The following is a 57270-nucleotide window of genomic DNA, read 5'->3' on the forward strand; positions in this document are numbered from 1 at the left end:
AACCCACCCAGGCGAGCGAAGTCATCGCTTCGCCGACAACCGGGCTCAATGGGCCGACTGAGGCGCTCGGTGACACGGCATCTCGCACTTGGCCGCGGTATCCATCATCGCTGCGCTGCAGGTGTTCCCATCAATGGAACGTTCAAGAAGCCCTTTGCATGGGGCGAGGACGTCGAGCAGGTTCCCGGCATGGTTGCCGCGCCTGTCGGTTGGCCAGCCATGCCAGCTATCGCCTTTACTTCATGTCATCTACCGCCTGTGCTGGGCGAAGAACCACAACGTCAGACGACACCGTGATGCCAACTAACGCCTGACGTCACAACGATGCTTGCGCCGACTGCTGTGCCGCCGCTTCAGATATCTTGACCCGGCCTCCCACGACTCCTTCCCTGACTGCGAGAGGTCCTGCCGCACATCCGTCGCCATCCTGCGCGCCGAGCCTGCACTACAAGGGCCTGTCCGGCCTCGTCGGCGAGCTCTGCACCCACCGAACTCGCCCTTGAATTCGAGGCTATGCAACTGACCACCGACGCCAGCCTCACCTGACCACCGCGCCCGACAGCGCCGACGAAGAACGGCTTCGGCTTCTTGCCAGCTGGGTTGCACCCGAAATCAGCATGGCGAACAGACGGCAGCGAACGGATAACAGAGCTACCGCTTGAGCGCTATCTCCGCCGCGTTCTGCCGCACCCACTGGAGCGCCAAGGCGACCGCGCCGGTGAGGATGATCTCGTCACCGAGCTTCGAAGCCTGCACCGCCGGACCGTCCGCGCCGTCGAGCAGCCGGCTTACCTCCTCGCCGATCAGCGGAAGCACGTCCGACGCGAGCTGAGCTGCGCTGCCGCAGATCACCACGGTCTCGGGGTCCAGCATCGACGCCATCGCCGCGATCGTGCGGCCGAGCCGACGGGCGGCACCGGCCATGGCCGTCTTCGCAACCGGATCCCCTTCCCGAGCAGCGGCGCGAATGCTCGCCAGGGTCAGCCCTTCCGCAGCAAGCCCGCGCAGGCAGGAAGCCTGTTCCCCGTCCGCCAGCGCGCGACGGCATTGATCGATCAGCCAGTAACTCGCCCCGACCGTGCTGCCGACTCCCTCGACCTGCTGGAGCCAGCGAAGCTCTCCAGCGCGCCCGGCCCGTCCCCGCACCAGTTCGCCGCCGGCGATGATCCCCGCGCCCATGCGGTAACCCGACAAGAGCGCGACGAGGTCCCGGCTCCGAGCCGCCGGGTTGTAGCTCCGCTCCGCCAGCGCGGCGAGGTTCGCGTCGTTCTCCACGACCACGGGGCTCCGGAGCCACTCGCCCAGAACGCCGGTCAGGTCGGCGTGCATGACCGTCCAGAACGGATCGTCGCCCGGGACCGTCCCTTCGTGACTGACGGGAGCCGGTATGCCCAGGACGGCGTGCACGACGGAAGTGATGCCGACGTCCGCGTTCACAAGCGCGTCCTCGACCGCGCCACGTACTAACGCTTGCCGTTCCGACGCCGATTGAGCGTCCCCGTAGAGCTGGCGTTCCGCTGTGCCGCGGATCTGGCCGTTGAGGTCGGCGATCGAGGCCTGGACCCGATACGAGCCAGCGTCGATCGCGACAACCGACGCGGCGGCGTGCGCGAAGGCGAATCGTCGCGACGGCCGCCCACGCGCTTCGCCCGGCGGGCGTCGCCGTTCCAGCTCGACGATCCAGCCGGCCTCGATCAGCTCGTCGCAGACGCTGTAGATCGTGGCCCGGGTCAACCCCGCACGGTCGACGAGTTCCGCGGCAGTCAGGTCCGGCATGCCCCAGATCGCATCGAGTACCGACCTGCGATTCGCCTGGCGCATGGCGACCGGCGACGTCAACTGCCCAGCCACGTGTCTCCTCTCCTCACCGTTGACAACTCTAACGTACAGACTCTAACGTCAGAGTTTCACGTTAGAGTTGCCAGCAGGGAGAGTCATGGTCACCGACGACCGTCCAGCGGCCCCGACCGCAACCGCTAAGTCCGGAATGGACGACAACGGGCAATGGTGGCGAGATGCGGTCGTCTATCAGATTTATCCGCGGAGCTTCGCCGATTCGGACGGCGACGGCATCGGCGACCTGCGCGGGATCTCCGATCGCCTCGACCGCCTCGTCGACCTCGGCGTCGACTGCATCTGGCTCTCGCCGTTCTATGTCTCCCCCGGTGCGGACGCTGGGTACGACGTCGCGGACTACCGCGACGTGGACCCGATGTTCGGCACCCTGCACGACTTCGACACGCTGCTGGCGAAAGCACACCGCCTCGGGCTCCGGGTGATCGTCGACCTCGTCCCCAATCACACTTCCACCGCGCACCCGTGGTTCCAGGAGGCGCTCGCGGCACCGCCCGGCTCTCCCGAACGTTCCCGCTTCCACTTCCGCGACGGCCGCGGAGCCGACGGATCCGAGCCCCCGAACAATTGGCCGAGTGCGTTCTTCGGGCCGGCGTGGACGCGGACGACAGACCCGGACGGCAAGCCTGGGCAGTGGTATCTCCACATGTTCGACTCCGGCCAGCCTGACTGGAACTGGGACAACGAGGAGGTCCGCGAGGAGTTCAGGTCGATCCTGCGATTCTGGCTCGATCGCGGGGTCGACGGATTCCGGGTCGACTGCGCGACTGCGCTGGTGAAAGCGCCGGGCCTGCCCGATGTCCCCGAGAACCCTGACGACTACGACTTCTTCGCCGCGGTTCGCGGCCTCGACGGACAGGACCTGCCGCCTTCGCCAGGAGGCGATCAGGAGGGCGTGCACGACATCTATCGAGACTGGCGGAGCGTTCTGGACGAATACGGCGCCGACCGGATTCTGACCGGCGAGATCTGGCTCCCGCCGAGGCAGATCTCTCGGTATCTGCGCCCGGACGAAATGCACCAGGCCTTCAACTTCGCTTATCTGGAAGCTGGCTGGAGCGCGGACCGGGTGCACCGCGTGGTCCGCGCGACGCTCGCCGCCCACGACGAAGCAGGAGCGGCCGCGACCTGGGTGCTGTCCAACCATGACGTGGTGCGCCATGCGACCCGGTTCGGGTTCGGTCCCGACGCTCCGCGGATGTTCGGAATCCGCGCGACTGATCCTCAGCCGGACACCGCTCTCGGCCTTCGGCGCGCACGTGCTGCGACCCTGTCGATGCTCGCACTGCCCGGATCCGCTTACCTGTACCAAGGCGAGGAGCTCGGGCTGCCCGAGCACACCACGCTGAACGACGAAGCTCGTCAGGATCCGGCCTGGAGACGGTCGGGCGGAACGCAGGCCGGCCGCGACGGTTGCCGCATCCCGCTGCCTTGGGAAGCCGACCGGCCCGCCGCGGGATTCAGCCCCGGCGGCAAGACCTGGCTTCCGCAGCCCTCCGCTTATGCCCGCCTCGCGCGCGACCGCCAGCAGGAGACCGCCGGGTCGACGCTCGAAATGTACCGGCAGGCTCTCGGAATTCGGAAGGCAAGGCACCTCGGGCACGGGAAGCTGGATTGGCTCTCCGAACCAGCCGACGCGGTCGTGGCGTTACGGAACGGCGATCTCCTGTCAGTGACCAACATGGGCAACGTCCCTGTTGGACTCCCGCCGGGAGATGTCGTACTCCGCAGCGAGCCCGGCCCGGACACGGTTCTCGAGCCCGATACGACCGCGTGGATTCTTTCCCGCCCCACGGCCTGATTCCCGCTCCGTTCGAAGCCGCGCCGCCTTACATCTCAATGCCGAGAGAAGGACTACCCATGCCCGAAACGACTTCCGCCCCGCCGGACGCAAGCCGCTTGCCGAATACCCGCGTAGCCCTGCGGGAGCGGCTGGCCTTCGGGGTCGGAGATCTCGCGACCGGTCTCATCGGGGTCACTGTCGCGGCGTTCCTGACGTACTTCTACACCGACACCATCGGGCTCAGCGCCGCAGCCGTCGGCACTATCTTCGCGGTGCTCCGGATCGTCGACGCCTTCATCGACCTCGGCGTCGGAGCCCTGGTGGACCGGACGTCGAGCAGGCGGGGAAAGGCGCGCCCGTGGGTGCTCTGGGCCGCGTTGCCCTACGGCGTCACCGGCTTCCTCCTTTTCACCGTTCCGCACGTCGCTCAAACCTGGCAGTACGTCTACGTCATCGTCTCGTACCTAGTGATGAACGTCTTCTACAGCGCTGTCAACGTCCCCTACGGCGTCCTCAACTCCCTCATCACGCAGAATCAGCAAGAGCGTTCTGTTCTCAACATTTTCCGCGCGGTCTTCGCACTGACCGGTGCGCTGGTCATAAGCTACTTCGCGATCCCGACTGTCCAGGCCTTCGGCGGCGGCCAGAGCGGCTGGATCATCACATTCGCCATCGTCGCCCTCTTGACCGCCGCGCTCTTCTGGGTGACGTTCGCGTTCACCCGGGAGCGCGTGCAAGCCGTCTGCGCGGACCGGAAGATCCCGTTGGGACCAGGGATCCGGGCTCTCTTCCGCAACAAATATTGGGGCCTGATCCTGGTGCTCGCTGTCATCAACTTCGCCTACCAGGCGCTCATCGGCGGCGTGAATATCTACTTCCTCCAGTACGTGGTAGGCGATATCTCCCTCGTCGGACCGCTGAGCCTGGCCAGCATCATCCCGGTGATCGCGACCATGGCCCTCATGGCACCCGTCGTGAAGCGCTTCGGCAAACGCAACACGGCCATCGCCGGGCTCGCCATCAGCATCGTCGGTTCCGCTCTGCTCGCCATCGATCCCTCGAACGTCACCATCCTTTTCGTCGCCGCGGTGGTCCGAGGCATCGGTGCGGCCCCGCTGACCGGAACGTTCTTCGCCATGCTCGCGGACACAATCGAGTACGGAGAGTGGAAAACCGGACTGCGCACCGAAGGACTCGTCTACAGCGCGGGCAGTTTCGGCACCAAGGCGGGGACCGGCCTCGGCGCCGCGGCACTCGGGTGGGGCCTCGCGATCGGCGGGTACGTCGGCGGGCACAAAACGATCAGCGAATCAGCTCATTCTTCGATCGTGTTCATGTACGTGTATCTCCCGATCATCGTCTCGGCCGTCCTCGGAATCCTGTTGTCCTTCTACACTCTCGACAAGCGGTATCCGGGCATCCTCGCGGACTTGGAGGCACGGCGGGCATCAGCAGACAACACGTGAAAGCACTGCCTTGCGAACCGTACGACGAGAGGACTCCGATGCCGCCCGCAGAAAAATCCCCATGGTGGAAGCACGCCGTCATCTACCAGGTCTACATCCGCAGCTTCGCCGACAGCGACGGCGACGGCGTCGGCGATGTGAGCGGGATCCGGTCCCGCCTGCCTTACCTCAAAAATCTGGGCGTCGACGCTCTCTGGATCAACCCCTGGTACCCGTCTCCCATGGTCGACGCCGGGTACGACGTCGCGGACTACCGCGAAGTCGATCCCCTCTTCGGCAAGCTCGACGACGCCAAGGCTCTGATCGAGGAAGCCCACGAAGCCGGACTTCGCATCATCCTTGACATCGTCCCCAACCACACCTCCGACCAGCACGCCTGGTTCAAGGACGCGATTGTTTCCGGCCCCGGTTCCGAGGCCCGCGGCCGATACTGGTTCCGGCCTGGGCAAGGCGAGAACGGCGAACTTCCGCCCAACGACTGGCAATCGACCATGGGCGGGCCCGCATGGACCCGCGTCACGGAGGCGGACGGGACACCCGGCGAGTGGTACCTGCACCTCTTCAGCGCCGAACAGCCGGACCTGAACTGGAGCAACTCGCAGGTGCGGGCGGAATTCCTTGACATCCTTCGGTTCTGGTTCGACCTCGGCGTGGACGGATTCCGCATCGACGTCGCCATGGCGCTCGCCAAGGACCCCGCTCTCCCTGATCTGGGCACTGGTCCGGCCGGGGAAGCCGTCGGGCTCGGCTCCGTCCCGGTGCACCCGCATTGGGATCGTGACGAGGTTCAGGACATCTACCGCGAGTGGCGCGCAGTCGCCGATTCCTATCCGGGCGACCGGCTCTTCGTCGCCGAAGCATGGGTGCTCGACTCGGCGCGCTATCAGCGATACCTCGCGCCAGGCGTGCTTCACACTGCCTTCAACTTCGGCTTCCTCACCTGCGATTGGGACGCGGACCAGTTGCGCACCAGCATCACGAAGTCCCTTCGCGAACACGAAACCCTGGAATCCGATCCGACGTGGGTGTTGTCGAATCACGACGTCGTCCGGCACTTGAGCCGCTACGGCCGACGCGAGAAGTCCGCGGCCGGCCCGCTGCAGCGCTATGAAAGCCCGCTCGATCTGCGACTGGGCACCCGGCGAGCCCGCGCAGCGGTCTTCCTGACGCTCGCACTGCCCGGCAGCGCCTACATCTACCAAGGCGAGGAACTTGGCCTCTGGGAAGTCGAGGACATCCCCGAAGCACTCCTCCAGGATCCGATCTGGGAACGCTCCGGGCACACCGAGCGCGGTCGGGACGGCGCGCGGGTACCGCTCCCCTGGCGCGGGACGCAAAGCCCGTTCGGCTTCAGCCCGGATCATTCGCGGGCACCATGGCTGCCACAGCCTGCCGAATGGGCGGAGTACACGGTCGAATGCCAAGAAGCGGACTCTCGGTCCATGCTCAGCCTCTACCGGACGCTGCTCCGGATCCGGGCTGAGCGCAACGTATGGGAGGGTGCCGATTTAGCGTGGATCGACGGCGAAGACGGCCTGCTCGCGTTCAGCCGCGGCCCGTTCGTCTGTGCCGTCAACCTCACCGACCACGCGATGCCCTGCCCGGTGGAAGGCAAGCTGGTTGCCGCGAGCAACAAATTCGACGGCTTGACCCTCGCGGCGGATTCTGCGGTGTGGCTTGAAACGAGTTGAGTCCACACCAGGGATCAGGCCGCCGCGACACCGCAGGATGAGACTGCTTGTGCAGCTGCGACGTCGGAACGGGAAGAAACCTGCGCTCCACGAGCCGGCCGCGTGGGCGACACCCATCGTCACTTTGCAGCAACACCTTACGGACGCCCCAATCCCCGGAGGCGGCTGCGCCGTAGCGCACCTTCCACTGGCATCGGGGTCGGAAGCAGGACTCGCGCACGTATGGGTCGAGCACAACGAGACGCCACGCGCCGCACGAGTCGCGGCTGGAACTCACGCGTTTGCTGCACGCGGCTTTCGATAGCACTGTGCGGAATCGTCGCCCAGCTCTTTCTTCTACAGAAACACGTCTCCGGACGGCCACGAAAAAATCTGCCGATTTCCTGCGGCTCGCCAGCACAGGAACATGCGCGGTCGAAGTCAAGCCACAGAGCCTGCTGGAGAAGCCAGTGATCGTCGTGCGCGCCCACTAGGGTCGAAGACGTTCCTTCTGCCGCCTCGGCCGGGACTCAACGGGAATGACACCCCGGCGCGCCTTCAGCAGGCTCTCGTCCTTGGTGCTCTCGCGCACAGCCAACCGGCTAAGGATCCGTTGCTGCGTCTCCGGCGTCCAGAAAACACTGAGCCGACGCCTGGCCCGTGTAATCGCCGTGTAGAAGATGCTGTGAGAGATCCTCTCCTCGTTGGCGTCTGTGATGACCACCTTGACCGAGTCGTATTCCAAGCCCTGCGCCTTGTGGATCGACACGGCATAGGCGATTTGGAACGGCACCAACGTGTTGACGTCATCGTCATCGTTGTCCGAGTTCCGGCGCTCGAAGACGTCGAACTGGACTACCGAACCCTCGACCCACCGCAGGTCGGTACCGAACAGGTCCCCCTCAGTGACCTCGCGCCCGAGGTCGACGTCGAACGTGATGCGACCAGGCGCGCGGTCGATCCCAGTGATTTTGCCCTTCACATTGTTGGAGATGGCCGGCCGGAAGCGCTCGGCCTCGTTGAACAGCACCGGGTCGTCGACCTTGTAGGTTGCCTCGCCCCAGGTCACCGCAGGGCTAGGATTGCTTGCCTGCAAGAACCTGTTGACATTGTTGATGCCGTAGAGCCCGTCATAGTTCAGGCACAACACGATCTCGTCGTCGCTCTCCCGATGGAAGAGCGCGTCTCCCAGAACTTTCGAGTAGGCGTTCTTGGAGAGCGACTCCTCGATCCGGTCGTCCAGGTTCCGCACCCGGTCCCACAAGGTGCGCAGCGATCCGTCTTCGGCCCGCCAGGGCTCGGTCAGTTCGAAGACCGACTCTTTAGGGACGTAGGAGCGGGCAAGGCTGAACCAGTTGCCGAACTGAATCGACTCAATCTGGTAGACGTCACCAACGAGCACGAGCAAATCGAACGTCGTGGTGTTGATTACCTTTAGAAGGTTCGCATTGTCCACAGTGCTGCACTCGTCGATCACAACAACGGCGTAGCTCGAGCCGAATGACTCACTCCGGTTGATGTGACTGGTGATCGTGCTGAAGTGGGAGTTCGGTGCACGCACCCGACGCTTTAGGTTGTCGACGGCCGGATTAGTGTGAGCGAGGAAGAGCTTCTGCTCGGCCGAAAAGTAGTTGGCGATGTGGTCCACCATGGTGGACTTCCCGGTACCAGCCGCACCGTAGAGCAGAGCAACCTTCGAGCGTTCGAACAAGGCTCTCAGAGCCTGGGCCTTCAGATCGTCATCGATTTCATCCGGGTTCGCATCCAGCCAGTCCTGGACGTCGTCGGCGTGCCCTTCGATGCCCTCGCCCGCGACCTCCTGCAGCTTCTCGATGATGGCCACCGTGTCGTCCTCGTACCCGACGATAAAGACGTGGCCGTTGGCGTGGGCGAGCTTCCGCGGCGCGTGCCGGTCAGTCGGCGGGAGCAATCGGTTGTAGACGTTGATCAGCGCGTCGACGTCGCCGAGGTCGTCGCACTCGGCGGCCGGCGTGTAGATCGAGCCGCGCTGCTCGACGCTATTCCTTACGCGGCGCGCCAGCAGCTCGTGTTCGCGGCCGGTCGAATCAAGACTCTCTGCGAGATCCGCGAATCGCGGGACGTGACCGCAGGGAGCACTGCAGAACGGCATGGTGTCGAAGGGGCGGCTCCGCGACGTGAGTCGCAGGCCTGACAGCCGCGTGTTCGGCGTGGGATCGTACTGAGCCTTGATCCACCGATTGCGCATTTGGTGCATCAGGTACCGCAGCACGCGGGATCCCGGCCGGTTCGAGCGGATTAGCGCCCGGGCCTGGTCTAGCACAGGGAAGATCAGCGCGGGCCGTCGCGAGTCGCCACAAGCCCAATTGCGGATCTGGTTGTAGCTCGCGTCGGTCATGTCGACGAGGTCCAGCAGGCTAGATCGAGTCGTCGTTAGATACCGCATGAGGTTGCGGTATTCGGCGTGGTTCGACTGAACCCGCGTCGACTGTCCGAAGAACCGGGCGTAGTTGTCAAACTCGCAGGGACGTATGGAGACATCCCACGACCGGATGACCAAGATCGGCATAGTCTGCCCCAGCACCGTGATCGATTCGCTAGACAGATCCAGGTAAGCCGCGTATCTGTCCGTCATGTCGATGTCGGTAAAGGCGATCGTGCGGTCGAATTTGCTCGTCCAGTTATGGGCCACCGAAAAGGTGACCTCGTAGTAAATCCGCCCGCCGGTGAAGAAAGGCCGTGAACTATGGATGTAGTAGCGCCCGACACGGTGCCTGGTCTGCGAACCACGGGCCGACTCTATCCGTTCCGCGATCTTCTCGTGGTACTCCCGGAGAGACGGGTCGAGGTCCGCGGGAAACAGTTCGAGATTGCCGAGAATGCGGATGCCGAACTGCTTCAACGCGAGGTCGCGGGTGCGAAGCAGGTACTCGTAGTACTTGAGCATCAAACGCTCGGACGGGTCGCCGTCCAGTGTGTAATGCGAAACACTGGCCTGAAGCAGGTTGTGGAATCTGCTCAGCAGGCGCAACCTTGCTTTTGCCTTGACCTCGGCCAGTGCGGGGTTCACCTGGCCGTAGTGGAACTCGGCCGACGGATCGTCGAGGTACGCCCAGACAATGAGCCCCTCGACCAGGTTCCGGAGCTGAGAGAGAAGGTTCTGCGAAAGGATGCCGCGATCGTCCCGGAGCCGGACGATGTTCTGACAGATCACTCCGTCGACGCTCTGCACCTGCTGCCGTACCGATGCCATGGCGATCAGTCCCTGCCGCCGACCAGGCGAAGGACCGGACGCTGGTCGGCATCGCCGAGCAGGTCGCGGACTTGCGCGGTACTGAGCTTCAGTGCCTCGGCGAGAGCAGCAATCCCCACGCCGTGGTCACTCGCCAACTCCGCAGCTTTCTTCAGAAGTGTCGGGTTCTCCCCCGGGTACGCGCTCGTCGGATCGGCCCGCGGGTCGTCGGCCATGGCGAGGCGCTGGTAGGCCCGCCGCGCCGACGACTCGGTGGTGCGCCCGCGCTCAACCATCCGGCGGACCAGCGACTTCGGCGAGACGCCCCATTTCCGTCCGAGCCGGTCCAGCGCCGCCAGGTCCAGCCGCTGCGGCAGCACCGCGTCCATAGCGGCTGCAGGCGTAAGAAATGCGGCTGCGAACTCATCGGCCTCCTTCTCGACCGCGGCACTGTGGCCGCTGGGGTCGCGATGGAGCAGCAGATGGCCGATCTCGTGGGCGATCGAAAACCGGTGCCGAAAAACGTTCTCACTCCGGCGGGGCGTAGTGATGATGACTGGCCGGTCGACGATAACCGCCGAGAATGCGTCGACGGCGTCTATCTCGCGCAACGGCCGGACGGCGACGACGATGCCGCGGGACTCGGCTGTGGCGACCAAATGTTTCACAGGACCGTCTGGCAACCCCCAGTGGGCGCGGAGCGCCGCGGCTGCCGCGGACGGCGTCCTGCCAGGTGCGAGGACCGGGAGATCCGCGTCGGGCAGCTTGACGTACCGTTCCAGCGCGAAGGTTAGCTCCCACACCAGCGCCGCAGTCGCCAATGCCTTCTGGCGGTCACTGACGCGGGCTGACCTCAGGCTGCGGAAGTGTGCATTCAGGGTGTCGATCCGCGCGAGCGGGCGGCCGACGCCGAAGAACTCCGGGCGGACTTTCAACGAGACCGCCAGCCGATCGAGCACCTCGGGCCGCGGCGAGTTCACTCCGGCCTCGTACTGGCCGATCGCCGCGGCGGAGACCCCGACCATTTCAGCCAGCTCGGTTTTGCTCACCCCGAGGCGAACCCGGGCCTGAGTAAGCCGGGCCGGCTCGAAGCGACCCCTACCTCCGGCCAGGACCTCGAACAGCCCTCGGCCATTCTCACCCATCGGCCGGTGTCCGGTCCTGCTTCTGAAGTTCCACGACAGGTGCGACCGGCACACCGCTGTCGAACGACTCGACGTCGGACGCAGCGTCGGCCGCGATGAACTCCGGCTTCCAGATGCACTCCAGCCCGCGCAACTCGACCTTGCCATCGCCGTCGAGCACAGCGACGGCCCACTGGATCGATTGAAGCTGCCGCGGCGTCGACTCGACCATGACCAACACCAGCGGCATCGTGTCGCCGACCGCCCTGAGAAGGGGACCGAGCTCGCTCTCCGTGACGTGCTGGCCGGGCTCAGGCTCGGCGGACAGGCTGGGCTCCCACAGCGTCGGGTCGAGAGGAGCGGCCATGAAGCCGTTCTTCCGGGTCGGGCTCGCCGCGAACTCGCGCACCGCGTTCGGGTTGTTCGCCACGCGCCAGACGTACACCAGGCTGTCGTTGACGACTGGGACCTCATGTCCCCCGGGAGCCAGCTTGATCGACCGGAAGCCCCTGTCCTTCAGTGTTTGACTGGTGTCGTCCAGCAGGTCCCGCCACTGGCTGCCGAACCCCATCGCATACCTGGACTCGGAGACCAGGTGCGCATCAGCCGCGAGCGAGTGCCGCGCCTGCACGATCTCGACGAGCAAGTTGCGCAGGCCAGGCGCATGAGAGCCGAGAGCATCGGCGGGTGAATCCGAAACCATGGCAACCCTCCTGAAGCACGTGTCCAGGGCCGCGACTCGGTCAGGACGTAACTTCAGTATCGCACACGATCCACGCACTAACGCTTCAGCTGCGTGGCGTGTTGACTCCCGAATAGGACGAGCCTCCCGGATCCTGCTCGCCTCCGGGCACTTCACGTCGCTGCAGCACGCTGCAGTGAAGGCGGCCTCGCCCTCCCGGCCGGGCACGCGCAGGTGGAGCGGGCACTCGGGGTCGTCTCGACGAGCAAGCGGAGCACAGCCAGCACGCACGCGCCAGGCACCTTCGTCGGTTCAACGGCGCGGGCGCTGACGCCCGCCTGTCATATCCGACCCCACCCCGCTAGGGCCTGGCCGACTACGCCCGGCACGCCACTGTCATTCTGCGGCGATTGCCCGCGATGCCTGCCGCCGCGGCAACCGTGCCACGCCACCAACCTTCACGAGAACGACCGTCCAAGCATTGCGCGCGCAGGAAAATAAATAAACAGATTCAAATCGGACAGAGCATTTTAATGTAATTCGTCTTCTGGTACCGCATGCACACAATCTAACTTTAGAGCGCCGGTTAAAGCGCTTCTTGCGCCCACTTGTGTCCCGTAGTACACTTCTCGAGTCCAACTGTAAAGCGTTTCGGAGAATTATCCCGAAGGCGGTGGATAACACTAAAATATAAGGAGAAAAAATGTTTTATGAATTTATTTTTCGACTATTTTTGTTGATCCTGGGGAACAACGGCAACGCAGCACGTACGGCGCTGATCGCAGCGGTACTGATCATCGCCACAGCGATCGCGATCGTCATCATCATCCAGCTCGGTGGCAGTGACGTGCACCTCGGCCCGCTCCACGTCACCGGAACCCAGGTACCGGCGGTCACAGGGTAACCCGGAAGCGATCCGCGCGGGGGCGGCGCAACCACCTGCCCGTCCCCCGCCGGACGCCGATTACATCGGAACCCGCACTCGCTACGAACGGTCGCTGCTCGCCGAACTGGCATCGTTTTGTCTTGCTCCGCTCTCCGAGTATACCTCCGCCAGTCGGCGACGGCGACCCCAGGGGCGACAACAGGCGGAATCAGCGAACCGATGGTCCTAAGCAATTAGACATGGCCGGGAAATCACAGCGGCAGAGCCTGGCCAACCCGTCGGATACTTACGTCCAGACACTCGTCAGGCCCGTACTCCCGGCCTCAACTCCGGGATGTAGGGATAAGAGACGTTGAGATTGGCGCGGCGGTCCCCGCGGTACCGCGGCCCGATCGCTCCGGCATACTCCCGGACCACTTCGAATCCGAGTAGACGCTTGTCCTCGTCGGACAACGTGTCGTAGACGTCATCGTGCACAACAGCGGGGAAGAACGTTTGTGGTTTGATGAAATGCAACGCCCACGCGCACCCGATCGAAAGCCGGTCCTCGTCAGATGTGGACGTTCCCTGCCGATGCCAGGTCCGGCTCTCCCACAGCGCGACCGAACCGGCGGGCGCAGTGATCGGCATGAACGCGGCATCACGCTCCGTCACCTGCTCCTCGGGAGACCGATGCAAGTCCGGCGCGGGAAACCGATGGGAGCCCGGGACCACCTCCGTGGCGCCCATGTCCGGGGTGAAGTCCGACAGGCAGACCATCATCACGAACATCACCGGGCGATCCAGTACCAGGGGAATCGCCTGCTGATCGGCGTGCAGGACCTGCGCGGTGCCGCCCCTGCGCAGGATCACGCCGGTTTCCGAGGCGAGGTTGTACGGCTCCCCGCGGAACAAGTGCGCCGCGTACTCGTGGATGACCGGCTTGTGCAGCAGGTCCAGGAACGGCCGGCCCTTGTTCGGAAGGAAATCGACCGACTGGAAGGTCGGCACGGTACCGGATTCCGGACGCCCGACATACTTGCCCGCCGCGTGGCCGCCATTCGCGAGCGTCGCCACGCCGGCCTCGCACTCTTGCTCGGCCTGCTCTACCAGCCGCGAACGCAGGGTCTGGACCTCAGCGGCGGTCAGGAAGTTCTCGTGAACGGTATAGCCGTACTGGTCGAGATTCTGGATGCCTTCGCTCACTGCCGACGCGAAATGAGGGTTGCCCATCACTGCCTCCTTGAGACGTGTGCCGGTGTTCTCCTTTTCCACAACGCCGAAGATGCGTCCGGCCGGTTCAGGGCATCCAGCCGCCACCAACCACCAGGACCTGTCCGCTGACGTAATCGGCTTCAGGCAAGCAGAGCAGCCGGACCGCGCCGCCGACGTCCTCAGGAACCCCGATCCGCCGGAGCGGGACCTGCGTTTCCAGTTCAGCGAGCGGAACACCGGTGAGCGGGGCCGTTCCGCCGTCACTGACCTCGATGGATTCATGGCCTGCCGCTGGCCCCTCTGTCTGACGCGTGCGGATCAGTCCAGGTGCCACGGCGTTGACGGTGACGCCGTACGGTCCCCACTCTTTCGCCAAAGTCGCCGTGAGACCGTGAATTCCTGCCTTCGCGGCGGCGTACCCGACAGCATTCGGAGATCCGGCAATGCCGCCGACCGAAGAAACGTTCACGACCTTGCGCACATGCGACGCCGGCCGGACCAACTGCCGGCCTGCCGCGCGCAGCAGTCTGAAGGGGGCGGTCAGCAGCAGATCGAACATTGGCTGCCACTGTTCGTCCGTCATCTCAAGTGCCGCGCCATACGTCGAATAACCGGCGTTGTTCACGACGATGTCGATGGTGCCGAACTGGTCGACCGCGCAGGAAACCAGGTCGGACGGTGCTTTGTCGTGTGTGATGTCCCCGGCATGTCCGACAGCCTGCAAGCCCGCCGCATGCAACGCGCCGACGGTCTCTTCGACCATGTCCGCAGTCAAGTCGTTGACCACCACCGACGCACCGGCCTCGGCAAGGGATGTCGCTATCGCGCGGCCGATGCCGCGGCCCACTCCGGTGACGACAGCGACTCTGCCGTCCAACGGGCCAGCTGGCGTTGTGGCTTTCCCGGCAAGCGCGGACTCGTCGAAATACTCCTCGATCCGGGTGATCAAGCCATCCCGCGTTTCGACCACCATGCAGGCCGGAACACACACCGCTTCGTGCGCACCGGTCGTGCGCACCACGAGGACGTGCTGCTGGACATAACCACGCGGGGCCGGCAACACCCGCATTTCCTCGTACCGCACCTCCGCGACTTGCCCGAAGAACGCTGCCGTCTCGGCCACGGCAGCCGACCGATCCCGCACTCTGCCGTCAGTGTTGCGCCATATCGTCGCGTCAGCGGTCAGCAACCCAGCCACCGACCCGACATCCCGAGCTGAGATCGCTGCTGCGAGACGTTCAGCTGATTCCGGTGTGCCAACGGCTCCTGCCCCGTTCCGATGGCTCATCCCGTCAACCAGCCAGATGGTGACGCAGCGGTGACGTGATGGTCCTCGGAGTGACTGACCGGTTCCTGGGCATCAAGAAAGCCGCTGTCGAGCTGACCAGAGCGATTGCCGCGGCGATCGCGAACCCGATGGAGAGCCCTGCACCGGAGTAGATCGCAGCGGTCCCGTGCGCAGGCAACGCCGTCGCCGCCAGGACTGCGAAGACCACCTGTGTGGCGATCGACGGGCCCAGGGACTTGGCGCACTCCATCAAGCTGGACATGACTGCCTGCTGCTCCGCGGGAACAGAACTGATGATCAAATTCGGGGCCGCGCCGAACGTCGTACCCTGCCCGATCGCATAGACGAGCGCCGCGACGACGAGCTGCCACGGTTGGTCGTGCCACAGTGCCGCGATCGCCAAGCCGGCGGCGACGAACAAAGCTCCCACAGCCATCGTGAGCCGGGGACCCGCAGCGGAGACCGACCGTCCCGCCACGTATCCGAAGACGAGCAGGCAGATGCCGATCGGTGCGGTGTAGAGCGCAACGCCGGTCGCGGACGCGCCGAACCCGTAGCTTCCGCCCACTTCTCTCGGGACGGTGACCATCAACGGGATCAGCGTCAACATGAGCCCGCACGCCGCGGAAATCAGTCCGGCGAAGACGACAGACAAGAGCACCGGCCGCGCACCCAGCAGCCGGAGATCGACGAAAGGCTCCGCGATGCGCCGGTCCAGCAGCAACCACCCGGTCAACAGAACGACCGCGACGGCGAAGACCAGGATCGTCGCTGCGGATCCCCAGCCCCATTTGGTTCCGCGGCCGAGGCCCAGCAGCAGGAAGCCGAGGCCGAAGCCGAGCAGCGCGGCTCCCGCCCAGTCGATGCGAGACTTGTTCCGAAGCGGTGATTCCGGGACGAACGCCGCGATGCCTGCGGTGAACAGGGCCGCGTATGCGGCGAGGAACCAGAACACCGCTCGCCATCCGAACTCGTCCACCAGCCACCCGGTGAGGAACGGCTGGATCACCGTCATGACACCCATCCCGGTCACCGACAAGCTCGCCGCGACCGGCACCAGCCGGGCTGGGAAAATGTCGCGCAGCAGCGAGTAGGACAGAAACACGACCGCCGTGATGAAGCCCTGCATGGCACGACCGACGAGAAGCAGCGGGAAAACCGTGGCGGTGGCGGCGATCAACCCGCCCGCTGCGATGAGGACGCCCGCCACGACCAGCATTCGCTTCTTGCCGTACCGGTCGGCCAGCTTCCCGAACACCGGCGTCAGCACTCCGCCGACCAGCGGCTGCACGCTGATCACCCACTCCGCGGGAGCGCCCGGGAAATCCCGGCGCAGCATGGGCAGTGCGGTCGACACCGCGGAGAACACGAAGATCGTCAGTTCGCCGAGACCGGCCAGAAGAATGAGTGTGAAGACGCGACGGGACGTCCAACCAGGTGATGTCGCGTGCGAATCGGCAGTCGTCATTGAGCACCATCCAGCGACGGGCGGACACGCCGGCGCATCCGCTTGCGGGACAACAATTCAGTTAACCGAGCGCTCCTTGAGCGCGGGACTTCCTCCTCCGTTGAGGACGACAGGTCACGTCAGGTCAGATTGCGCAACCGCGGCAGCACGTCCTCGGCGAACTGGCCCAGGTAGCGCTCCTGGTCGTGGCCGGGGCCGTGGAAGACCAGGTGGTTCAGGCCCGCGTCGAGGTACGGCTTGATCTGCGCGACCGCCTCGTCCGGGTCCGAGGCGACGATCCACCGCTTCGCGACCTGCTCGATCGGCAGCTCGTCGGCCAGCCGCTCCATCTCCTCCGCCGAGGAAACCGTGTGCTTCTGCTCCGCGCTCAGCGACAAAGGCGCCCAGAACCGCGTGTTCGCCAGCGCCTTCTCCGGATCCCGGTCGTACGACATCTTGATCTCGATCATCCGGTCCACGCCGGACGCGTCGCGCTCAGCCGCGGCCGCGCCCTCGGCCATCGCCGGCATCAGCTTCTCCGTGTACAGGTCCATGCCCTTGCCGGACGTGCAGATCATGCCGTCGCCCGCGCGGCCCGCGTACTTCGCCACGACCGGGCCGCCCGCGGCGATGTACACCGGCACCGGACGCTCCGGCCGGTCGTAGATCTTCGCGTTGACCAGCTGGTAATAATCGCCCTCGAAGTCGACGCTGTCCTTGCTCCACAGCTCGCGCATCAGCCGCACCGACTCCCGCAGCCTCGCGAACCGCTCCTTGAACTCCGGCCACTCCCGGCCCGACACCGCGATCTCGTTCAACGCCTCGCCAGTGCCCGCGCCCAGGATCACGCGATCGCCCGACAGCAGCGCCATCGTCGCGAACGCCTGCGCGATCACCGCCGGGTTGTACCGGAACGTCGGCGTCAAAACACTGGTCCCGATCAGCACGCGGCTGGTCCGCTCCGCCACCGCCGGCATCCACGCCAGCGCCCACGGCGCGTGCCCGCCCTCGTGCCGCCACGGCAAAAAATGGTCCGACACCCACACCGAGTCCAGCCCCAGCTCCTCGGCCCGCACCGCGAACTCCACCAGCTCGCGAGGCCCGAACTGTTCCGCCGACGCCTTGTACCCGACCTTCAGCTCCACGATCGCCCTTCCCCGCACCCAATCACAGCACTGCCAACGGGTTCAGCGGACTCGCCGTGCCGCCTTCGATCGGCAGCGGCGCTGCCACGAACAAGAACTCCGGTTGCCCGGCAGCAGCGAGTTCCTCCAGCCACAGCATCTCGATCAGGTGCACGCCTCGCTCCCACAACGTCAGCAGGTGGATGTCTTCCTCGACCGGACCGGCGAACCCGCCGTCCGAGCCGATCGCGCCGACCGCCGCGTTGTCACACCCGATCGCGACGACATCGTGATCGACCAGCCAACGGCCGGCCGAGTAGTCGATCCCCGGCTGAGCCCCTTGGTACCTCGCCGGGCTGTCCGCGAACACCTTCGGCCAGCCGGTGCGCACCAAGACGACGTCCCCCGAGCGGGGCTCAACGCCCGCAGCCGCAGCACATCCCCGAAGAACCCTCTCGTCGATCGCCGTAGCCGGGTCGACGTAGTCAGCACCCAGATAACCAGCGACGTCCAGGAAAAGCCCGCGAGTGACGATCGCGCCGAGCTTGTCGATGCCGCACCGCGTCGCTCCGTAGCTGCGAACGCGCTCTGCCGGATGGTCGTTGTAGAGCCGGTCGTCACGCCATACGTGCGCGAGCGCGTCGATGTGAGTGGTTGTCCCGTGCGGGGAAAGCACCAGTGCGTCGTCCGCGATCGCCATGACGTCCTTCACTTTGCGCGCGCCAGTGGCGTAGTCGCCACCGTCCACAGCCATGAAGTGTTGCGGCAACGGACGTCCGGGCAAATGCGGTACCCGCCGAGCACCTCCGTTCGAGGTCGCACCACGGATTGGCATGGCCAGCGAAAGCACCTTGCCCGCACGGATCGATCCGACCGCGTTCAAGACCACGTCGGGAGTGAGGAGATTGGCGGCTCCTCGCTGGTCCTCGACGCCCCACCGCTGCCAGTTTCCGGTACTCATGCCATCGTCACCCCTCCGGACACGCTCACCGTCTGTCCGGTCACGTACGCCGCCCGAGGACCCGCCAGAAAGCCCACATACGCTGCCACCTCGTCGACCGTCCCGGCCCGACGCAGCGGAATCGTCTTGAGCAACGCAGCCATCAGGTTGGGGTGCCGGTCAGCGTGTGCCTGCAACATCGGGGTATCCACGAGCCCAGGGCACACGACATTGCTCGTCACGCCGTGTTTGGCGGCTTCCCGCGCCAGGGTCTTCGCCAGTCCGAACAATCCCGCCTTGCACGCCGCATAAACGCTCTCTCCGCCTGCTCCCGCACGAGCGCCGTCCGTGGACACGAAAAGCAACCGTCCCCACGTTCGTTCCGCCATTCCGGGCATAAACGCTTGCGCGAGCCGCATCGGCGAGCGCAAGTTGATGCGCCACATCCGATCCCAGCCGGCCGGATCGCTGTCGAGAAACGGTTCTACGGTCGACACCCCGGCGTTGTTCACGAGGACATCGACTCCGTCGCCACTGAGGTGATCCACGAGCGCCTCCACGCTGTCGTCACTGGCGAGGTCGACTTCGATGGCTGCACCGCCGTGCTCGGCAGCGACCCGCTCAGCACCGGCCAGGTCCAGGTCAGCGATGATGACGTGTGCCCCCATGCCGGCCAGCTCGGCGACTATCGCCGCGCCGATCCCGCTCGCCCCGCCGGTGACGAGGGCGCGCCGTCCGGCCAGCGGCTTGACCTCAATCACGGTTCACCTCGTATTCCTCGGCGAAGGTCCGCAGCGCGTCGATCGCGCCGGTGGTGCGGCGGTAGGGACGGACGATGAGCCGATCCACACCCAGCGCCTCCCACTCCGCCAGTTCCTCAGGACCTCGGGTTTCGAACGCGCTGACCGTGATCTCGAATCCGGCCCGATCCCGGCCGGACTCGTCGAGCAGCTGGTTCAGCCGATCCAGTTGCGGCTTCACGGACTCGAGCGTGTGCGGCATGCTCACCCAGCCGTCACACAGCCGGACCGCCCGCCGCAGCGCGGCCATCGACTCCCCGCCTGCCACGAGCGGCGGATGCGGCAGCTGCACCGGTTTGGGTTCGAAATGGACTCCCCGGAACGAATAGAACTCGCCGGAGTGGTCGACTTCCGGCTCAGTCCACAGCCGTTTCGCGACCCGAAGCGATTCGTCGAGGCGGCGGCCGCGAGTGCGGAAATCGAGCCCGAGCGCTTCGTACTCCCCGGCCAGCCACCCGGCCCCGACCCCCACGATCGCACGGCCGCCGGAAAGAACGTCCAGGGTACCGAAGGCGCGCGCACCGATGATCGGATGACGCAGGCCGAAGAGGTAGACGTAAGTACCGAGGCGGATGCGCTCAGTGGCTTCCGCGATCGAAGAGAGAAAAGCGGGGGCGTCGAATAAATGCGCGTCCAGCGAGACCGGCGGGGTGCCGTCCGCGGAACCGGGATAGCGCGACTGCCCGATGTCCGAAGTGAACACCAAGTGCTCAGGCACCCACAGCGACTCGAACCCGATCCGATCCGCTTCGACCGCGAAATCGCGCCACATCCCCGGGTGCAACAGACCCAAGGTGACTCCGATGCGCATCAACACTCCTCCCGCACCGGCCGGAAATTCGGCACAGTCCCGTATCCCTCGATCTCCTCGAACAGCACCTCGACCCGCAGGCCGATGTGCACCTCGTCCGGTGCCGTGCCGAGCACGTTCCCGAACATCCGCAGTCCGGCTTGGACGTCCAACGCGATCCACGCGATCACGTACGGAACCCGTTCGGCGAACCCCGGCGCGAAGGTCCGATGCACGACGCTGAAAGTCTCGACCGCACCGTCGCCATCCACCGGGACAAAAACCCGTTCGCTGCTTCGGCATTCGGCGCACCACTCGGCTGGCGGATGAGTAAGACGCCGGCAGGCTACGCACTGCTGCAAGACCAGCACTCCGCGACGCGCTGCGTCCCAGTAAGGGGCCGCGACCGGTGTCAGGCTCGGTGCCAGCCGGGCTTTTGCCGCCGTGGATCCGCTCACGGAAGCCTCCCGGCAAGAGTTTAGCAAGCGGTTGCTTGGTCTGCGGACCGTAACACCGGCCCCGCAACCGGTCAATCGCCGCAGCCTCCTTGCCGAATCCCGGCGACCCGTCGTAGCGTCTTTAGCAAGCGCTTGGTTTAAGGAGTGGTTCATGACGATCGAAGGCCCGGTCGCCGCCGCGGGCTTCCCGCTCGGCCCGCAGGGAAACGGCATCGCAATCCCCGAACATGTGGTGAAGAAGCTCCTCGCCGAGCACGGGGTCGCGGTTCCCGCCGGGCGGACGTTGACCGATCCGACGGACTCCGCCGCAGCGGAGTCGCTTCGCGGCCCCCTGGTGCTGAAAGCCTGGGGACCGGGCCTGGTCCACAAAAGCGACGTCGGCGCCGTTGAACTGGGCGTTCGCTCCCCCGGCCTCGCCGAGGCGATCAGCCGCATGGCAGCGCGCATCGCCGAACACGGCTTGACTCCGCGTGGCTATCTGGTCGAGGAACAACATCCAGGAGGAATCGAGTTGATCGTCGGCGTCGTCCGCGATCCCACGTTCGGGCCCGTCGTTCTGCTGGGTCTCGGCGGGACGGCGACCGAACTGCTCAACCTCACCGCGCTGCGGCCGTGCCCGCTCTCTCCCTCCGACGCCGAGGACCTTGTCGCAGCCTTCCCCGGTGCGCCGCTGCTCGATGGAGCCCGCGGCCGCCCCTCTGCCGACCGCGCAGCGCTCGTGCGGCTGTTGCTGTCCATCGCAGGCGAAGGGGGACTCGTCGAACAGATCGGCCCGGACCTCGCCGAATTCGAGTGCAATCCGGTCGTGGTCACCGCGGAAGGCGCTACCGCGCTCGATGCACGGCTCATCTTGGATTCCGGGTCCGCGCCTGCGCCCGCTCCGCCATCGAACACTGACTTCAAGCCGCTCTTCGCACCCGAACGAATCGCTGTCGCCGGCGCGTCGACCGGAAAGTCCGGCTTCGGCAACCGATTCCTTGCCGCATACCGTCAGGCTGGCTGGACTGACGGGCTCTTCGCCTTGCACCCTTCCGCCAGCGAGGTCGACGGCGTCCCCGCGGTCCCCCACATCGCAGACGTTCCGGGCGGCGCCGACTACCTGCTGGTGGCTCTGCCCGCCGCGCGCGCGGTCGATGTCGTGCGGCAAGCCGCCGGCGAGGTGCCGTTCATCCAGGTGATCAGCGGCGGTTTCGGCGAGATGGGCGAGGCCGGCGCCAAGCTCGAGGACGAACTCGCAGCAGCTGTATCCGGGACGAAGACCCGGCTTCTCGGCCCGAACTGCTTGGGCGTCTTCAGCCCGGACGGACGGCAGACTTTCACGCTCGGCTCACCCCGCCAGGCGGGCCACGTGTCCGTGGTCTCGCAGAGCGGCGGGCTCTCCGGGGACATCGTCACGGTCGGAGACCGGCGAGGCCTCAAATACGCGAAGGTCGCGAGCATCGGCAATGCGATCGACGTAACGCACGGGGACCTTCTCGAGTGGCTGGTCGACGACGATGACACTCGCGTGCTCGGGGTCTATCTGGAAGGTACGCGCGACGGGGCAGCACTCCTGCGCGCGCTTCGGCGTGCCGACGGCCGCAAGCCGGTCGTCCTCTTGCGCGGCGGGTCGAGCGAACAAGGCGCTCGCGCTGTCAGCTCCCACACCGGATCGCTCGCCGGCGAGGACAGAGTCTGGCAGGCGATCGCGGAATCGACGGGGGTCTCGCTGGTCTCCAGCCTGGAGAACCTGCTCGGCAGCCTCGCGTATCTCCAAAGCCATCCCGGAGAACCCCCGAAGGGCTCGTCCGGCGTCCTCGTCATCGGACTCGGCGGCGGTGCATCGGTACTGGCGACCGATGCGTGCGACCGCACAGGGCTCACTCTTGCTCCGCTGCGCACCGAGTTGCGCGAACGGCTTCGGGAGATGGGCCACGGGGCAGGGACCAGCGTCGCGAACCCGCTCGAGGTACCGGTCGGGCCGGTGTCCCCGCCAGGTCTCCTCGGCGACGCCCTCGCGCCCCTTTTCGAACCCTCCGGCCAGGCTTACCGCGACGTGCTTCTCCACGTGAATATCGCGGCCTACTACAACTACGGCGACGCTGGTTTGCGTCCCCTCACCGAGGCGCTCGCCGACTTGCTCGACCGCGGCTACCCAGCGCGCATCGCGCTGGTCACGCGCAACTCCGAAGTCGCCGCGCCGGCCGACGCGGCCCTGCTCGCAGAGTTCGCCGCCAACCGCGGCATCCCGGTCTTCCGGACTTTCGACGAAGCCGCGACCGCCATCGCCGCCGCACAGCGATTCGACCGCAGGCGCCAGCAGTGACTCAATCCTTCACCGGGCGCGCGGCGGTGACCGGGATCGGCATGACAGACCTGTCCCGGCGGTCCGGCCGGACCGAACTGGAACTCGCTGTGAGCGCCTGCCAGGGTGCGTTGACCGACGCCGGGCTCACCGCCGCCGACGTGGACGCTGTCTTGTGTTACCACCTCAGCGACTCCGCGGGCGTCAACCAGGTCGCTGCCACGCTCGGCGTCCCGTCTGCAGTCTGGACCAACGAACTGTACGGCGGCGGGACTCAATCCGCGTCTGTCCTCGGAGACGCCGCGATGCTGATCGACGCGGGCATCGCTGAGCACGTGCTGGTGTTTCGTGCGCTCAACGGGCGCTCCGGCGTGCGAATGGGACAGGCCCGGCTCGCCCTCGACCAGCAGTTCACGCTTCCCTACGGGATGGCGGGGCCCGTCCACCTCTTCGCGCTCGCGGCGCAGCGATGGATGCACGACACGGGAGCGACGGAGAAGGATCTGGCCGCGGTGGTCAGGCAATCGCGTGAACTCGCCCGGACCAATCCCCGGGCACTGCGCCGCGACGGTCTCGACGAAGCCGGATACTTCGCCAGCCCACCGGTCGCAACACCGTTGCGCAGGGTCGACTGCTGCCAGGAAACCGACGGAGGCGCGGCCCTGGTCATATCGGCGACGGCCACTGCGGACGTGCTCCGGCCCGGCAGTCCGCGTATCCACACCGTCGTCCGCGGCGGTGGGCCCGGTGCGACGACTATGAACGCCGCGTCCGACGTCAGCAGGTTGTTCTCGGCATACTTGGCGGATCCGTTGTATCGCACCGCGGGGATGAAACCGTCCGATGTGGATCTTGCGCTCCTGTACGACGCGTACTCGCCAATCGTGCTGCAGCAACTGGAGGATTTCGGCTTCGCCGAGCGTGGCTCCGCCGGCAGCTATGTTCGTTCCGGTGATACCTTGCCGTCCGCCGGGCTCCCGCTGAACCCGCACGGCGGGCTGTTGTCCGAGGGCTATGTGCACGGCCTCAACAATGTCGTCGAGGCCGTGCGGCAGCTGCGCGGTGAAGGAACGAATCAGGTCCGTTCTGCCGAAGTCGCATTGTGCACCGGATTCGGCGGCAGCTACGGCAGCGCGGCGGTGCTCGTCGCAGGCTGACCGAGCGCTTTTACCAGGGCACCGCAGTATTCCGCCACGATCCGGCGTGAGGTCGGTGCCGTGATCGCGATCGCGTCGAAGCCGTGCGGCACATTGGGAACCAGATGCAGTTCGACGCTCACCCCAGCACGGTCCAGCGCCAGGGCGTACTCCGCTCCCGATTCACGGAGGTAGTCGAGACCCGCTACGAGGACGTAAGCAGGCGGCAAGCCGCTAAGGTCGTCGTCTGCTGACGGAACAGCGTAGCGAGGAACGGGTTTGTCCGTGCTGCCAAGGTAGTGGCGCAAGATGTGCGGGTTGTCCTCCGGAACGACTACCGAGGTCGCTCGTTCGTAAACCCGGCCAGAAGGCTCCCTCCCCTCCCCTTGCACCGCAGGACACAGCAGGACCTGGAGAGCGAGCTGCGGACCGCCGCGATCGCGTGCCATCAGTGCGACGACGGCCGCGAGATTGCCGCCGGCACTTCCTCCCGCGACTGCCAACCTCGCACCGTCCCAGTGCGCGTCCGCCGGCTGCCCAGCGGCCCAGCAGGTCGCGAGGTAGCAGTCCTCGACACCGGCGGGGAACGGATTTTCCGGAGCCAGCCGGTACTCCACCGACAGCACGACCGCACCCGCTCGCACCGCCAGCTCGGCACAGTAGAAGTCGTCCACGTCAACGCTGCCGAAGACGAAACCGCCGCCGTGAAACCACATCACCGCGGGCAATGCGCCCGACAACTCGCGAGGCCGGTACGACCGCACGAGCAGGTGGCTGCCGTCCGGCCGGACGACAATGTGGTCCTGGGTGGACACCCGCGGATCCGGGGGCACCGGATCCGCGGCCAATTCCTGGAACGCCGCGCGCTGCGCGACCGGGTCGGCGAAATCGATCACTGGCAAAGCGGCGAGTGCCGCGGCGATCTCAGGCTCGACGGTGCTCATGACCCAGCCAGCTCCTTCACCACCGGGGCGAAGGTGTCGAGGTCTTTGTCGTTGTGCAGCACGTAGTACGACAAACCGTGCTCATCACGCCAATAACGCAGCTTGTCCACCATTTGGGCAGTGTCGCCGAGGAGCACCTGTGGCGTGCTGTCCTGACGCGAGGTATTCACGGCACTCCAGGTTTCCTTCTCCGCCGGGACACCCACCTGCTGGACGCTCGTCCCGATCTCGATCTGGTCGAATCGATCGCCCGCGCCCTCGCGGATCAGTTCCACCTTGCGAAGAAACGCGTCAAGGCCTCCGTCGGTTTCGTCGGGAGCCGTGCCGTCGGCTTTGACCCGCAGGGTCAGGTTGACGTAGTCGGCGTAGCGCCCGGCCAGCCGCAGCATCTTCGGCCCGCCGCCAGGCAGCAGCAGCTTGGGGAACGGTTTCTGGAGCGGCTTCGGTTCCTGGACGAGGTCGGTGATCCGGTAATGCTTGCCCTCGAACGAAAACGGACCGTCGCTCCACACTCCCCGCAGGACTTCGATCGCCTCCGCGAACCTCTCGAACCGTTCCTTCGGCGGATCGAACGGCAGTCCGGCTCCGTCGTAGTCGGCGCGCATCCACCCGGTGCCAAGGCCGACGTCGAGCCTGCCGTCGGAAAGCACGTCGACCGTCGCGAGTTCCTTGCCCAGCACTACCGGATGACGGTAATCGTTCGCGAAGACCAGTGTGCCGACCCGCAGCGTGGTCGTCGCGGCCGCGGCGGCCGTCATAGCGGCGATCGGAGCGAACCTCGGCCCGAGGACATGATCCGGAACCAGCAACGTCGAGAAGCCCAGATCCTCGACGAGCCGGGCCCGTTCAGCCCATGCCCGGCCGGATTCCGCCTTGCGGACCACGACCCCGAACCGAAACGGATGCCTCGCCATACCGCACTCCTGACTGAGAACGACTGTGAATTTGACCAATCACTTGCTTGTTTTTTGGAGGCTAGCCTCGGCACTCGCGCACCGTCAATCGAAGACGATCAGCGATCGGGTCACCGCCCCGGCTTGTTGCCGGGCAAGCGCTTCGTTGACCTCCTCGATCGGCACTCGTTCCGAGACCAGCGGATCCAGCGAGAACCGGCCCGTTCGAACCAGCTCGATCAGGTTCGGCAAGTCCGCGGCCGGGTTCGCGTTCCCACCGACGCACCCTCGCAGAACTCGCCCGCCGAACAGCAACGCGGAAGGCACGCCGATCTCGGCGGAAGCAGGGCTGCCGACCAAAACCGTCGTGCCGCCCGGCTTTGTCGCCGCCATGGCGTCAGCGGCGACCCCGGCAGCGCCGGTCACGTCGAACGCGTGATCCACCCCCCGACCGGTCAGCCGGCCCACCGCATCGGGCAACGAATCGCCAGCATCGACTGCGTCCGTCGCCCCCGCCACGCGAGCTTCGTGGAGCTTGGCCGGGTTCACGTCGGCTGCGATTACCCTGGCGGCCCCCGCGAGCACCGCGGCCTGCACGACCGCAAGCCCGACGCCACCGCATCCGACCACCAGGACGGTTTCGCCGGGGCGCACCCTGGCGACCCGCCACACCGCGCCGGTCCCGGTGACCACAGCGCAAGCGAGCAACGCCAGCGACGCGTCGAAATCTTCATCCGGGACCGGAATGAGCATCTCTTCGCCGACCACGACCTGCTCCGCGAAGGAGCCGATACCGATGAACGCCGGCAGTTCCCGGCCGTCCAAGCTGAACGGCGTCCGCCCGTCCGCCAAACGGCCCGCAACCGCGGAGTGCCGCGCCTCGCCCTGGCACAGATACGCATGGCCAGAAGCGCACTCCGGACACCTCCCACAAGCCCGGTTCATCGCCACGAGGACGTGATCGCCGGGCGAAACCGAGGTCACCGCCGCCCCCGTCGCCTCGACGATCCCAGCGCTCTCGTGCCCCAGAACGACTGGCGGCTGCGGGTACAGCGGATTCCGGCCCGCGCACACTTTCGCGTCCGAACCACAGACACCGGAGGCGACTATCCGCACCCGGACTTCCGTCGGCCCAGGATCGGCGACGTCGATCTTGCGAATCTCCAACGGCTTCCCGAACCCGGTGAGAACCGCGGCTTTGGCTCGCATGGACACCTCCCGACCGAACACGCACCCGGGCAGACGGCCAAGCGGCCGCCCTTGCCGCCCGAATACTACTTCGCCTACGCTACTTGAGCGAGCGCTTGGTTTCTCGACGAGGAGGGCGGCGTGCGACCGATACCGGACTGGGGCACTGTTCCGCGCATGCTGCGGACGACAGCCGAAGCCAGGCCCGACACAGTGGTTTGTCTCGACGGCGACGTCGAGTTGACGCAGAGCGGGCTGCGGGCACAAGCGTCCCGAGTGGCCAGGGCGTTGATCGCGCACGGAGTGCGGCACGGCGACCGGGTCGCGATCTGGGCGCCGAATACATGGGAATGGGTGGTGACCGCGTTCGGCATCTGGGATGCCGGCGGGATCGCCGTGCCCCTGTCGACCCGCGGCAAAGGCATCGAAACCGCCGAGTTGCTGCGCCGGATGGGCTGTTCGGTCCTGGTGGCGACCGAGGGATTCCTCGGCCGGTCCGCGGTGGACATGCTCGCCGATGTCGCCGGTCCGCCGGAAGGTTCCCGGCCCTTCGCCGAACTGCCGGACCTGCGGCATGTCGTCCTGCTCGGAGATTCGCGCACTGGCCCCGGCCTGGTGTCCTGGGCCGACTTCCTCGACTCCGGCGAAGCGGTCACCGCCGCGCACGCCGAGGACCGAGCCCGTGCGGTGGCACCGAGCGATCCGTTCGAGATCCTGTGCACCTCCGGCACCACTGGCACGCCGAAGGGTGTCGTGCTCGACGGGAGCCAAATTCTGCGCGCCTATTGGGACTGGGCCGAAGTGGTCCGGCTCGGCGAAGGCGACCGGTACCCGATCGTGAGCCCGTTCGCACACGGTTTCGGCATCAATGCCGGGCTGCTCGTCTGCGTGGCCCGGGGCGCGACGATGATCCCAGTACCGGTCTTCAACCCCGACGCGGCGTTCGATTTGGTCGAGAACCAGCGCCTCAGCGTGCTTGCCGGCCCGCCCAGCCTCTTCGCCCGGATGTTGTCGCGACCCGACCTGCCCGAGCGGGATCTGTCGTCGCTGCGCGTGGCCGTGGTCGGCGCCGCGGCGGTTCCGACGGATCTGGTGCGTTCCATGCACACCGAGATGGGATTCGAACAAGTCGTCAACGCCTACGGACTGATCGAAGGTTCCTGCGTGGCGATGACCCGCCGGGACGACCCTCCGGAGGTCATCGCCGCGACGGCCGGACGCCCGATGCCCGGAGTCGAGGTGCGCATCGTCGACGATGCCGGGACTCCGGTTTCCGCCGGTGATCGCGGAGAGATCCTGCTCCGCGGATACGGCGTCATGCGTGAGTACTGGAACGCCCCGGACCTCACCGCTGCCGCGGTCGACGTCGACGGATGGCTCCACACGGGCGACGTCGGCGTCCTCGACGCTTCCGGCAATCTGTCCATCGTGGACCGCAAGAAGGAAATGTTCATCTCCAACGGATTCAACGCGTATCCGGCAGAGATCGAGAACCTTCTGCTGCACTACGAAGCGGTGGACCAGGTGGCGGTGGTCGCCGTCCAGGACGAGAGCCAAGGCGAGACCGCGTGGGCTTTTGCCGTCGCCGCCGACGACACCGACCCCGACGAAGCCGCCGTGATCGCGTGGGCCAAGGGCGCGATGTCCAACTACAAAGTTCCGCGGCGCGTGGTCTTTCTGCCCGAGCTGCCGACCACGCCCAACGGGAAAATCGACAAGGCCAAGCTTCGAGAAGCCGCACACGCCAACGAATCGCCGGCTGGCTGAAGGCTGCCTGGGTGCGGTGCGATCCGAACCTAACGCTGTGGGCAGGCACGGTCGGCGTGCACGTGCTCCTTGGTGAGCGGGTACGAGCCGCTGCGGCGTGCGGATACACAGCAGTCTCGCTCCTGCCTACCGAGGAGCTGCGCCATCCTGCCCAGGCTCGCGCGACCGCGGCTTCGCTCGGAATCCAGTTGAGCGTCCTCGATCCGGTTGTGTCCTGGCTCGGCGAATGGGAGCCGCCGAACCAGGCGCTGGACCAGGGCCGGCTCAGCTTCATGAAGACAATGGCTCAGCTTGGTCTGGACGAGGTCGTGGCCCACGCGGCCATGCTGGGCTGCGCGAGCATCACGGTCATCGAGCCGTACGGCCGGCCGTTGCCGCTGGAACTCGGTGCGGAAGCACTCGCCACGGCCTGTGACAAAGCCGCTGAGCACGGACTGGAGGTCCGCCTCGAGCCGATGCCCTTCACCGGGGTGGCTGATCTCCGATCGGCGTGGTCGATCGTTCAGGCCGCGGGACGAGCGAACGGCGGGCTGGTCCTGGACACCTGGCATTTCTTCCGAAGCGCCAGCGAACTGGACGTGCTCGACGAGATCCCGATGTCCCGCCTATCCGTCCAACTGTCCGACGCTCCCGCCGAGGCCGACAGTGACCTCTGGGAGGAGTCTTCGCGGCGGCTGCTCCCCGGCGCGGGCGAGCTCGATCTCGGACGGGTGCTCAAACTCCTGCGAACACGCGGCTTCTCCGGTCCGATCGGGCCCGAAGTAGTCTCGCCAGCGCTCTGGGCTCTCGGGCCAACCGAAGCGGCAGGCCGCGCTGCCGCGGCCTGCCGCTCAATGGGTGTGGTGATGTGAAGAGGGCACGGTTCTGGCACCGGACTCCCTTTGGCAGGCCTCAGCCAGTCGCCACGGGCGTCTTCGCGCCGATACGCCGCATCACCTCGTCAGCGACCTCCTGAAGCGCCTCCTGATATGCCTGCACTTCCTCCGTGCTGCTGGTCTCCGGCAACCCATAGACGCTCAAGCTGATCGCCGCCGAGCCCGTCTCGTCGAAGACCGGGACCTGCACATTGCGCACGTCGTAAGACTGACCAGGGATCAGGTCTTCCGGCTCGTAGAGACCGTCGAGCGTGCTGATCAGATCGCGCAGCCCAGCCCGTCGGTCGGGTCCCGCGGTGCTGCCCGCGCCGAAGACCCGTGCCAGTTCGGATTCGACCTGCGAATGCAGCGCGTTGCCCAAACCGACCGACCAGCTCCGCTCCCTCACCCGCGCGAGCGCCGTGCGGAACGTTTCCCGCTGTTCGGCCGTCGCCCCCGCCGCCGTGAGGCGGGAATCGACGACGTCGTCCTGCTCCCACGCCAGGTAGATCGACCCCAGCGGCGGGACCAGAGGAATACGCTGCCCGACCCGGGTCGGCGGCTGACCGTGGTGCGGGCGGATCCCGGCTCCGGCGAGCAGGACGATCTCGTCGCCGGCCACGGTCGCCGCATTGCATTCGACGCCGAACCGGTCCGCGATGCGTTCCATCCCCGGCCGGGCGAGGTCCACCAGACGCAACTGCCCGGCCAGACCCGGTTCGATCGGCGCGGTCAGCGAGGCGGAGTGGAACCGGCCGTAGCCGCCCTGGAAAAACACCAGCGGAAGATCGGTCTCCGAGGCTTCGAGAGCACGCACCCGCCCGAGAACGATGTAGTGGTCACCTGCCTCCGTCACAGACTCGAGGTCACAGTCGATCCACGCGAGGACCCCATCCAGGATCGGCGACCCGGTCGGCGCCGGACGCCAGTCGAGGGACGCGAACTTGTCGGCGCCGCGGGTCGCGAACGTCCGGCACACCGTCTCCTGCTCATGAGTGAGCACGTTGACGCAGAACCGGCCCGCCTCCTTGATCCGGGGGAAGCTGGTCGACGACTTGTCGGGCAGGAAGGCGACGAGCGCCGGGTCGAGAGACACCGAGGTGAACGACCCCACCGCCATCCCGGCCGGCTGCCCGGACGCGTCGATCGCCGTGACAACGACGACGCCGGTCGGGAAGTTTCCCAGCACGCGGCGGAAGTGGCGCGGATCGGATGAGTCCGCCATGGTGCTCTCCTTTACTTCGGGCCGTAGACGACGAATGGGTTGCCCCAAGGGTCGGTGAGGACACCGCGGATCTCGTGCGGGCCTTCCGCGGGCGGCCGGACTACCGTCGCGCCCGCAGCCTCCAGGGAGGACACCACAGCCGACACGTCCGCGACTTTGTACGATGCGGCGGGCCGGCCGCCGGTCACGTCTTCCTCAGGGCCGGCGAGGGCGAGCGTCGCGCGTCCTCCGTCCATCGCCGCGTAGCGGTCGCCGTCGGCGAACTTCAACGGCAGGCCCAGTGCGTCCCGGTAGAACGCCACCGCCTTCGCGACATCCGGCACCGGGTACAGCACATTTCCGATTTCGGTCATCTGCCAAGCCTTTCTAGTAGCCGCCGGAGTGGGCGAGGATCTCGCGGGGATTCCGGACAAGCATCTGGTCGATCTGTTCCTCGGTGACGCCCCTCACGCGCAAAGCGGGCAGCACGTCCTGGCTCAGGTGCAGCCAGTGCCAGTTCGGATGCTGCCTGCTTCGCTGCTCGGGGTCGGACATGTCCGACCAGCAGGAGGTGTCGTGCGAAAGGACCATCCGCCCGGCATGCCCGCGGCGGCACATCTCGACGACGATCTCCACCCGCTTGTCGAACGGGACGGTTTCCAGGCCGAACCGGTCCATGCCCAGATACGATCCGGCGGCGACGAGTTCCTCGAGGTACGCGAAGTCGTCGGTGTCCCCGCTGTGCCCGATGACCACCCGGCTCAGGTCGACGCCCTCCTCGGCGAATACCTTCTGCTGGTCGAAGCCGCGACGGCTCCCGGCGTGGGTGTGCGTAGTGATCGGAACTCCCGTCGCACGGTGCGCCCTGGCCACTGAACGCAAAGTCCGTTCCACGTCCACGGTCAAGCCGTCGACATCGGTCACGCATTTCAGCATCGCCGCTCGCACACCGGTGTCCCCGATGCCTTCGGTGATGTCCCGGACGAAGTAGTCGCACAGCAGATCCGGTCCGCCCAACGGCGCGCCGGGGCCGCGGAAATGGAAGTAGACCGGCAAGTCGTGCAACACGTACGCCCCGGTCGCGACGACGATGTTCACCTCGCTCCGCCGCGCGACCTCCGCCACTCGCGGAACGTATCGGCCGAGGCCGAACACCGTGAGATCCACGATGGTGTCGACTCCGGCTTTCTTCGCCGCGGCGAGTTTCGCCACCGCCTGGTCGATTTGTTCGGCCTCGTCCCAGGCGGGCGCCGGCCAGTTTTCCCGCACTTCCGGACTGGTGACGAAGATGTGCTCGTGCATCAAGGTTGTGCCGAGGGACTCCGCCGGGATCGCTCCCGCGGCTGTCGGCACCGTCGCCGCGCTCATCGCACCGTCTCCGGGTGCACGATGTGGTTTTGCGCGTGCCACGGCTGGTGGGCCTGGAAGCCGCCGTCCACGATGATCGTCTGCCCGGTGATGTACTTCGCGCCCGCCGAGGCCAGGAACACGATCGTCTCCGCCACGTCGCGCGGTTCGGCGAAGTCCGGGACCAGCAGGTTCGCGTCGTAGGCCGCGAGCTTGTCCGGAGAGAGGTTCTTGCGGGCAGTCGGGCTGAGCACGAGCCCGGTCGCGACCGCGGCGCACCGGATGCCGGCCTTGCCGTGGCTGGCCGCGATCGAACGGGTGAGAGAATACTTCGCCGCCATCGAGGCGGCGTAGGCCACGTGGACGGTGTCGCCGCTGAAACCGGAGGTCGACCCGACGTTCACGATCGTGCCGCCGCCGTTTTTCAGCATCACCGGGATGGCATGCCGCGCACCGTAGACCGCGCCGTGGAAGTTCACCGCGAACGTGCGCTCCCAGTTCCACTGCGGAGTGCTGACGATGTCCAGGTCCGTGACGTGCACCTCGTGGTCGTAGACGACCGCGTTGTTGACCAGCACGTCGATCCGGCCGAACACCGACGCCGTTTCCTCGATCATCCGGCGCACCTCGTCTTCGACCCCGACATCGGCCTCGACGACGTGCGCTTGTCCTCCGCGCTCGGTGATCTCGGCAACGGTGCGGCGGGCACCGTCGCCGTTGATGTCGTTGACGGTGACGGAGTAGCCCTTTTCGGCTAACAGGAGCGCCGTTTCCTTTCCGATGCCTTGTGCGGCACCGGTCACGACAGCTACAGCGCTCATGAACGCCTCCCTTTCCGCGCCGATTCGGTGGCGGCAGCGTCGATGCTCGAACTGCCGTCGAGCACTACGCCATAACGGGTTTCGGCGGCGTCCCGCGACACCTTTCCGGACAGCACGTCATCGCGGACGGCCGAAGCAGGCCGCTCCCATGGATGACCTAGCCCGCCTCCGCCCGTGGTTTCCACGACGAACGCTTCGCCGGCGCGGAACGGTTCGTTGTTCACCTTCGCAGCGAGCCGCTCCCGGGTCCCGTCAGCAGCAAGCCGGTAAAACCCGCCGGGCACACCTGGCTCGCCTCCGGACCTGCCGGGCGGACCGGTGCGCAGCCGGTCGCCACGAGTCGTCACATAGGCGTCGGCCAAGAGGCGGAACACCGTCCGCGTCCCCAGACCGCCGCGCCATTGCCCAGCGCCGCCCGAGTCGGCGATGTACTCCACCGCCTCGACCACGAACGGGCACCTCGCCTCAACCGGCTCCACCTGAGGCACCGAATTGCGCCCCAGTCCGAAGTGGACTCCCGTGGCGTCGGGACCGTCTTTGCCGTACCGGGCGCCGACGCCGCCGTACTCGTAGGCGAGATGGACCCAGTACGGCGCGACCCGCGCCGCGATCGAAAACGGCTGCAGGATGCCCGAAGCCGCGATGGCGGAATCCTCGACCGCATCGGAAAGGGCTTGGAACACGGCTTCCATCGCGGCGTATGCGGGCAAGAAGCGTCCCCCGCAAGGATAGGGCGACGTGGCGTTGAGCAGACTCCCCTCCGGGAGCCGCACGTCGAGCACCCGAAGGCAGCCGTCGTTCATCGGGATCGCGGGATCCAGGAAGCACCGAGCGGCGAACACAGCGGCCGCAAGCGACTGAGACAAGCTCGCGTTGATCGCGGCCGGTACTTGATCGTCCGTGCCCGCGAAATCGAGAACCGCACTGTCGTCGTCGATCGTCACCTTGACCCGCACCGTGTACGACCGGTCCGGGTGGATCCCGTCGTCGTCGATGACGTACGACGCCTGGTACTCGCCGTCCGGTAGTTCGCGAACGGCAGCCCGGGTCAGGGTCTCGGTGTAGCCGAGGTAAGCGTTCACCCCCGCGGCGAACCGTTCCGCGCCGTGCTCCTCGATGAGAGCTTCGACCCGGCGCGCCGCCGTCGTCGCGCCGGCGATCAGCGCGCGTACGTCGCCCAGAACCTTGTCCGGCGTCCGGCTGTTGAGCGCGAGGATGCTGGTGATCGACTCCTCCAACCCGGCAGCGGTGGCGATGCGCACCGGAGGGAGCTGGAGACCCTCCAGGAAAATCTCGGTCGCGAGCGACGCCATCCCGCCCGCAGATCCGCCTCCGATATCGGAGACGTGGATCAGAGTCGCGGTGAAGTACTCGACCGCTCCGCCGACGAAGACCGGCCGGAATATCAGCAGATCGTTCGTGTGGATTCCGCCTTTGTACGCGTCGTTCGTCACGTACACGTCGCCCGGGCGCATGGTGTCGAGCGGATGGTCAGCCAGCAGGTACGGCACTGCTACCGAAAGTGCCATGCTGTTCATCAGCGTGGTCGCCATCGAATGCGCGATGAGCCTGCCGGACTTGTCCAGGATCGCCGCCGACGCGTCGGACCCCTCGACGATGAACGTGGAGTACGCCGACTTCACCACCACGATGCTGGCTTCCTCGGCCGCCACGACCAGCGCGTTGCGGAGCACCTCCGCAGTCAGGTCCTCGGTGAGCACTCCGGTCATCGGCTGGTTTCCTTCCGGCTGAGCACAACGGTGTACGAACTGTCGGCTTCCGCCGACCAACCTGGCGGGACGACGATGGTCGACTCGTGATCGCCGATGATCGCCGGACCGGCTACCGGCGAGCCCGGAACGAGAGCATCGCGCTCCAGCACCGGCGTGTCGCGGTACTCGCCGTACTCCGGGAACCAGACCGCTCGCATTCGCGCCGTGCCGCCGCTGCTTGCGGGCCGTCGCCCGAGCGGCACCTTCGGCACCCGTTTCGTCACGCGAACCCGGAAGCTGACCAGCTGCACATCGCCTCGGAGCGCAATTCCGTACGCCTGCTCGTAGCCGGCGAAGAAGCGGTCCTTGAGCTCGGCGAACGCCGCGGCGTCGAGCGGCCACTTGGGCAGGTCCACCCGAATTTCGTGCGCTTGCCCGACGAATCGGATGTCTACCGAGCGGGAAACCTCGACGTCGGGCGAGTCGAGCGACACGCCGAGATCGTCGGCCGCGTTCCCTTCCAGATCGCCGAAAATCCGTTCCAGTTCGGCAAAGTCCCCGGCTGGCTCCGGCAGCACCCGAGTCTGCACGCCGTCAGTGCTCAAGTCCGTCGCGAGCAGGCCGACTGCAGAGCCGACGCCGCAGGACGGCGGCACGAGAACGGTCGGGATGTCGAACCGCTCCGCAACGCGCGCGGCGTGCATCGGACCAGCCCCGCCGGACGCGACGACCGCGAACCTCCGGGGGTCCACACCCCGTTGCACAGTGACGACGTGAACCGCGGAACCCATCGTGGCGTTGGCGATCTCGTGGACCGCGTTCGCCGCCTCCGCGATGGACACCCCCAGCGGACGGGCGATCCGGTCGGCCACTGCTTTCTCCGCGAGTTCCGGCGCGAGCTTCATCGTTCCCCCGGCGAAGGCGGAAGGGTCGAGGTAGCCCAGCACCAGATTCGCGTCGGTCACCGTCGGTTCTTCGCCGCCGAGCCCGTAACAGGCAGGTCCGGGCGAGGATCCGGCCGAACGAGGCCCTACTCGCAGCGCGCCGCCCTCGTCGACCCACGCGATGCTGCCGCCGCCCGCGCCCACCTCCGCGAGATCGATCGCGGGGATCTTGATCGGAACGCCGGTGCCTGCCCGCCTGCCGCCGAAGCTGCCTTTGCCGCCGACATGGAATTCGTGCGTGATGTCCGGCTTCCCGCCGCGGACTACGCACGCTTTGGCCGTCGTGCCGCCCATGTCGAACGAGATGACGTCCTCGTGTCCGGCGGCCTCGCCGGTGAACCGCGCGGCGATCACGCCCGCGGCAGGCCCGGACTCGATGGTCGCCACTGCCCGCCGGCCGGCGAGATCGGCCGACATCACGCCGCCCCCGGATTCCATCACCTGCACCCGGCACTTGACCCCCAGACCGGCCAGCCGGTCTTCGAGATTCGCCAGGTAGGACACCATGATCGGCCCGATGTATGCCGACATGAGCGTTGTCGTCGAGCGTTCGTACTCCCGCATCTCCGGCCAGATCTCCGTTGAGGTGACCACTCGCGTCTCGGCAGGCAGGGCTTCCCGCAAGAGCTCGCCGACCCGCTGCTCATGGGCCGGATTGGCATAGGAATGCAGCAACGCTACCGAAACCGAGCGGATTCCCTTGGCGGTGATCTGCCGGGCGACGGCGCGGACGGCGTTCTCGTCCAACGGCTTCAGCACCCGGCCGTCTGCCCCGATCCGCTCCGGAACCTCGAAACAGTCCTCCGCCGGGACTGGCGAGGCAGGCGGGTCGAACCGGAGATCGAACCGGTCTTCCTCGACCCTGGCGTACCGGCCGAGCGGCAGCATCGCCCGGAACCCTTGCGTGGTCACGTGCGCAACCCGCACTCCCGCGCCCTCGAGGATGGCGTTCGTCGCGAGCGTCGTCGCGTGCACGACGCGAGTGATCTGCTCGGCCGCTACCTCTCCCGCAGTCAGTGCCGAGCGCACTCCGGCGATGATCCCCTGCGTCGGATCGTCGTGCGTGCTCAGCGCTTTCGCGGCTGCGACCTGCCCCTTGGGCCCAGCCAAAACCACATCGGTGAAGGTGCCGCCGACGTCGATTCCGAGTGCGTAGCCGCCGTTTCGCCCATTCCCGCTGCTGCTCATGCGTTCCAGCCTAATCTCTTAACCAAGCGCTTGTCCAAATCTGTTCGGGTCATTTGGCGTTCATGCCAGCGTCGACGGGGAGGGCGACGCCGGTCACGAACTTCGCCTCGTCGGAGGCGAGCCACACCACCGCGTTCGCGATGTCCGACGGCTCGACCCACGGAACCGGAAGCAGGTTCGTCGAGGCGAAGCTGTCTTCTACGTCCTCTTTGGACGGATGCTCGAGGTCCGGACGGAACACGCGGAACGTCGTGTCGTTGATGATCATGTCCGTGTCCACATTGCCGGGATGCACGGTGTTGACGCGGATCCTGTGTTCCGCCAGCTCCATCGCCAACGTACGGGCGAGTCCGAGCACACCGTGCTTCGACGCCGCGTAACTGCCGTAATTCGGAACGCCCTTGAGCCCTGCCGCGGAACTGGTGATGATCACCGATCCGCCCTCGCCCGTCGCGATCACGTGCGGCACCGCGGCGCGGACCGTGTTGAACACGCCGGTCAGGTTGACGTCGACGGTCGTTTGCCACAGCGCGTCGGACATCTCCCACACCTTCGCCGGAGTGCCGAAGATCCCGGCATTGGCCACGACGATGTCCAACCGGCCCAGCTCCCGGACGCCGTCCTCGACCGCGCGGGTCAGCTGCTCCGGATCCCGGACGTCCACGCCGGCCGCGATCACCTTGCGACCGGATTTGGCCACCAGCCTGCGCGTCTCCGCGAGATCGTCCTCCGTCGCCCCGGGAAACGGCACCGTCTCCACCGGGCCGGCGATATCGACGGCGATGACGTCCGCGCCCTCCTCGGCCAGCCGCACCGCGTGCGCCCGGCCCTGGCCCCGCGCCGCACCGGTCACCAATGCCACTTTTCCCGCTACCGCTCCCATTCGCTCTTTCCTTCCTCTGCAAACCCATTCCGGCACGCCTCCGCGAAGGCGGTCACGATCTCCGGCAGCCAGCGCACGATCGGCCGAGCTCCCCATTCCGCTGGCTCGAGCCAGGAAACGTCGTCGTTCTCCCAATTCAGCCGCAGCTCTGTGCCCGCCGTCTCGACGCGATAGACGTGCACAATCCAATAACCGCCGCGCTCGTCCGGGAGGCGCAGCACCGGACCTGTCTCGAACGACTCCAGCCCGTCCCGGCTCAGCCCGGTTTCCTCACGCAGTTCCAGTTCCGCCTGCCGGACCGGGATGCCGCCGGGCGGAAGAAAACCGGTGACGCAATGCCACTGCCCGCGGTCCGATCCGACCGCACTGCTGCGCCGCAACAGGCAAACGCGGCCGCGATGCGTCAGCAGCACCGCAACTACCTCGCCGCGCTGTTCCGCCATCCGCGACGTCACCCCAGTCCGGTGATGCGCTCGACCGCTCGTCGCCGCATCCGGTAGGGCAGCAATCGTGCCGCCCACGACGCCACGACATCGTCCGCACCGAGCCGGCTGCGCAACGGCGGCCGTTCCTGTTCAAGAACCGCACAGATCCGCGCCGACGCTCGATAGCTCGGCCGGCTGTACCGGCCCAGGCCAGTCAATTTCGGCAACGCGCGTCCGGCGTACTCGGCATACGCACTCGACTCCGGCAAAGCGGGAACTGTCGCCGCGCCAAATCCCGTGTCGTGGTTCCCTGGCTGGAACACCACGACGTCCACCCCGAACGGACGCAGTTCGACTGCCAGCGCCTCGCACCAACCCTCCAGCGCCCATTTAGTGGCCGCGTAGACGGAGAACATCGGGTGCGGCACGTTGACCGCGTTGCTCGACACGACCGCGAGCCGAGCTCGACCGCACCTTCGGAGCGCGGGCAGCAGTCTCCGGGTCAAATCCATGGCACCCAGCAGGTTCGTCTCCACCAGATGACGGAGGCGGTCCGGCGGCACATCTTCGAAGAACCCAGTCGTCGTGTACCCGGCGTTGTGGAGCAGCGCCGTCAACTCGCCGTCGCTCCTGCGGAGCACCTCTTCAACCGCTTCGGCACGGGACGCGTCAGACGCCACGTCCAGCTCGATGAATTCGAACGCGGAAAGCGGCGCTCCGACTGCCGACGCGAGTTCCAGAACCCGGTCTCGCTTGCCGGGATCGCGCATCGAGGCGAACACCCGCCAGCCCTTTTTTGCCAGCATGACAGCCACTTCGCGGCCGAACCCGCCAGAGGCCCCGGTGATGAGAATCGACTTCATCGCATGCTCCGATCACCCCAGCGGAACCGGTACGCAGGCCATCTTGACGCTTTACCAAGCACTTGGTCAAGCGCTTGGTAAAGCGTCCGACGGCGATCAGTGCGCCGGCGCGGTGGCGACCTGCTCGACCGACTCGGCCATGGACCGACGCCCGTGCCGCATGGCGATCGCCGCGGCGAGGCCCGCCGCGCACATCACCCCTCCGAAGGCAAAGCCCCAGGTGAAACCTGTGCCGCTGTAGATCGGGGTGCCTGACACGACAGTACGGACATGACTGCCGAGGATGACGAACACGATCTGCACGATCACCGCGGCGCCGAGAGACCCCACGACCCCCACCGCGCCGGCGCTCACTGCTTGCTGTTCGGGCGGAACTGCCGCGACGACAAGGTTCGGGATGGCGGCATTGAGCATCCCGCCGCCGACCGCGAAGACAAACCAGCCCAGCAGCACCTGCCAGGACTGCGCATGCATTGTCGCGAGCAGCGCCGAGCCCATGATTGCGAAACAGAAACCGGCCACCAGAGGATTCCGGGCACCACGCCGGTTGGCAATGAACCCGACCGAGAAGCCCATCAGCATCGAGATCACCGAGCCCGGCGAGGTAAACCAGGCCAGCCCGCTCGCATCCCTTCCCAGCCCGTAGTCGCCGCCCGCAGCCCGGGGCACCTGAACGACATAGACCAGCAGGACCGACTGCGCCGCGATCACGCCCTGCGCGACGAACTGCGCGATCATCGTGGTCATCAGCGGCTTACGGCGCGCCAGGTCGATATCGACGAGCGGGTTGCGCAATCGCTTCTCGAATACCACCCAGCCGGCGAAAATCACCACCCCCGCACCAATGCACCCGAGAGTCGGCATCGATCCCCAGCCCCAGGTCGCACCCTGCGTGGCCGCAGTGAGCAGCAGCGCGATCGAGACGCCCAGCAGCAGCGCGCCGCCCCAGTCCACCGACGAGCGGATCCGCACCGGAGACTCCGGCACCACGAACAGCACCAGCACGCCGAGGACGAGCGGGAAAGCGGCGAGGAAAAAGAACACGCCGCGATAGGTGAAGTGATCGATCAGGAATCCCGCGATGATCGGAGCCAAGATGCCAGTGAGCCCGATCCCCGAGGTGGCGACGCTGACCCCGACCGCCACGAGCCGGCGCGGGAAAATGTCGCGCATGATGGAGTAGGCCAGCGGCACGATCGAAATGGCCACGCCTTCCAGCGCCCGCCCCACGAGGACGAACGCGAGCGACGACGCGGTCGCCACGATCAGCGAGCCGAGCGCCATCACGACAATGGTCGTGAGCAGAACGCGCTTCTTCCCGTAGATGTCTCCGAGCTTGCCGATCAACGGCACTGTCACGCCGCCGACCAGACTGAAGAGCGTGGTCACCCAGACAATGTCCGAAGTCCCGAGCGCGGCCGCCATATGCGGCAGCGCCGGAGTGACCAAGTTGTATGCGTACGCGGTCTCTTCCGAGAGCAACGTCAGAACAAGCAGGACGCCGATCCAGTAGCGAGTGGATCGCTGCTTTCCCCCTTCCGAGGGGGCGAGGACGTCAGGGTGTTGCTGGCGAGCCATCGAGCACTCCTTTGTGCGAGTCCCGGCCGGAACCACCGTCCCCCATACCGGGCTCGACCGGGCAGTGCGCCGTACCTGTGATGGCGGCCACGTTAAACCGATCGAATGATCCAATCAAGTGTTTCACTCGACGTGATCGACCGAGCCTGAAAGGGAAACCACACGATCCACCGACGCCCGGACGGCCGCGACGCCCATCAGCGGTCCTGGGGGTTGAAGCCCGCCGACCCCTGAGGTAGCTTGACTTGAGCAAGCGCTTGGTACAGAGAGGGAGACGGCGGATGACACCGATTCGCGTGGGGATGGGCTACGAACTCGAGGTTCGCGGGCGCTCCCGGAAGGTCGAACAGCGCGCGTTCGAGAACGTGCTCGAACAAGTCGTCCGTGCGGACCAGCTCGGGTACAGCACCGCGTGGTTCGTCGAGCACCACTTCACCCGCGGCTTCTCGCACTCCTCCGCACCGGACCTCGTGCTCGCCGCTCTCGCCCGGATGACCGAGCGCATCCGGCTCGGCCTCGGCGTCGTGCTCTTGCCGTTCCAGCATCCAGTCCGGACCGCCGAGCGCATCGCAACCTTGGACATCCTTTCCCGCGGCCGGGTCGAATTCGGCACGGGCCGCGGCGCTTCCCCGCTCGAGTACCAGTCGTTCCAGCGGCCGTTCGAGCAATCGCGCCGGCTGTGGGAAGAGAACCTGGACACAGTGCTGTCCATCTTCGAGGCCGACGGCGCACCGGTCACCGCCGAGCACGAGTACTGGAGCGTGCCGGACGTCGGGGTTTATCCCCGGCCCGTCCAGGAGCCGCATCCGCCGGTCTGGGTCGCCTCGACCTCGCTGGACGGCTATCAGCAAGCGGCCAAGCGCGGCTACAACCTGTTGGGCATGACCATGCTCAAGGGCCTGGACGACGTCGCCGAGGACATCGCCGCCTACCGCAAATGCCTGGCCGACAACGGCTACGACCCGGACTCGCGTCGCGTCGCGCTCATGATCCCTTGGCACGTCGCGCCCACCCGGGACGCTGCCTACGAAAACGCGGCCGACGCGATCATGTGGTACATGCGCCGCCAGGTGAACCTGGTCGCGCCGCCGGACTACTTCGACGCTCGGCACGCCACGCACCGGGTGCTCGGCCAGGAGGCCGTCGGCCAAAGCGCCGAGGACGCACTGGAAATCCTGCGCGAGCACCACATGATCGTGTGCGACGACGTCGAGGGCTCCCGCAAGGCGCTGCAGCGGCTGCACGAAGCCGGCGCGACAGACCTGATCTGCCAGTTCCAGGTCGGCGGGCTCGCGCAGGAACACGTGCTCAGCACCATCGAACTGTTCGCATCGGAAGTGGCAGGACTGTAGACCATGACGACCGTGGCACCCGTCGAATCGCAAGAGCTGAAGTGGAGCACCCGGGCGGACCTTTCGCCAGCCGTGGTGAACCCGGCGAAGGCAACAGGCCTGCTCGTCGCCACGCCGACCGCACGCACCGTGATCCCTTTCGGAAAGCAGGAACGCGAGAGCGCGCGAGAGCTCACTCGGGAAACGCTCGTGCAGGCCGGAGTTTCGCCTGGCGACCGGGTGGTGGTGTCGCTGAACAACGACGCGGACCTCACCGGGTCCCGTATCGCGGAAGCGGCAGCCGAGGTCGGCGACGCCGCGGTCTCGGTCGGCCCGCGAGGCCGGATGCGGCTGCTCGAAACTCTGGAGCGCGTCGCGGCAAACGTGCTCGTCGCGACACCGTCCGGTGCGGCCGACCTGCTGGCTCGGCTGCACATGGAGTTCCTGGTGGATCCGCTGGATCTGGAACTGCGGCTCCTGCTGCTCGTCGGCGAGATCACCGACGACAAGACGCGCAGGCATCTCGCGGCGGAATTCGGCGCGACGGTCGTCGAGGTGTACCTCGATCCGGTCACCGGGGTGCCGGTGGCGCATCGCGCACCCAGCGGCGAACTTGTCGCTGTCCAGTCCGGTCTGCTCGCCCTCGCCGCGCTCGATCAGGACACCCTGGTGACAGGGCCCGCGCGCGGCGAACTGATCGCCCGCCACACTTGGCACCCCGATCTCGCCGGAGTCGCGCTGCGCACCGGCTACGTGGCCGAGCGGAGCGAAGGAGGGGCCCTCCTCGCACCGCAGCACACCGTGGGAACTGCGCTTTTGGCGCGGGGACAATGGCTTTCGGTGGACGAGATAGGCGCCGCACTGCGCAAGATCGACGGTATTTCCCGCTGGCGCCTAGAAATCTCCCGCCCGGGCACCCTCGACACTGCCACGCTCACCGTCAGTTTCAACCGCGAGAGCCTGATTCGCAACGGAATGTGGAAGGGCCGCATCGAGCAGGTGCTCACCGCGCTGACTCCGGTCACGATCGAAGTGCAGGTCTCCGAGCACGTGCAGGAGGAGCCCGCGGCACCGGCCATCGCCGACCACCGCGGACACCACCTCGGCATCGATCGGTCGCACGCAGCTGAATGAGGCCGCGCGGCGCGACTGTCGGGACTGGGACAGTCGCGCCGTGCGAGTCACCCACCGCGAATCTGGTTCAGGGCATGGTTGTCATCGATCCTCATCGGCCCCGCTAGTCTGAGACGCCCCCGCGGCCAGCAGCCGCGATGATCTCGTCAACCGTCCGGGTACCGGCCCCGGCGTCCTCGCCGGTCATCAGCGCCGCGAACATCCCGAGTCTGCCGAGCGGGAACGAATCCAGCATCTTGCTCGCGTCGACACCTTCCGGCAGGACCGACGCGATGCCGTCTGCCAGCCCCATCCGGGCCATCATGGCCTGGATCATCGGCCCGGCGACAGGATGCTTCAACGCCTCGCCCAGCGACGATGTGCGCGAGAGCGGCACCACAACCTCGTCCCCAGCGACTTCCACCGACGTGGCTGCCCGCAGATCCCGGCTCGACGAAGGAACGTCCACTGTGTACGCGCCACCCTCGACGACCCATCGGTCGACGCGAATGTCCCAGTAGGCCAGGTCTTTGCGTCGCACAATTAGTGCCACCGTGCGCGCCGCACCCGGTGCCAGCTCGACGACCGTGAACGCCTTGAGTTCGCGTACCGGCCGCTGAACACGCGAGCCCGGAAGCGACAGATAGACCTGCACCACCTCCCGCCCAGAGCGTTCTCCAGTATTCGTGACCGTGACGGTGACCTCGACATCCCCGTCCGCGGTGAGCGCCGCGAAGGCGTCTCGGTAGACGAACGTCGTGTACGAGAGCCCGTGGCCAAACGGGAAGGCGACCGACATGCGGCGTGCGTCGTACCAGCGATATCCGACGAATAGGCCCTCGCCGTATCGCACATGCGAGAAATCACCGGGAAAGTCGAGGTAGGCGGGTGTGTCCTCCAGGCGAAGCGGGATGGTTTCGGTCAGCTTCGCCGACGGGTTGACGTCGCCGAACAGAACGTCCGCCGTCGCGCCGCCGCCTGCTTGGCCTAGCAGCCAGGCTTCAACGATCGCCGGCACCTTCTCCGCGAAGGGCAGCGCCACGACGCCGCCGTTGGACAATACGACCACTGTCCTGGGATTGGCGGCCAGCACAGCGTCAAGCAGTTCCAGTTGTTCGGCGGGCAGATCAAGGTCCGGGCGGTCGTAGCCTTCCGATTCCAGGCGTGCGGGCAGCCCCAGGAAAACGACCGCGACGTCTGCCGCCGATGCGACGCCGACGGCTTCGTCGCGCAACGCCACAGCCTCGTCGGCCGACACATCGACGGCGACACTAAAGCCCCGCGCATAGGCGACGGTTCCCGTCGAAAGTGCGCGGATCTCCTCCAGCGCGTTATCCAAACGGGTCGGATTGATCATCGACGAGCCAGCACCCTGATAACGCGGCTCGACGGCGAACGTGCCGATGACAGCAACGGACGTCTCCTTCGGCAGGGGCAGCAGATCTCCGTCGTTCTTCAGGAGCACGATCGAACGCCCTGCGGCCTCGCGTGCGAGCGCGTGGTGCGCATCGACGTCCAGCGGCCCCTCGACCTGACCGGCCCCGGAGCGCGCCTTCTGCACGAGGTCAAGGACGCGGCCCGCAGCGGCGTCCAACACGGCTTCGTCCAACACCCCGTCCTGCACCGCGGCCACGATCTGTGCATCGGTGATCCCGTTCGACGAGGGCATTTCGAGATCCAGACCGGCCGCCAGGCCCGCCACGCGCTCGTTGACCGCTCCCCAATCGGACACCACGAGCCCTTCGAAACCCCACTCGCCGCGCAGCACCTGCGTGAGCAACCACGGATCTTCCGAGGCATAGCAGCCGTTGATCCGATTGTAGGAACACATGACCGTCCAGGGGCGCGCTTCTTCGACCACCCGCTGGAACGCACGCAAGTAGATCTCGCGAAGGGGCCGCGCGTCGACATCCGAGCTCGACCGCATCCGGTCATGCTCCTGGTTGTTCGCCGCGAAGTGCTTGAGCGAGGTTCCCACGCCCTTCGACTGGATGCCTTGCACGAGCGCGGCGCCGAGTTCCCCGGCCACGACCGGATCCTCGGAGAAGTACTCGAAATTCCTCCCGCAGAGCGGCGAGCGCTTGATGTTCACGCCCGGTCCGAGCAGCACGGAGACCTTCTCGATCGACGTCTCGGCACCGAGAGCCTCCCCAACCCGACGGACCAGCTCCGCGTCCCACGACGAGCCGAGTCCGACAGCAGGAGGGAAACAGGTGGCCGGCACGCTGCCGCCCAGACCGAGATGATCGCCTCCCGTGTCCTGCTTGCGCAGGCCGTGCGGCCCGTCGGCGACCATGATCGACGGAAGGCCGAGCCGCCCGATCGCCTGCGTGTCCCAGAAGCTCGCACCGCTGGTGAGCGCCGCTTTCTCCGCGAGCGTGAGCTCGACGACGGAGCAGGGCAAGCCGTCTTCGGAGGTACGGTCAGTCATCGTCTCCTCTTCCCGTGGCTGTGCGCCCGACTCGCTCCACCGCTTCGAGCAGGCGGTTCCTCGCCGAGCCGGATTCGAGAAACTCCGGGATGTTGTGCCCCGCGCCGTATTGAGGCCCGCGCAGGGACAACCCGCCGTCGACCACGAGAGTATGCCCAGTGATGTAACTGCTCAGGTCAGTCAGGAGAAACACCACCGCAGTCGCGACCTCTGCGACATTGCCCCTGCGCCCCAAAGGGATTAGCGCCCGTTCGAGGCTGCCATCGGAGTCTTGTCCGGAATGTGCGCGTGGCGTGTCTACCAAGCCCCACGCGACGCTGTTAGCTCGGATCCCGAGCGCGCCCAGCTCTACCGCCATGGTCCGAGTTGCTGCCTCAAGCGCACTGCGAGCAGCTCCGTACGCAGCGAACCACGGCATCGCGTGTCTCGCATCAGCGACGGAGAGGTTCACCAACGCGCCCTGGGTTTTCGTGGCCGCCATCCGGCGCGCAGCAATCTGGCAAGTCCGCACGGCGTAAGTGAAATCGAGGTCGAGGCTTCGCTGCCACTGCTGCGCATCCAGTTCGAGGAAATGCGCGACTTCTCCCGGCATCACCCCGCCTACGACGTTCACGAGGGACTTGAGATCCGTCTCAGCGATCACCCGGTCGAACTCGTGCATTCCCGCAGCCGTGGTGATGTCCGCGACGACGCCGGTGACCGACGGACCGAAGTGGTCAATGAGCTGATCGAGCCGTTCGGCTGCTCGGTCGACAACCAGGACCTTCGCGCCGGACTGCACGAGCAACGCCACAGCGGCTGTGCCGACTCCCCCGCCACCGCCGCCGACCACCGCCGAGGTCTTCCCGGCCAGTTCGGGGAAGACGTGCGGCGGTATTTCCGGGATCCGTATCCGCCCGGTCACAATGGCATCACGCTGCCGCCGTTGACGCGGATGATCTGGCCGGTCACATACGACGCGGCGGGGCTGGCGAGGAACCGGACGACCGCGGCGACTTCAGCGGCCGAACCGGGACGCCGCAACGGAATGCGCTCCGACTGCCCCTCGTCGACCTGCCGCAGCTTCTCCTCGACGAGACGGCCGTCCGCGTCGCGTGCGTGCGCCTCGGTCATCGCGGTTCGGATATAGCCCGGAGAGACCGCGTTCACCCGGATCCCGGCCGGGCCGAGCTCGGCGGCAAGGCTGCGAGTCAACTGCAGCACACCCGCTTTAGGAATGCTGTAAGCAGCAAGGTCGGCGACCGCTCCGTCCACGGTCCCGGAGCCGACGTTCACGATAGCTCCGCCTGCCGTCATCGCCGCCGCAGCAGCCTGGCAGCCGAATACAAGGCTTTTCAGATTCACGGCAAGCCCTCGGTCCAGTTCTTCCTCCGTCACCGAACCGACCGGCCCCCGATCGGTGATGGCACCCGCGATGTTGGCGTACACATCGAGCCTGCCGTGCTCGTACCGGACCGCCTCGACCAACCGTCGCACGGCGGTACGGTCAGTCACGTCCAGACAGGCGGCGATCGCGCCTTCCCCGGCTTCTTCCGCAGTCGCGACCGCGGCCGGCCCGTCGCGGTCGAGACAGACCACGGTCGCGCCGGCGTCCGCGAACGCAAGAGCGCTCGCCCGGCCGATCCCGCTGCCCGCGCCAGTGACCACGGCAACCCGGCCGGAGAGCCCCGAATCGTCCTTAGCCATCCGCCTCCTTAACCAAGCAGGGATGTTCCGGCTCGCTGGCCAGTCTGACTGGCTCTTTGGTCCGAAGCAAGCGCATGCTTGGTTTCAGCCGACCAGGATGCCCGGCTCCGTGATGTCGTGCCGTACCAGCACCTTCACGTGGTCGATGCGGTGTGAGTCCTGCGGCCGAAGCGCTTCGAACACCGCGCCGACGCTGTCCAGTCCCGCGTACCCGGTCACAATGGAAGCCGGATCGAACCGGCCCGCGACGATGTGGTCGAACATCACGTCGAACGCCTGATAGCCGGTCTCGCCGAGTCCTGGTCCGCCGACGAATTCCAGCGAAACGTTCTTCAGGATGCCGACGACCGGGCGAATCGGATCGGGCACCATCCCCGCGCCCACGATCAGGATGCGGGTGAATCGGGGCGCTGTCGCCATCAGGCGGTCGAGCAAACCACGAGCGCCGGATGCCTCGAATACGTGGAGCAGCGCGCCGGAGCGAGCGTGCGCCCGCCAAACCTCCACCGGATCTTCCTCGGTCGGGTCCACGACTGCCGTCGCGCCGCAAGCAGCGGCCATCCGCCGGCGCCGATCGGACGGATCCGAGGCCACGATAGGTCGCACGCCCCGGTGCACCAACTCGACGATGCTGCCGAGTCCCACCGGTCCGCACCCGGTGACGATGGCGCCGTCATCGCTCGTCGTCCCGGCCCGCAAGACTGCGTTGACCCCGGTCGCCATCGGCTCTGTCACCGCCGCGTGGACCGGCGAGACGGACTCCGGAATCGTCAGGTGCCCGTATGCCTGTACTACGACGTGTTCGGCCAGACCGCCGGGGTAGTCCGTGCAGTAGCCGAGTGTGTGCGGCTCGCCGCGCGGGTCGACGACCGCCGGGAGCACCACCAGTTTCTGCCCCGGCTGGTAATCGCGGACGCCGTCGCCGGTTTCCAGCACCTCGGCCGTGAACTCATGACCGAGCACCAGGTCCTGGTCCGGGTCGAACATCTCGCCCGTCATTCCCGTGTCCGCGTGCGCGCGCAGGAATTCACTGGTGTGCTGCCAGGCGGACAAGTCGCTCCCGCAAATCCCGACCGCGATCGGCCGGACCTTCAGCTGTCCCGGCCCCAACGGCGGCTCGGCCACCTCGTCGACGACCAGCTTCCCGTTTCGCAACACCGCTGCGCGCATCCGGCTCCGCTCCGTTCCCTCGTTGGAACCGGCCGGCGGGCGTGTTCCCTGCTGCCGCCCGCCGGCCGGGGTCTGTTCACAAATAGGCCTCGGCGGACCACGTTTCGAGCTTCCGCTGGATCGACTGCAGGGCGCGCAGCGCGGCCGCGCCGTCGAACGCCCGATGGTCGAATGTGAGCCCGAACCGTGCAACCGGACGGACGGCGACGTACTCCTCCCCCGACGGCGAAGTCACTGCCATTGGCGTGCGAACGATCGCCGGCACGCCCAGCGACGCGACTTGCGGACGGGTGAGGATCGGCGTAGCGATCACACCTCCTACGCTGCCCGAGTTGCTGATAGTGATGGTCCCGCCTGTCAGATCCTCGGCTGTCACAGTGCGGTCGTGCACCGCGGTGGAAAGACGCGCGATCTCCTCGGCGAGCGCCGGAGCCGTCAGCCGCTCGGCCTGCTTGACGACCGGCACCAGCAGGCCCTGCGGTCCGTCCACGGCCACACCCACATTGACTGGTTGCCAGCGCACTAGGTGGTCGTCGGTGAACGTCGCGTTCACATCCGGATGCTCCGCGACCGTGGCGCACAACGCCCGGGCGATGAACGGAAGGAAACTCAGCTTCGACTCGCCGCGGGCGAGCCTGCGCTCGTTGACCTCGGCGCGCACCTGGGTCACCGCGGACATGTCGACGTCGACCTGTGCGGTCAACTGCGGTGCCGTACTGACGGATTCGAGGAGGTTGCGGGCGATCGCGCGACGCTGCGGCGTCAGCGCGACCGCCTCGTAGGCGACATTCTCGTACCCACGCGGAACGGCGACCTCCCCCTTCGTCTTCGCGACCGGGGCCGGGACCGCGGCGCGGCTCTCCGTAACCGCCTCGGCAGGTTTCGGAGTAGTGGCGGCGGCGTCCAGGTCCTTGCGCGTGACGCGGCCTCCCGGTCCGGTGCCGACGACCTCGCGGAGGTCCAAGCCTCGTTCCTTCGCAAGCTTTCGCACGAGCGGAGTCGTCGGCACGCCATTGCGGCTTCCGTTCCGGGCAGCCGCCTCGGGGCTCGGGAGCGGCAGCCACGCCGCGGAGAGCACCAACGAAGAACCATCGGGCGGCTGAACGGCCGTCGGCACCGGATCCACGACCGGAACTGGGTCCGCGGAAGGCGCCGGGGCCGGCTCAGGCGCGACCGGAGCCGCTACAGCTGTCTCTGTCGACGCTGCCGCACCGGCACGGATCACCTCCGCCACTTCGTCCTCGGTGGCGTCGGACGGCGCGAACCGGGCGATCACCGCGCCCACGGGCACTTCTTCGTCGACTTGGGCGACGTAGCCGACGAGCACTCCGCTAACCGGCGACGGCACTTCGGTGTCGACCTTGTCCGTGGACACCTCGCACAACGGCTCGGACTCCTCGACGCGGTCGCCCGGAGAGCGCAGCCACGACGTCAGGACAGCCTGCTCCACCACGCCCATGTGCGGCAGGCGGACATCGATCAGAGTGGTCATGTGAGGTCTCCGGTTCAGGCGCGAGCGAGCTGGCGGGCCAGTTCGACGACGTCGGTCACGCTGGGGAAGCACAGATCTTCGAGGAAACGGCTTGCCGGGATCGGCGCGTCGACCGCGCCCAGCCGGGCGACCGGCGCTTCCAGGGCGTAGAAGCAGTGCTCCTGGATCAACGCGGCGATTTCCGCACCAGGGCCGGCGGTGCGAGGGGCTTCGTGCACGATCATCGCCCGCCCGGTTTTGCGCACCGAGGCCAGGATGGCCTCCCGGTCGAGCGGCACCAAAGTCCGCAAGTCGATCACTTCGAGATCGATCGACTCCGCGGCGAGGGTTTCCGCGGCTTCGAGAACACGCGGCACCATGCAGCCGTAGCTGATCACGCTGATCGTCGTGCCCGGGCGGGCGATCGCGGCCTTGCCCAGCGGAACGAGCAGGTCGGGATCGGCCGGGACGGGCCCGCGCTTGAAATTGAGCTGTTTGCTCGGGTAGTACAGCACTGGGTTCGGATCCCGGATGGCGGCTTTCAGCAAGCCCTTGGCGTCCGCGGGGTTCGAAGGCACCACTGCTTTGAGGCCAGGGAAGTGCATGGGCAGCATCTCCATCGACCCTGAGTGCTCCGGCCCGGCTCCCCCGCTGGGCCCGATCGGCATGATGATCGTCGCGGGAAGCTCGAACTGGCCGCCGTGCATGTGCCGCCACTTGCCGAGCTTCTGGAAGATCTCGTCGCCGGCGATGAGGCTGAAGTCGGCGAACCCGAGCTGGACGACCGGGCGCATCCCGGTCATCGCCGCTCCGGCCGCGGCGCCGACCATGAACGCCTCGGTGATGCCGGTATTGCGGACGCGTTCGAGGCCGAACTCCTCCACGAGGCCGCGGCCTCCTCCGAAGAACCCGCCCATCGCGACGTCCTGCCCCATCAGGAACACCGTCGGGTCCCGGCGCATCTCCTCCGCAAGCGCGGCGCCCTGCGCGGCGTCGTAGCTGATCACCTTCGTCTCGGCTGCGGTCTCCACGCTCATGCGAACACGTCCTTCAGAATCACGCTGGGGTCGGGATACGGCGCTGCTTCGGCGTCGCGGAGCGCGGCCGCGACCTCGTCCCGCGCCTCTTCGAGGATTCGGTCGGCCACCGCACCGTCCACTCTGGACCTGAGCACGTCCAGCGGATCGCGGTAACTGGCCAGGAAATCCGCCGGCCGGTATTGCTGGGCGTCGCCTTCCCAATGGCCGCCTACCCGGGTCACCGTCGCTTCGATCAGGCTCGGCCCCTGGCCGGCGCGAGCCCGCTCGACGGCATTTCCGACCGCGTCGTACACCGCGAGTGCGTCGTGCCCGTCGACGACCTCGCCCGGCACTCCGTAAGCGGCAGCGCGCTCGGCGATCGTCTTCGTCGGGCTCACGTCCTCGAACCTCGTCGAAACGGAGATGCCGTTGTTCTCGCAGAAATAGACGAGCGGCAGCCGCCAAGCCGACGCTTGAAGGAGCGTTTCGTGGAATGTGCCCCTGGCCGAAGTCCCGTCGCCGAAATCGGCGAGTGCGACCTGATCCGTCCCGCGGAGTTTCGCGGACAGCGCTGCCCCCGCGGCGATGTGGTAGACGCTGCCCAAGGACGCGCCTTCGCCCATGATGCCGAGCGCCGGGTCCGCCCAGTGCGGGACGCCGGCCCCTTTGCCGCCGGTCGAACCGGTCGACCTGCCCAGCAGGTCCCCGATGATCGGAGCCAGCCCCATGCCCTTCGCGAGCGGCCAGGTCGCCCCGCGTCCTTGATAGAAGAGGTAGTCGTCGGTGCGCAGTGCCGCGGAGGCCCCGGCAGCGGCGGCTTCCTGCCCCTTGCCCGGGTGCCAGTAGCCCGCGAAGCCGTGATCCCGGATGTGCACTGCCAGGGCGTCCTCGAGCGCCCGTGCTCGCGCCATCGTGGTGAACAGCGTCACCGCCAGCTCCGCGCGTTCGGATGTGGTCACTCGCTCTCCCTTTCGGCTTGTTCGCGCGTTCGCGCAGCCGCGACCATCGCCACCGCGAGCAGCGACAACGCCCCGACGAGCACGAACGCGATGGTGTAGGAGGAATCGGCGTAAACCGGCTGCCCGCCGGCGACGGCGACCACCTGCATGGCCAGCACGATGAAGATCACCTGGACGCCGGCGCTGGACCCAAGGCTCTGCAGCAGGCTCACCACCCCGGCAGTCACTCCCTGCTGCTCGGCCGGGACCGCGGCGATGACCAAGTTGGGCACCGCTCCGAGTGCGAGCCCGCTGCCCGCGCCGCTGACCAGGTACGCGGTCACCACCTGCCAGGACTCGCCGTGCACGAACGCGAGCGCGAACGCACCGACAGCCATCAGGATCGCGCCGGCCGCCAGCAGCCGCGGAGGACCGAACCGGCGGGCCAGCGCTCCGATCGCGAGGCCGCCGAGCATCGTCGTCACGCCCGCGGGCACGAGGTAAAGCGGAACCCCGCTCGCGGTGACTCCGAACCCGTAGCTTCCGCCTGCGGACCGCGGCGTCTGCACCATAAGCGGGATCAGGACAGCAGCAGCGGTCACCGCAGTGGTCACCGCAGCGCCGGCGACCATGACAGTCCACACTGGACGTGCGCGCACCACGCTGAGGTCGACGAGCGGATCATCGCTGCGCCGTTGGTGCCGCCACCACGCCACTGCGGCGAGCGCACCGCAGGCCAAGGGCAGCAGAGCGGCGGTCGAGCCCCAGCCCTGTTCCGAACCGAACGTCAGGCCGAGAAGCAGCAGCGCGACTCCCCCGCCGAGCAGCAGCCCGCCCACCACGTCAAGCCGCGCGGGAACGCGGAGCGCCGATTCGGGCACCACCGACAGCACGAGGAGCAGAGCGAGCACGCCGAGCGCGGCAAGGAACCAGAAGACCCCGCGGAATCCGAAGGCATCGATGAGATAGCCCGACAGGAACGGCCCGGCGATGGTCACCAGTCCGATGCCGGTCGTCGAGACGCTTGCCCCCAGCGCAAGCATCCTCCGGGGCAGCACGTCTCGCATCAGCGAGTACGTGAGCGGACCGGCAGCGATCATCAGTCCTTGCAGCGCACGCCCGAGGAGCACAGACCCGAAGTTCGGCGCCAGCGCCACGACCACCGAGCCGACGATCATCGCCGCGGTGAGCCAGACGATGACCTTGCGCTTGCCGCGAATGTCAGCCGATTTGCCCGCGAGCGGAACAGCGATCGCGCCTACCAGGCTGAGGATCGTGATGACCCACCCGATCTGCGCGGTGTGGAATCGCGCCGCCATCGGCGACAACGCCGGAGTGACCAGCTGGAAGGACAACGCCACCACTTCGGTCACGAACACCAGCACGATCAGCACCGAGATCGCGCGAGCAGTGCTCATCCCGGCACTTTCTCCCGTCCGACGCGACTGCACTGTCGCCATCGGTCCACCTCCGCTCCTTCGCGGCACCGGCCACGGACGTGGCCTCGCTCACGTCAGCACTTTAATCCGATCACTCGATCGAATCAAGTGTTCGGTTCAAGTGTTCGGTAGACTCCGGAGACGAGAACTTCAGGAGGTCTCATGGCCCGGCGGAAAGGACCACGCGACGGCGACGCGACCCGTGCCGCACTGGTCGACGCAGCCGCGAAACTGTTCGCGGAGCAGGGAGTGGACGGGGTTTCGATCAGGGCGATCAACTCCGAAGCCGGCCTTGCGCCCGCTGCTGTGCATTACCATTTCGGCAGCAAGGACGCCTTGGTCAACGCGGTCCTCATGCGGGACGGCGAGCCAGTGCGCGAGCGGATCCACCATCTCGCCGAGGAACTGGCCGCCGCGGATCGCCCGCCGACCGCACGCCAGTTGATCGATCTGCTTACCACGCCCTACCGCGAACTCATCGACCGCGACGCCGAGCGCGCCGCACAATGGCTGGCGATCTGCGGGCAGCTCAGCCTCGCTCACGACAGCCGGCTGCTCGACACCTCGTCGCTCACCAACAAACTGCTCCACGAACTCGTGGCCTGGGCCTATCCGAAGGTGTCCGCGGAGGAGCTCGAGGTCCGCTGGGCCATCGCCGCGAACACGCTGATCCAGATGACCGCGCGATGGTCGTGGGCGGTCAAAGGCGTCCCCTCCGAGGAGAGGACGCGACAGCTGGAAGCGCTCGCCGAATTCGTGGCCGGCGGCCTTGACCACGCGATGGCGGTCGCCGCCGGACAGCGGGCGGCGGCTTCCTGATCCGGATCAGTCCGCGGGCCGGTGGCGCGCGAGTTCGCGCCGCGCCACCACCATGCGGTGAACTTCGTCCGGGCCGTCGATGAACCGCATGGTTCGCGCCTGGACCCAGAGTTCGGCAAGCGGGGTGTCTTGCGACATCCCCTCCGCGCCGTATACCTGAATGGCCTTGTCCAGCACCCATTCGGTCACCGCGGGCGCGGCGACCTTGATGGCCGAGATGTCCGTCCGCGCGGCGCGTGCGCCTTCCGAGTCGATGACCGACGCCGCCCGCAGCACCAACAGCCGAACCTGGTCGATGCGCACTCGTGCCTCAGCGATCCAGTCCTGGATCGTGCCCTGGTCGGCCAGCCGCTTGCCAAACGCTTCCCGTTGCAGCGCGCGGGAACACAGCAATTCCAGCGCACGTTCGGCCATTCCGATCATCCGCATGCAGTGATGGATCCGGCCCGGTCCCAGCCGTGCTTGCGCGAGCTTCGTGCCGGCCCCCTCCTCGCCCAGCAACGCAGAGCGCGGGATCCGCACGTCATCGAACTCGACCTCGCCGTGCCCGCCGCTCGCGCCGTGGGTGAAACCGAACATCCGCAGACCGCGGACCTTGCGGACGCCTGGGGCATCCGCCGGAACGAGGACGATGCTGTACCGGGATTTCGGCGGCGCGTCCGGATCGGAGACGCCCATCACCACCAGCAAGGCGCACTCCTCGCCCAGCAGGCCGGTCGACCACCACTTACGGCCCCGGACGACGAAATCGTCGCCGTCGCGCACGATCGCGGTTCCGAGATTCGCCGGGTCCGAAGACGACACCCCGGGTTCGGTCATGCAATACGCCGACCGGATCTTTCCTTCGAGCAAAGGGAAAAGCCAGCGCTCCCTCTGCTCCGCGGTTCCGAAGAGCGCGAGCAGCTCCATGTTCCCGGTGTCCGGCGGCGCGCAGTTGAGCGCTTCCGGGGCCACCGCCGGGCTCCACCCGGTGATCTCCGCGAGCGGCGCGTACTGGACGTTCGTCAGGCCAGCCCCGTATTCCGACTCGGGGAGGAAGAGATTCCAGAGGCCACGCCGCCGCGCCTCGGACTTCAGCCGAGCCATCGCCGCAGGACGGCTTCCCGTCTCGACGCGCTCGTCGGAGAACCGGTGCTCGACCGGGTACACCTCGTCGGCCATGAACGCCAGCAATTCGGCACGCAGCGCTTCGGTGCGCGCGTCATAGCGGAAATCCATCGACAGCTCCTCAGATCAAGTCGAGACCGCGCGCAGCGAGCGGCAGCACCATCTCGCCGATGCCGGCGAAGCCTTCGCCGACCGTGAGCCCGCCGGCATCGCGGTAGTAGATGCCTTCGAGGATCACCGCGAGCTTGAAACAGGCGAATGCCTGGTACCACGCGAAATCTCCGACGTCCACGCCAGCGCGTTCCCGGTACCGCGCCATCAGCTCCGGCCATCCCGGGTAGTCCGCGTGGAGCCCGGCGGTGCCGGCGATAGGGTTGTCGATTCCCCGCCAGCCCTCCCAGAAGAGCCAGGCCAGCCCAAGGTCGGTCAGCGGATCCCCCAAGGTGGACATCTCCCAGTCCAGCACCGCAGCAATTCGCGGTTCGGCTCCTGGCGCGAGAATCATATTGTCGAGCCGGAAATCACCGTGGACGATCGAGGCCCGGTCGTTCCCGGGCACGTCGGCCGCGAGCTTGGTCGCGAGTTCGTCGAGAACCGGCACAGCACGTGAGCGAGAGGACTCAAGCTGTTTCGTCCACCGCCGCACTTGCCGGGACGCGAAGCCCTGCGGCCTGCCGAAATCCGCCAAGCCGACCGCTTCAGGATCGATCGCATGCAAGGCCGCCAAGGTATCCACGTACGCATGCCCGACCGCAGGGCGCTGGCCGCGGGACACGCCGACGAGATCGCCATCGGTCCGCAGGACCGTGCCAGCGACTCGCTCCATCACGTAGAACGACGGGTCGGCTGAGGCGAGCACGACTCGGGGCACCGGAAACCCAGCGCTGCCGAGCGCCTGCTGGACCCGCGCCTCACGGGCCATGTCGTGCGCGGTGGCCAGTACGTGGCCGAGCGGAGGACGCCGCAGAACCCATTCCGACCGGCCGTCGGAGAGGACGTAGGTCAGATTGCTGCGCCCGCCGGCGAGCAGTTCGAGTTTGAGCGGTCCGGCCAGCTCGATCCGCGCTTGGTTCCGCAGCAGCCGGGCGACCAGTCCCAGGTCGACCGCCTCGGCGTGGTCGTGGATCGCCGCACCAGCCATGCCGCATCACCTCTCCGAAAGCCCGCATCCGATCAGTTGATCGAATCATTCGATCGAATCTGGGTCAAGGGCCGGGTCGCCACGCCCGCGTCACACCCCCGGCGAAGTTCTCCTGAACGCTGCGCGCGGCGGCGCGGCGACAGACGACGCACCTCGAGGAAACAGCTCGCGACCGCATCAGGTCGCGCTTCGAATCACCAGCGCAGTGCACCCTGACAGTGATTCACGGAGTCCTCCGTGGACAGGCGAGCACGACTTTGCCGCACAGCGGGTTCCGGCACCGCCTTTGACACCACGGCCGGCTTGCCGCACTATTTTAGCAAGCGCTTGGTTTTGGAGGTCAGCATGTCGTCGGAATCCGCGGTCATCGCCTTTCCCCGCAACGAGGGTTTCGACCCCGTCCCCGCCGCACTGGAGGCGCTGGGCCGCGGCGGGATCGTGGTCGTGGTCGACGACGAGGACCGGGAGAACGAGGGCGACCTGGTGATGGCCGCCGAATTCGCCGACCCGGCCTCGATCGCGTTCTTCGTGCGGCACACCTCAGGTTTCCTTTGCGTCGCGATGCCGGAAGAGCAGGCCGACCGGCTGGGCCTTCCCCCGATGATCCCTCCGTCAGCCAACTCCGACGCGCACCGAACCGCGTTCGCGGTCGCCTGCGACGCCGCCGACGGCGTGTCCACGGGCATCTCCGCGACCGATCGCGCTCGGACCGCCCGAATCCTCGCCGCGCCCGGCACCCGACCGGAAGACCTCGCGCGCCCGGGGCACGTGCTGCCGTTGCGGGCCAGGCCGGGTGGGGTGCTCGAGCGGGCGGGCCACACCGAGGCGACTGTCGACCTCTGCCGGCTCGCCGGCAC

At 66.9% G+C, this 57270-nt stretch carries 47 protein-coding genes and 1 pseudogene; 12 read left to right on the plus strand and 36 right to left on the minus strand.

What is annotated here, in order from left to right:
* Nucleotides 1-651: 651 nt before the first annotated feature.
* On the minus strand, nt 652-1851 hold the full coding sequence (locus D0D37_RS22855; RefSeq protein ID WP_116202610.1) for an ROK family transcriptional regulator: 1200 nt from the start codon (nt 1849-1851) through the stop codon (nt 652-654).
* Nucleotides 1852-1987: 136 nt separating this feature from the next.
* On the opposite strand from D0D37_RS22855, the gene D0D37_RS22860 reads away from it, so the two are divergent.
* Genes D0D37_RS22860 through D0D37_RS22870 form a run of 3 tightly spaced genes read left to right on the plus strand, consistent with a single transcriptional unit; the run spans nt 1988 to nt 6794 of the window.
* Complete coding sequence (locus tag D0D37_RS22860; RefSeq protein WP_116202650.1) at nt 1988-3655, plus strand: glycoside hydrolase family 13 protein; 1668 nt, start codon at nt 1988-1990, stop codon at nt 3653-3655.
* Between the two features lie 59 nt (nt 3656-3714).
* On the plus strand, nt 3715-5103 hold the full coding sequence (locus D0D37_RS22865) for an MFS transporter (protein WP_116202611.1): 1389 nt from the start codon (nt 3715-3717) through the stop codon (nt 5101-5103).
* A 38-nt stretch (nt 5104-5141) separates the two neighbouring features.
* Nucleotides 5142-6794, plus strand: a complete 1653-nt coding sequence (locus tag D0D37_RS22870) for a glycoside hydrolase family 13 protein (RefSeq protein WP_116202612.1) — start codon at nt 5142-5144, stop codon at nt 6792-6794.
* Between the two features lie 469 nt (nt 6795-7263).
* On the opposite strand, the gene D0D37_RS22875 is transcribed toward D0D37_RS22870, so the two are convergent.
* From D0D37_RS22875 to D0D37_RS22885, 3 genes are read right to left on the minus strand one after another with little or no spacing between them, the layout of a single operon-like run.
* Nucleotides 7264-10005, minus strand: coding sequence for an ATP-dependent DNA helicase (locus tag D0D37_RS22875; RefSeq protein ID WP_116202613.1), 2742 nt, complete (start codon nt 10003-10005; stop codon nt 7264-7266).
* 5 nt (nt 10006-10010) lie between these two features.
* Nucleotides 10011-11129 (minus strand): helix-turn-helix domain-containing protein, encoded by a 1119-nt coding sequence (locus tag D0D37_RS22880; RefSeq protein ID WP_116202614.1) that lies wholly within the window; start codon nt 11127-11129, stop codon nt 10011-10013.
* Nucleotides 11122-11754, minus strand: coding sequence for a hypothetical protein (locus D0D37_RS22885; RefSeq protein WP_244223630.1), 633 nt, complete (start codon nt 11752-11754; stop codon nt 11122-11124). Before D0D37_RS22885 ends, D0D37_RS22880 begins: the two co-directional genes overlap by 8 nt.
* Before the next feature lie 739 nt (nt 11755-12493).
* Here D0D37_RS22885 and D0D37_RS46740 point away from each other — a divergent pair.
* Nucleotides 12494-12694, plus strand: coding sequence for a hypothetical protein (locus D0D37_RS46740; RefSeq protein WP_162834400.1), 201 nt, complete (start codon nt 12494-12496; stop codon nt 12692-12694).
* 285 nt (nt 12695-12979) lie between these two features.
* Here the strand turns inward: D0D37_RS46740 and D0D37_RS22890 are convergent, their stop codons facing one another.
* The 9 genes and pseudogenes from D0D37_RS22890 to D0D37_RS48880 all read right to left on the minus strand — a co-directional run.
* Nucleotides 12980-13930, minus strand: coding sequence for a phytanoyl-CoA dioxygenase family protein (locus tag D0D37_RS22890; RefSeq protein ID WP_162834401.1), 951 nt, complete (start codon nt 13928-13930; stop codon nt 12980-12982).
* A 25-nt stretch (nt 13931-13955) separates the two neighbouring features.
* Nucleotides 13956-15158, minus strand: a complete 1203-nt coding sequence (locus tag D0D37_RS22895; protein ID WP_162834402.1) for an SDR family oxidoreductase — start codon at nt 15156-15158, stop codon at nt 13956-13958.
* A gap of 4 nt (nt 15159-15162) precedes the next feature.
* Nucleotides 15163-16626, minus strand: a complete 1464-nt coding sequence (locus D0D37_RS22900) for an MFS transporter (protein ID WP_116202617.1) — start codon at nt 16624-16626, stop codon at nt 15163-15165.
* A 119-nt stretch (nt 16627-16745) separates the two neighbouring features.
* The gene (fgd, locus tag D0D37_RS22905) at nt 16746-17750 is read right to left on the minus strand and encodes a glucose-6-phosphate dehydrogenase (coenzyme-F420) (protein ID WP_116202618.1); all 1005 of its coding nucleotides are present in this window, start codon (nt 17748-17750) and stop codon (nt 16746-16748) included.
* Between the two features lie 22 nt (nt 17751-17772).
* Nucleotides 17773-18690 (minus strand): cyclase family protein, encoded by a 918-nt coding sequence (locus D0D37_RS22910; protein WP_116202619.1) that lies wholly within the window; start codon nt 18688-18690, stop codon nt 17773-17775.
* A complete protein-coding gene (locus tag D0D37_RS22915) occupies nt 18687-19430 on the minus strand; it encodes an SDR family NAD(P)-dependent oxidoreductase (protein WP_208720096.1) in 744 nt (247 codons plus the stop codon). The genes D0D37_RS22910 and D0D37_RS22915 overlap by 4 nt, the downstream gene beginning before the upstream one ends.
* Nucleotides 19423-20280, minus strand: coding sequence for a TIGR03619 family F420-dependent LLM class oxidoreductase (locus D0D37_RS22920; RefSeq protein WP_116202620.1), 858 nt, complete (start codon nt 20278-20280; stop codon nt 19423-19425). Before D0D37_RS22920 ends, D0D37_RS22915 begins: the two co-directional genes overlap by 8 nt.
* Nucleotides 20280-20531 carry a Zn-ribbon domain-containing OB-fold protein gene (locus D0D37_RS48060; protein ID WP_244223631.1) on the minus strand — a complete coding sequence of 84 codons (252 nt, stop codon included), beginning with the start codon at nt 20529-20531 and terminating at the stop codon, nt 20280-20282. Before D0D37_RS48060 ends, D0D37_RS22920 begins: the two co-directional genes overlap by 1 nt.
* Nucleotides 20532-20561: 30 nt before the next feature.
* Nucleotides 20562-20930 (minus strand): annotated as a pseudogene (locus tag D0D37_RS48880) (zinc ribbon domain-containing protein); the annotation flags it as partial.
* Between D0D37_RS48880 and D0D37_RS22930 the strand changes: the two are divergent.
* Entirely contained in the window at nt 20869-23022 is a 2154-nt protein-coding gene (locus D0D37_RS22930) for an acetate--CoA ligase family protein (protein ID WP_116202622.1), read from the plus strand. The pseudogene D0D37_RS48880 and the gene D0D37_RS22930 sit on opposite strands and share 62 nt — an antisense overlap.
* Nucleotides 23019-24158 carry a thiolase C-terminal domain-containing protein gene (locus D0D37_RS22935; RefSeq protein ID WP_208720098.1) on the plus strand — a complete coding sequence of 380 codons (1140 nt, stop codon included), beginning with the start codon at nt 23019-23021 and terminating at the stop codon, nt 24156-24158. Before D0D37_RS22930 ends, D0D37_RS22935 begins: the two co-directional genes overlap by 4 nt.
* Here D0D37_RS22935 and D0D37_RS22940 read toward each other — a convergent pair.
* The 3 genes from D0D37_RS22940 to D0D37_RS22950 form a co-directional block, all read right to left on the minus strand.
* Nucleotides 24125-25081 (minus strand): alpha/beta hydrolase, encoded by a 957-nt coding sequence (locus D0D37_RS22940; RefSeq protein WP_116202623.1) that lies wholly within the window; start codon nt 25079-25081, stop codon nt 24125-24127. The two genes, D0D37_RS22935 and D0D37_RS22940, sit on opposite strands and share 34 nt — an antisense overlap.
* On the minus strand, nt 25078-25995 hold the full coding sequence (locus D0D37_RS22945; RefSeq protein WP_116202624.1) for a TIGR03621 family F420-dependent LLM class oxidoreductase: 918 nt from the start codon (nt 25993-25995) through the stop codon (nt 25078-25080). Before D0D37_RS22945 ends, D0D37_RS22940 begins: the two co-directional genes overlap by 4 nt.
* Nucleotides 25996-26079: 84 nt before the next feature.
* Nucleotides 26080-27183, minus strand: a complete 1104-nt coding sequence (locus D0D37_RS22950) for an alcohol dehydrogenase catalytic domain-containing protein (RefSeq protein WP_116202625.1) — start codon at nt 27181-27183, stop codon at nt 26080-26082.
* A 120-nt stretch (nt 27184-27303) separates the two neighbouring features.
* Between D0D37_RS22950 and D0D37_RS22955 the strand changes: the two genes are divergently transcribed.
* Nucleotides 27304-28929, plus strand: a complete 1626-nt coding sequence (locus D0D37_RS22955) for an AMP-binding protein (RefSeq protein WP_208720099.1) — start codon at nt 27304-27306, stop codon at nt 28927-28929.
* Nucleotides 28930-28940: 11 nt separating this feature from the next.
* Nucleotides 28941-29780: a sugar phosphate isomerase/epimerase family protein gene (locus D0D37_RS22960; RefSeq protein WP_162834403.1), complete on the plus strand. Its 840-nt coding sequence runs from the start codon at nt 28941-28943 to the stop codon at nt 29778-29780.
* Nucleotides 29781-29820: 40 nt separating this feature from the next.
* On the opposite strand, the gene D0D37_RS22965 is transcribed toward D0D37_RS22960, so the two are convergent.
* The 10 genes from D0D37_RS22965 to D0D37_RS23010 form a co-directional block, all read right to left on the minus strand.
* The gene (locus D0D37_RS22965) at nt 29821-31008 is read right to left on the minus strand and encodes a flavin reductase (protein WP_116202628.1); all 1188 of its coding nucleotides are present in this window, start codon (nt 31006-31008) and stop codon (nt 29821-29823) included.
* Nucleotides 31009-31019: 11 nt separating this feature from the next.
* On the minus strand, nt 31020-31361 hold the full coding sequence (locus D0D37_RS22970; protein ID WP_116202629.1) for a VOC family protein: 342 nt from the start codon (nt 31359-31361) through the stop codon (nt 31020-31022).
* A 13-nt stretch (nt 31362-31374) separates the two neighbouring features.
* Nucleotides 31375-32355, minus strand: coding sequence for a phosphotriesterase family protein (locus D0D37_RS22975; RefSeq protein WP_116202630.1), 981 nt, complete (start codon nt 32353-32355; stop codon nt 31375-31377).
* Complete coding sequence (locus D0D37_RS22980; RefSeq protein WP_116202631.1) at nt 32352-33155, minus strand: SDR family NAD(P)-dependent oxidoreductase; 804 nt, start codon at nt 33153-33155, stop codon at nt 32352-32354. The genes D0D37_RS22975 and D0D37_RS22980 overlap by 4 nt, the downstream gene beginning before the upstream one ends.
* Complete coding sequence (locus D0D37_RS22985) at nt 33152-34885, minus strand: hydantoinase B/oxoprolinase family protein (protein WP_116202632.1); 1734 nt, start codon at nt 34883-34885, stop codon at nt 33152-33154. Before D0D37_RS22985 ends, D0D37_RS22980 begins: the two co-directional genes overlap by 4 nt.
* A complete protein-coding gene (locus D0D37_RS22990) occupies nt 34882-36999 on the minus strand; it encodes a hydantoinase/oxoprolinase family protein (RefSeq protein WP_116202633.1) in 2118 nt (705 codons plus the stop codon). The genes D0D37_RS22985 and D0D37_RS22990 overlap by 4 nt, the downstream gene beginning before the upstream one ends.
* Before the next feature lie 49 nt (nt 37000-37048).
* A complete protein-coding gene (locus D0D37_RS22995) occupies nt 37049-37882 on the minus strand; it encodes a mycofactocin-coupled SDR family oxidoreductase (RefSeq protein ID WP_116202634.1) in 834 nt (277 codons plus the stop codon).
* Nucleotides 37870-38325, minus strand: coding sequence for an NUDIX domain-containing protein (locus tag D0D37_RS23000; protein WP_162834404.1), 456 nt, complete (start codon nt 38323-38325; stop codon nt 37870-37872). Before D0D37_RS23000 ends, D0D37_RS22995 begins: the two co-directional genes overlap by 13 nt.
* Before the next feature lie 8 nt (nt 38326-38333).
* Nucleotides 38334-39170 (minus strand): SDR family oxidoreductase, encoded by an 837-nt coding sequence (locus D0D37_RS23005; RefSeq protein ID WP_116202636.1) that lies wholly within the window; start codon nt 39168-39170, stop codon nt 38334-38336.
* A gap of 96 nt (nt 39171-39266) precedes the next feature.
* Nucleotides 39267-40748, minus strand: coding sequence for an MFS transporter (locus D0D37_RS23010; RefSeq protein WP_116202637.1), 1482 nt, complete (start codon nt 40746-40748; stop codon nt 39267-39269).
* Nucleotides 40749-41029: 281 nt separating this feature from the next.
* Here D0D37_RS23010 and D0D37_RS23015 point away from each other — a divergent pair, with 281 nt between their 5' ends.
* Both D0D37_RS23015 and D0D37_RS23020 read left to right on the plus strand, forming a co-directional pair.
* Nucleotides 41030-42100: an LLM class flavin-dependent oxidoreductase gene (locus tag D0D37_RS23015; RefSeq protein ID WP_116202638.1), complete on the plus strand. Its 1071-nt coding sequence runs from the start codon at nt 41030-41032 to the stop codon at nt 42098-42100.
* Between the two features lie 3 nt (nt 42101-42103).
* Nucleotides 42104-43213 (plus strand): phenylacetate--CoA ligase family protein, encoded by a 1110-nt coding sequence (locus D0D37_RS23020; protein WP_116202639.1) that lies wholly within the window; start codon nt 42104-42106, stop codon nt 43211-43213.
* A 103-nt stretch (nt 43214-43316) separates the two neighbouring features.
* Here the strand turns inward: D0D37_RS23020 and D0D37_RS23025 are convergent, their stop codons facing one another.
* The 8 genes from D0D37_RS23025 to D0D37_RS23060 form a co-directional block, all read right to left on the minus strand.
* On the minus strand, nt 43317-45488 hold the full coding sequence (locus D0D37_RS23025) for a glycoside hydrolase family 3 C-terminal domain-containing protein (protein ID WP_244223632.1): 2172 nt from the start codon (nt 45486-45488) through the stop codon (nt 43317-43319).
* A 127-nt stretch (nt 45489-45615) separates the two neighbouring features.
* The gene (locus D0D37_RS23030; protein WP_162834405.1) at nt 45616-46527 is read right to left on the minus strand and encodes an SDR family NAD(P)-dependent oxidoreductase; all 912 of its coding nucleotides are present in this window, start codon (nt 46525-46527) and stop codon (nt 45616-45618) included.
* Nucleotides 46524-47309 carry an SDR family NAD(P)-dependent oxidoreductase gene (locus D0D37_RS23035; protein WP_116202642.1) on the minus strand — a complete coding sequence of 262 codons (786 nt, stop codon included), beginning with the start codon at nt 47307-47309 and terminating at the stop codon, nt 46524-46526. Before D0D37_RS23035 ends, D0D37_RS23030 begins: the two co-directional genes overlap by 4 nt.
* 84 nt (nt 47310-47393) lie before the next feature.
* Complete coding sequence (locus D0D37_RS23040; RefSeq protein ID WP_116202643.1) at nt 47394-48479, minus strand: alcohol dehydrogenase catalytic domain-containing protein; 1086 nt, start codon at nt 48477-48479, stop codon at nt 47394-47396.
* Nucleotides 48480-48555: 76 nt separating this feature from the next.
* Nucleotides 48556-49971, minus strand: coding sequence for a dihydrolipoamide acetyltransferase family protein (locus D0D37_RS23045; protein ID WP_116202644.1), 1416 nt, complete (start codon nt 49969-49971; stop codon nt 48556-48558).
* A gap of 14 nt (nt 49972-49985) precedes the next feature.
* The gene (locus D0D37_RS23050) at nt 49986-50987 is read right to left on the minus strand and encodes an alpha-ketoacid dehydrogenase subunit beta (RefSeq protein WP_116202645.1); all 1002 of its coding nucleotides are present in this window, start codon (nt 50985-50987) and stop codon (nt 49986-49988) included.
* The gene (locus D0D37_RS23055; protein WP_208720100.1) at nt 50984-51928 is read right to left on the minus strand and encodes a thiamine pyrophosphate-dependent dehydrogenase E1 component subunit alpha; all 945 of its coding nucleotides are present in this window, start codon (nt 51926-51928) and stop codon (nt 50984-50986) included. The genes D0D37_RS23050 and D0D37_RS23055 overlap by 4 nt, the downstream gene beginning before the upstream one ends.
* The gene (locus D0D37_RS23060) at nt 51925-53325 is read right to left on the minus strand and encodes an MFS transporter (RefSeq protein ID WP_162834406.1); all 1401 of its coding nucleotides are present in this window, start codon (nt 53323-53325) and stop codon (nt 51925-51927) included. Before D0D37_RS23060 ends, D0D37_RS23055 begins: the two co-directional genes overlap by 4 nt.
* A 183-nt stretch (nt 53326-53508) precedes the next feature.
* Here D0D37_RS23060 and D0D37_RS23065 point away from each other — a divergent pair, with 183 nt between their 5' ends.
* Complete coding sequence (locus D0D37_RS23065) at nt 53509-54165, plus strand: TetR/AcrR family transcriptional regulator (protein WP_116202647.1); 657 nt, start codon at nt 53509-53511, stop codon at nt 54163-54165.
* Nucleotides 54166-54171: 6 nt separating this feature from the next.
* Here the strand turns inward: D0D37_RS23065 and D0D37_RS23070 are convergent, their stop codons facing one another.
* Together D0D37_RS23070 and D0D37_RS23075 are read right to left on the minus strand one after the other, a co-directional pair.
* Nucleotides 54172-55383 carry an acyl-CoA dehydrogenase family protein gene (locus tag D0D37_RS23070; protein WP_116202648.1) on the minus strand — a complete coding sequence of 404 codons (1212 nt, stop codon included), beginning with the start codon at nt 55381-55383 and terminating at the stop codon, nt 54172-54174.
* A gap of 10 nt (nt 55384-55393) precedes the next feature.
* Nucleotides 55394-56413, minus strand: a complete 1020-nt coding sequence (locus D0D37_RS23075; protein WP_116202649.1) for a phosphotransferase family protein — start codon at nt 56411-56413, stop codon at nt 55394-55396.
* A 345-nt stretch (nt 56414-56758) separates the two neighbouring features.
* Here D0D37_RS23075 and D0D37_RS23080 point away from each other — a divergent pair.
* The coding region (locus tag D0D37_RS23080; RefSeq protein ID WP_162834407.1) for a 3,4-dihydroxy-2-butanone-4-phosphate synthase at nt 56759-57270 on the plus strand (512 nt) is incomplete at its 3' end.

The sequence above is a fragment of the Amycolatopsis circi genome (assembly GCF_003385235.1).
In the GTDB taxonomy this organism is placed as follows: domain Bacteria; phylum Actinomycetota; class Actinomycetes; order Mycobacteriales; family Pseudonocardiaceae; genus Amycolatopsis; species Amycolatopsis circi.

What these genes read in the sequence shown, in the direction of transcription:
- D0D37_RS22860 (WP_116202650.1), top strand. Translation starts at nt 1,988, where the DNA reads ATGGACGACAACGGGCAATGGTGGCGAGATGCGGTCGTCTATCAGATT.
- D0D37_RS22865 (WP_116202611.1), top strand. Translation starts at nt 3,715, where the DNA reads ATGCCCGAAACGACTTCCGCCCCGCCGGACGCAAGCCGCTTGCCGAAT.
- D0D37_RS22870 (WP_116202612.1), top strand. Translation starts at nt 5,142, where the DNA reads ATGCCGCCCGCAGAAAAATCCCCATGGTGGAAGCACGCCGTCATCTAC.
- D0D37_RS22875 (WP_116202613.1), bottom strand. Translation starts at nt 10,005, where the DNA reads ATGGCATCGGTACGGCAGCAGGTGCAGAGCGTCGACGGAGTGATCTGT.
- D0D37_RS22880 (WP_116202614.1), bottom strand. Translation starts at nt 11,129, where the DNA reads ATGGGTGAGAATGGCCGAGGGCTGTTCGAGGTCCTGGCCGGAGGTAGG.
- D0D37_RS46740 (WP_162834400.1), top strand. Translation starts at nt 12,494, where the DNA reads ATGTTTTATGAATTTATTTTTCGACTATTTTTGTTGATCCTGGGGAAC.
- D0D37_RS22895 (WP_162834402.1), bottom strand. Translation starts at nt 15,158, where the DNA reads ATGAGCCATCGGAACGGGGCAGGAGCCGTTGGCACACCGGAATCAGCT.
- D0D37_RS22900 (WP_116202617.1), bottom strand. Translation starts at nt 16,626, where the DNA reads ATGACGACTGCCGATTCGCACGCGACATCACCTGGTTGGACGTCCCGT.
- D0D37_RS22910 (WP_116202619.1), bottom strand. Translation starts at nt 18,690, where the DNA reads ATGAGTACCGGAAACTGGCAGCGGTGGGGCGTCGAGGACCAGCGAGGA.
- D0D37_RS22920 (WP_116202620.1), bottom strand. Translation starts at nt 20,280, where the DNA reads ATGCGCATCGGAGTCACCTTGGGTCTGTTGCACCCGGGGATGTGGCGC.
- D0D37_RS22930 (WP_116202622.1), top strand. Translation starts at nt 20,869, where the DNA reads ATGACGATCGAAGGCCCGGTCGCCGCCGCGGGCTTCCCGCTCGGCCCG.
- D0D37_RS22940 (WP_116202623.1), bottom strand. Translation starts at nt 25,081, where the DNA reads ATGAGCACCGTCGAGCCTGAGATCGCCGCGGCACTCGCCGCTTTGCCA.
- D0D37_RS22945 (WP_116202624.1), bottom strand. Translation starts at nt 25,995, where the DNA reads ATGGCGAGGCATCCGTTTCGGTTCGGGGTCGTGGTCCGCAAGGCGGAA.
- D0D37_RS22950 (WP_116202625.1), bottom strand. Translation starts at nt 27,183, where the DNA reads ATGCGAGCCAAAGCCGCGGTTCTCACCGGGTTCGGGAAGCCGTTGGAG.
- D0D37_RS22965 (WP_116202628.1), bottom strand. Translation starts at nt 31,008, where the DNA reads ATGGCGGACTCATCCGATCCGCGCCACTTCCGCCGCGTGCTGGGAAAC.
- D0D37_RS22970 (WP_116202629.1), bottom strand. Translation starts at nt 31,361, where the DNA reads ATGACCGAAATCGGAAATGTGCTGTACCCGGTGCCGGATGTCGCGAAG.
- D0D37_RS22975 (WP_116202630.1), bottom strand. Translation starts at nt 32,355, where the DNA reads ATGAGCGCGGCGACGGTGCCGACAGCCGCGGGAGCGATCCCGGCGGAG.
- D0D37_RS22980 (WP_116202631.1), bottom strand. Translation starts at nt 33,155, where the DNA reads ATGAGCGCTGTAGCTGTCGTGACCGGTGCCGCACAAGGCATCGGAAAG.
- D0D37_RS22985 (WP_116202632.1), bottom strand. Translation starts at nt 34,885, where the DNA reads ATGACCGGAGTGCTCACCGAGGACCTGACTGCGGAGGTGCTCCGCAAC.
- D0D37_RS22990 (WP_116202633.1), bottom strand. Translation starts at nt 36,999, where the DNA reads ATGAGCAGCAGCGGGAATGGGCGAAACGGCGGCTACGCACTCGGAATC.
- D0D37_RS22995 (WP_116202634.1), bottom strand. Translation starts at nt 37,882, where the DNA reads ATGGGAGCGGTAGCGGGAAAAGTGGCATTGGTGACCGGTGCGGCGCGG.
- D0D37_RS23000 (WP_162834404.1), bottom strand. Translation starts at nt 38,325, where the DNA reads ATGGCGGAACAGCGCGGCGAGGTAGTTGCGGTGCTGCTGACGCATCGC.
- D0D37_RS23005 (WP_116202636.1), bottom strand. Translation starts at nt 39,170, where the DNA reads ATGAAGTCGATTCTCATCACCGGGGCCTCTGGCGGGTTCGGCCGCGAA.
- D0D37_RS23010 (WP_116202637.1), bottom strand. Translation starts at nt 40,748, where the DNA reads ATGGCTCGCCAGCAACACCCTGACGTCCTCGCCCCCTCGGAAGGGGGA.
- D0D37_RS23015 (WP_116202638.1), top strand. Translation starts at nt 41,030, where the DNA reads ATGACACCGATTCGCGTGGGGATGGGCTACGAACTCGAGGTTCGCGGG.
- D0D37_RS23020 (WP_116202639.1), top strand. Translation starts at nt 42,104, where the DNA reads ATGACGACCGTGGCACCCGTCGAATCGCAAGAGCTGAAGTGGAGCACC.
- D0D37_RS23025 (WP_244223632.1), bottom strand. Translation starts at nt 45,488, where the DNA reads ATGGTCGCCGACGGGCCGCACGGCCTGCGCAAGCAGGACACGGGAGGC.
- D0D37_RS23035 (WP_116202642.1), bottom strand. Translation starts at nt 47,309, where the DNA reads ATGGCTAAGGACGATTCGGGGCTCTCCGGCCGGGTTGCCGTGGTCACT.
- D0D37_RS23040 (WP_116202643.1), bottom strand. Translation starts at nt 48,479, where the DNA reads ATGCGCGCAGCGGTGTTGCGAAACGGGAAGCTGGTCGTCGACGAGGTG.
- D0D37_RS23045 (WP_116202644.1), bottom strand. Translation starts at nt 49,971, where the DNA reads ATGACCACTCTGATCGATGTCCGCCTGCCGCACATGGGCGTGGTGGAG.
- D0D37_RS23050 (WP_116202645.1), bottom strand. Translation starts at nt 50,987, where the DNA reads ATGAGCGTGGAGACCGCAGCCGAGACGAAGGTGATCAGCTACGACGCC.
- D0D37_RS23060 (WP_162834406.1), bottom strand. Translation starts at nt 53,325, where the DNA reads ATGAGCACTGCTCGCGCGATCTCGGTGCTGATCGTGCTGGTGTTCGTG.
- D0D37_RS23065 (WP_116202647.1), top strand. Translation starts at nt 53,509, where the DNA reads ATGGCCCGGCGGAAAGGACCACGCGACGGCGACGCGACCCGTGCCGCA.
- D0D37_RS23070 (WP_116202648.1), bottom strand. Translation starts at nt 55,383, where the DNA reads ATGGATTTCCGCTATGACGCGCGCACCGAAGCGCTGCGTGCCGAATTG.
- D0D37_RS23075 (WP_116202649.1), bottom strand. Translation starts at nt 56,413, where the DNA reads ATGGCTGGTGCGGCGATCCACGACCACGCCGAGGCGGTCGACCTGGGA.